55 protein-coding genes and 2 pseudogenes (1 of these 57 only partly in view) are annotated in these 57,671 nt (G+C 39.8%); 15 read left to right on the forward strand and 42 right to left on the reverse strand.

Annotated elements, in window-relative coordinates:
• Positions 1 to 338 (forward strand): annotated as a pseudogene (locus HMPREF9010_RS16995) (UvrB/UvrC motif-containing protein); the annotation flags it as partial.
• Between the two features lie 389 nt (positions 339 to 727).
• A complete protein-coding gene (locus HMPREF9010_RS16990; protein ID WP_008648011.1) occupies positions 728 to 2,011 on the forward strand; it encodes a clostripain-related cysteine peptidase in 1,284 nt (427 codons plus the stop codon).
• A 272-nt stretch (positions 2,012 to 2,283) separates the two neighbouring features.
• Here HMPREF9010_RS16990 and HMPREF9010_RS16985 read toward each other — a convergent pair whose 3' ends face one another.
• Complete coding sequence (locus HMPREF9010_RS16985) at positions 2,284 to 3,453, reverse strand: RtcB family protein (RefSeq protein ID WP_008648012.1); 1,170 nt, start codon at positions 3,451 to 3,453, stop codon at positions 2,284 to 2,286.
• Between the two features lie 138 nt (positions 3,454 to 3,591).
• Here HMPREF9010_RS16985 and HMPREF9010_RS16980 point away from each other — a divergent pair, with 138 nt between their 5' ends.
• From HMPREF9010_RS16980 to HMPREF9010_RS16970, 3 genes are all read left to right on the forward strand, one after another.
• Positions 3,592 to 4,503, forward strand: a complete 912-nt coding sequence (locus tag HMPREF9010_RS16980) for an SDR family oxidoreductase (protein WP_004295770.1) — start codon at positions 3,592 to 3,594, stop codon at positions 4,501 to 4,503.
• Between the two features lie 402 nt (positions 4,504 to 4,905).
• A complete protein-coding gene (locus tag HMPREF9010_RS16975; RefSeq protein WP_004303461.1) occupies positions 4,906 to 5,184 on the forward strand; it encodes a LysO family transporter in 279 nt (92 codons plus the stop codon).
• A complete protein-coding gene (locus HMPREF9010_RS16970; protein WP_004295766.1) occupies positions 5,181 to 5,801 on the forward strand; it encodes a lysine exporter LysO family protein in 621 nt (206 codons plus the stop codon). Before HMPREF9010_RS16975 ends, HMPREF9010_RS16970 begins: the two co-directional genes overlap by 4 nt.
• Positions 5,802 to 5,829: 28 nt before the next feature.
• Here the strand turns inward: HMPREF9010_RS16970 and HMPREF9010_RS16965 are convergent, their stop codons facing one another.
• The 10 genes and pseudogenes from HMPREF9010_RS16965 to HMPREF9010_RS16920 form a co-directional block, all read right to left on the reverse strand.
• Positions 5,830 to 8,427, reverse strand: coding sequence for a helix-turn-helix domain-containing protein (locus HMPREF9010_RS16965; protein ID WP_008648013.1), 2,598 nt, complete (start codon positions 8,425 to 8,427; stop codon positions 5,830 to 5,832).
• A gap of 762 nt (positions 8,428 to 9,189) precedes the next feature.
• Entirely contained in the window at positions 9,190 to 10,086 is an 897-nt protein-coding gene (locus tag HMPREF9010_RS16960) for a F0F1 ATP synthase subunit gamma (protein ID WP_008648014.1), read from the reverse strand.
• 123 nt (positions 10,087 to 10,209) lie between these two features.
• Positions 10,210 to 11,793, reverse strand: a complete 1,584-nt coding sequence (atpA, locus tag HMPREF9010_RS16955; RefSeq protein ID WP_004295761.1) for a F0F1 ATP synthase subunit alpha — start codon at positions 11,791 to 11,793, stop codon at positions 10,210 to 10,212.
• Positions 11,793 to 12,353 (reverse strand): F0F1 ATP synthase subunit delta, encoded by a 561-nt coding sequence (locus HMPREF9010_RS16950; RefSeq protein ID WP_004295760.1) that lies wholly within the window; start codon positions 12,351 to 12,353, stop codon positions 11,793 to 11,795. The genes atpA and HMPREF9010_RS16950 overlap by 1 nt, the downstream gene beginning before the upstream one ends.
• Positions 12,354 to 12,358: 5 nt before the next feature.
• Entirely contained in the window at positions 12,359 to 12,862 is a 504-nt protein-coding gene (gene atpF / locus HMPREF9010_RS16945; protein ID WP_008648015.1) for a F0F1 ATP synthase subunit B, read from the reverse strand.
• A gap of 56 nt (positions 12,863 to 12,918) precedes the next feature.
• Positions 12,919 to 13,176 (reverse strand): ATP synthase F0 subunit C, encoded by a 258-nt coding sequence (gene atpE / locus HMPREF9010_RS16940; protein WP_004295758.1) that lies wholly within the window; start codon positions 13,174 to 13,176, stop codon positions 12,919 to 12,921.
• Positions 13,177 to 13,284: 108 nt separating this feature from the next.
• Positions 13,285 to 14,427 (reverse strand): F0F1 ATP synthase subunit A, encoded by a 1,143-nt coding sequence (atpB, locus tag HMPREF9010_RS16935; protein WP_008998433.1) that lies wholly within the window; start codon positions 14,425 to 14,427, stop codon positions 13,285 to 13,287.
• 500 nt (positions 14,428 to 14,927) lie between these two features.
• Positions 14,928 to 15,173 (reverse strand): ATP synthase F1 subunit epsilon, encoded by a 246-nt coding sequence (gene atpC, locus HMPREF9010_RS16930; protein ID WP_032852502.1) that lies wholly within the window; start codon positions 15,171 to 15,173, stop codon positions 14,928 to 14,930.
• 12 nt (positions 15,174 to 15,185) lie between these two features.
• Positions 15,186 to 16,706 carry a F0F1 ATP synthase subunit beta gene (gene atpD / locus HMPREF9010_RS16925; RefSeq protein ID WP_004295754.1) on the reverse strand — a complete coding sequence of 507 codons (1,521 nt, stop codon included), beginning with the start codon at positions 16,704 to 16,706 and terminating at the stop codon, positions 15,186 to 15,188.
• A 501-nt stretch (positions 16,707 to 17,207) separates the two neighbouring features.
• A pseudogene (locus HMPREF9010_RS16920) lies at positions 17,208 to 18,761 on the reverse strand (ATP-binding protein).
• 201 nt (positions 18,762 to 18,962) lie between these two features.
• Between HMPREF9010_RS16920 and purT the strand changes: the two are divergent.
• Positions 18,963 to 20,129: a formate-dependent phosphoribosylglycinamide formyltransferase gene (gene purT, locus HMPREF9010_RS16915; protein WP_008648024.1), complete on the forward strand. Its 1,167-nt coding sequence runs from the start codon at positions 18,963 to 18,965 to the stop codon at positions 20,127 to 20,129.
• 21 nt (positions 20,130 to 20,150) lie between these two features.
• Complete coding sequence (locus HMPREF9010_RS16910; protein ID WP_004295751.1) at positions 20,151 to 20,621, forward strand: GNAT family N-acetyltransferase; 471 nt, start codon at positions 20,151 to 20,153, stop codon at positions 20,619 to 20,621.
• 152 nt (positions 20,622 to 20,773) lie between these two features.
• Here HMPREF9010_RS16910 and HMPREF9010_RS16905 read toward each other — a convergent pair whose 3' ends face one another.
• The 27 genes from HMPREF9010_RS16905 to HMPREF9010_RS16785 all read right to left on the reverse strand — a co-directional run bounded on the left by HMPREF9010_RS16905 (position 20,774) and on the right by HMPREF9010_RS16785 (position 46,238).
• Positions 20,774 to 21,925, reverse strand: a complete 1,152-nt coding sequence (locus HMPREF9010_RS16905; protein WP_008648026.1) for an acyltransferase family protein — start codon at positions 21,923 to 21,925, stop codon at positions 20,774 to 20,776.
• Positions 21,926 to 22,022: 97 nt separating this feature from the next.
• On the reverse strand, positions 22,023 to 22,586 hold the full coding sequence (locus HMPREF9010_RS16900) for a Crp/Fnr family transcriptional regulator (protein ID WP_004295749.1): 564 nt from the start codon (positions 22,584 to 22,586) through the stop codon (positions 22,023 to 22,025).
• Positions 22,587 to 22,610: 24 nt separating this feature from the next.
• Entirely contained in the window at positions 22,611 to 24,005 is a 1,395-nt protein-coding gene (locus tag HMPREF9010_RS16895; RefSeq protein ID WP_004295748.1) for an acyloxyacyl hydrolase, read from the reverse strand.
• Positions 24,006 to 24,038: 33 nt separating this feature from the next.
• Entirely contained in the window at positions 24,039 to 24,662 is a 624-nt protein-coding gene (locus HMPREF9010_RS16890; protein ID WP_008648032.1) for a chloramphenicol acetyltransferase, read from the reverse strand.
• Between the two features lie 101 nt (positions 24,663 to 24,763).
• Positions 24,764 to 26,281: a DUF4301 family protein gene (locus HMPREF9010_RS16885; RefSeq protein ID WP_008648034.1), complete on the reverse strand. Its 1,518-nt coding sequence runs from the start codon at positions 26,279 to 26,281 to the stop codon at positions 24,764 to 24,766.
• Between the two features lie 430 nt (positions 26,282 to 26,711).
• Positions 26,712 to 27,704 (reverse strand): hypothetical protein, encoded by a 993-nt coding sequence (locus tag HMPREF9010_RS16880; protein WP_008648035.1) that lies wholly within the window; start codon positions 27,702 to 27,704, stop codon positions 26,712 to 26,714.
• A gap of 185 nt (positions 27,705 to 27,889) precedes the next feature.
• Positions 27,890 to 28,717 (reverse strand): hypothetical protein, encoded by an 828-nt coding sequence (locus HMPREF9010_RS16875; RefSeq protein WP_008648036.1) that lies wholly within the window; start codon positions 28,715 to 28,717, stop codon positions 27,890 to 27,892.
• Positions 28,718 to 28,789: 72 nt separating this feature from the next.
• A complete protein-coding gene (locus tag HMPREF9010_RS16870) occupies positions 28,790 to 29,344 on the reverse strand; it encodes a hypothetical protein (RefSeq protein ID WP_008648038.1) in 555 nt (184 codons plus the stop codon).
• A gap of 23 nt (positions 29,345 to 29,367) precedes the next feature.
• Positions 29,368 to 30,720 (reverse strand): hypothetical protein, encoded by a 1,353-nt coding sequence (locus HMPREF9010_RS0124270; RefSeq protein WP_128832544.1) that lies wholly within the window; start codon positions 30,718 to 30,720, stop codon positions 29,368 to 29,370.
• Positions 30,721 to 31,201: 481 nt separating this feature from the next.
• Positions 31,202 to 31,390 (reverse strand): hypothetical protein, encoded by a 189-nt coding sequence (locus HMPREF9010_RS16865; RefSeq protein WP_008648040.1) that lies wholly within the window; start codon positions 31,388 to 31,390, stop codon positions 31,202 to 31,204.
• A 4-nt stretch (positions 31,391 to 31,394) separates the two neighbouring features.
• A complete protein-coding gene (locus tag HMPREF9010_RS16860; protein ID WP_008648041.1) occupies positions 31,395 to 32,726 on the reverse strand; it encodes a hypothetical protein in 1,332 nt (443 codons plus the stop codon).
• Between the two features lies 1 nt (position 32,727).
• A complete protein-coding gene (locus HMPREF9010_RS16855; RefSeq protein ID WP_008648042.1) occupies positions 32,728 to 35,124 on the reverse strand; it encodes a hypothetical protein in 2,397 nt (798 codons plus the stop codon).
• A gap of 1 nt (position 35,125) precedes the next feature.
• Complete coding sequence (locus tag HMPREF9010_RS16850) at positions 35,126 to 36,934, reverse strand: hypothetical protein (protein WP_008648043.1); 1,809 nt, start codon at positions 36,932 to 36,934, stop codon at positions 35,126 to 35,128.
• 6 nt (positions 36,935 to 36,940) lie between these two features.
• Positions 36,941 to 37,231 carry a hypothetical protein gene (locus HMPREF9010_RS16845; RefSeq protein WP_317166876.1) on the reverse strand — a complete coding sequence of 97 codons (291 nt, stop codon included), beginning with the start codon at positions 37,229 to 37,231 and terminating at the stop codon, positions 36,941 to 36,943.
• 20 nt (positions 37,232 to 37,251) lie between these two features.
• Positions 37,252 to 37,548, reverse strand: a complete 297-nt coding sequence (locus tag HMPREF9010_RS16840) for a hypothetical protein (RefSeq protein WP_032852504.1) — start codon at positions 37,546 to 37,548, stop codon at positions 37,252 to 37,254.
• Positions 37,549 to 37,598: 50 nt separating this feature from the next.
• Positions 37,599 to 38,054 carry a phage tail tube protein gene (locus tag HMPREF9010_RS16835; RefSeq protein ID WP_008648048.1) on the reverse strand — a complete coding sequence of 152 codons (456 nt, stop codon included), beginning with the start codon at positions 38,052 to 38,054 and terminating at the stop codon, positions 37,599 to 37,601.
• Entirely contained in the window at positions 38,035 to 38,436 is a 402-nt protein-coding gene (locus HMPREF9010_RS16830) for a DUF3168 domain-containing protein (RefSeq protein ID WP_008648049.1), read from the reverse strand. Before HMPREF9010_RS16830 ends, HMPREF9010_RS16835 begins: the two co-directional genes overlap by 20 nt.
• Positions 38,433 to 38,882, reverse strand: coding sequence for a hypothetical protein (locus tag HMPREF9010_RS0124275; protein ID WP_032852505.1), 450 nt, complete (start codon positions 38,880 to 38,882; stop codon positions 38,433 to 38,435). The genes HMPREF9010_RS16830 and HMPREF9010_RS0124275 overlap by 4 nt, the downstream gene beginning before the upstream one ends.
• Positions 38,875 to 39,192, reverse strand: a complete 318-nt coding sequence (locus tag HMPREF9010_RS16825; RefSeq protein ID WP_008648050.1) for a phage head closure protein — start codon at positions 39,190 to 39,192, stop codon at positions 38,875 to 38,877. The genes HMPREF9010_RS0124275 and HMPREF9010_RS16825 overlap by 8 nt, the downstream gene beginning before the upstream one ends.
• Before the next feature lie 11 nt (positions 39,193 to 39,203).
• Positions 39,204 to 39,461, reverse strand: coding sequence for a hypothetical protein (locus HMPREF9010_RS16820; RefSeq protein WP_008648051.1), 258 nt, complete (start codon positions 39,459 to 39,461; stop codon positions 39,204 to 39,206).
• Entirely contained in the window at positions 39,458 to 39,763 is a 306-nt protein-coding gene (locus HMPREF9010_RS16815; RefSeq protein WP_008648052.1) for a head-tail connector protein, read from the reverse strand. Before HMPREF9010_RS16815 ends, HMPREF9010_RS16820 begins: the two co-directional genes overlap by 4 nt.
• A 1-nt stretch (position 39,764) precedes the next feature.
• Entirely contained in the window at positions 39,765 to 40,982 is a 1,218-nt protein-coding gene (locus HMPREF9010_RS16810; RefSeq protein WP_008648053.1) for a phage major capsid protein, read from the reverse strand.
• Positions 40,982 to 41,533, reverse strand: a complete 552-nt coding sequence (locus HMPREF9010_RS16805) for an HK97 family phage prohead protease (protein ID WP_008648054.1) — start codon at positions 41,531 to 41,533, stop codon at positions 40,982 to 40,984. Before HMPREF9010_RS16805 ends, HMPREF9010_RS16810 begins: the two co-directional genes overlap by 1 nt.
• Before the next feature lie 17 nt (positions 41,534 to 41,550).
• Positions 41,551 to 43,026 (reverse strand): hypothetical protein, encoded by a 1,476-nt coding sequence (locus HMPREF9010_RS16800; RefSeq protein ID WP_008648055.1) that lies wholly within the window; start codon positions 43,024 to 43,026, stop codon positions 41,551 to 41,553.
• On the reverse strand, positions 43,010 to 44,227 hold the full coding sequence (locus HMPREF9010_RS16795) for a phage portal protein (protein WP_008648056.1): 1,218 nt from the start codon (positions 44,225 to 44,227) through the stop codon (positions 43,010 to 43,012). Before HMPREF9010_RS16795 ends, HMPREF9010_RS16800 begins: the two co-directional genes overlap by 17 nt.
• A complete protein-coding gene (locus HMPREF9010_RS16790; RefSeq protein WP_008648057.1) occupies positions 44,227 to 45,849 on the reverse strand; it encodes a terminase large subunit in 1,623 nt (540 codons plus the stop codon). The genes HMPREF9010_RS16795 and HMPREF9010_RS16790 overlap by 1 nt, the downstream gene beginning before the upstream one ends.
• Positions 45,849 to 46,238 carry a phage terminase small subunit P27 family gene (locus tag HMPREF9010_RS16785; RefSeq protein WP_004308833.1) on the reverse strand — a complete coding sequence of 130 codons (390 nt, stop codon included), beginning with the start codon at positions 46,236 to 46,238 and terminating at the stop codon, positions 45,849 to 45,851. Before HMPREF9010_RS16785 ends, HMPREF9010_RS16790 begins: the two co-directional genes overlap by 1 nt.
• Before the next feature lie 154 nt (positions 46,239 to 46,392).
• On the opposite strand from HMPREF9010_RS16785, the gene HMPREF9010_RS16780 reads away from it, so the two are divergent.
• The 3 genes from HMPREF9010_RS16780 to HMPREF9010_RS26490 all read left to right on the forward strand — a co-directional run bounded on the left by HMPREF9010_RS16780 (position 46,393) and on the right by HMPREF9010_RS26490 (position 47,459).
• The gene (locus HMPREF9010_RS16780) at positions 46,393 to 46,689 is read left to right on the forward strand and encodes a hypothetical protein (RefSeq protein WP_008648058.1); all 297 of its coding nucleotides are present in this window, start codon (positions 46,393 to 46,395) and stop codon (positions 46,687 to 46,689) included.
• A complete protein-coding gene (locus HMPREF9010_RS16775; RefSeq protein ID WP_225483473.1) occupies positions 46,667 to 47,191 on the forward strand; it encodes a hypothetical protein in 525 nt (174 codons plus the stop codon). The genes HMPREF9010_RS16780 and HMPREF9010_RS16775 overlap by 23 nt, the downstream gene beginning before the upstream one ends.
• A 76-nt stretch (positions 47,192 to 47,267) precedes the next feature.
• Entirely contained in the window at positions 47,268 to 47,459 is a 192-nt protein-coding gene (locus HMPREF9010_RS26490; RefSeq protein WP_008648060.1) for an HNH endonuclease signature motif containing protein, read from the forward strand.
• On the opposite strand, the gene HMPREF9010_RS16770 is transcribed toward HMPREF9010_RS26490, so the two are convergent.
• Positions 47,447 to 48,400, reverse strand: coding sequence for a hypothetical protein (locus HMPREF9010_RS16770; RefSeq protein ID WP_008648061.1), 954 nt, complete (start codon positions 48,398 to 48,400; stop codon positions 47,447 to 47,449). The two genes, HMPREF9010_RS26490 and HMPREF9010_RS16770, sit on opposite strands and share 13 nt — an antisense overlap.
• 65 nt (positions 48,401 to 48,465) lie before the next feature.
• Between HMPREF9010_RS16770 and HMPREF9010_RS16765 the strand changes: the two genes are divergently transcribed.
• From HMPREF9010_RS16765 to HMPREF9010_RS26695, 4 genes are all read left to right on the forward strand, one after another.
• The gene (locus tag HMPREF9010_RS16765) at positions 48,466 to 48,960 is read left to right on the forward strand and encodes a hypothetical protein (RefSeq protein WP_008648062.1); all 495 of its coding nucleotides are present in this window, start codon (positions 48,466 to 48,468) and stop codon (positions 48,958 to 48,960) included.
• Positions 48,961 to 49,439: 479 nt separating this feature from the next.
• Positions 49,440 to 51,254, forward strand: a complete 1,815-nt coding sequence (locus tag HMPREF9010_RS16760; RefSeq protein WP_008648063.1) for a hypothetical protein — start codon at positions 49,440 to 49,442, stop codon at positions 51,252 to 51,254.
• Positions 51,255 to 51,510: 256 nt separating this feature from the next.
• Positions 51,511 to 52,008: a hypothetical protein gene (locus HMPREF9010_RS16755; RefSeq protein ID WP_008648064.1), complete on the forward strand. Its 498-nt coding sequence runs from the start codon at positions 51,511 to 51,513 to the stop codon at positions 52,006 to 52,008.
• Positions 52,009 to 52,036: 28 nt separating this feature from the next.
• Positions 52,037 to 52,162, forward strand: coding sequence for a hypothetical protein (locus HMPREF9010_RS26695; RefSeq protein WP_255342288.1), 126 nt, complete (start codon positions 52,037 to 52,039; stop codon positions 52,160 to 52,162).
• A 200-nt stretch (positions 52,163 to 52,362) separates the two neighbouring features.
• On the opposite strand, the gene HMPREF9010_RS16750 is transcribed toward HMPREF9010_RS26695, so the two are convergent.
• Positions 52,363 to 53,997, reverse strand: coding sequence for a tyrosine-type recombinase/integrase (locus tag HMPREF9010_RS16750; protein WP_008648065.1), 1,635 nt, complete (start codon positions 53,995 to 53,997; stop codon positions 52,363 to 52,365).
• A 177-nt stretch (positions 53,998 to 54,174) separates the two neighbouring features.
• Here HMPREF9010_RS16750 and HMPREF9010_RS16745 point away from each other — a divergent pair, with 177 nt between their 5' ends.
• Positions 54,175 to 56,394: a RelA/SpoT family protein gene (locus HMPREF9010_RS16745; protein WP_004308819.1), complete on the forward strand. Its 2,220-nt coding sequence runs from the start codon at positions 54,175 to 54,177 to the stop codon at positions 56,392 to 56,394.
• Between the two features lie 14 nt (positions 56,395 to 56,408).
• On the opposite strand, the gene HMPREF9010_RS16740 is transcribed toward HMPREF9010_RS16745, so the two are convergent.
• Both HMPREF9010_RS16740 and panB read right to left on the reverse strand, forming a co-directional pair.
• Entirely contained in the window at positions 56,409 to 57,566 is a 1,158-nt protein-coding gene (locus HMPREF9010_RS16740; protein ID WP_008648068.1) for an MFS transporter, read from the reverse strand.
• A gap of 9 nt (positions 57,567 to 57,575) precedes the next feature.
• A protein-coding gene (gene panB / locus HMPREF9010_RS16735) for a 3-methyl-2-oxobutanoate hydroxymethyltransferase (protein WP_004295743.1) crosses the window boundary here: on the reverse strand, positions 57,576 to 57,671 show its 3' end. 726 nt of this gene lie beyond the right edge of the window; 96 of the gene's 822 nt are visible here — the last part of the coding sequence; the start codon falls outside the window, past its right edge; its stop codon occupies positions 57,576 to 57,578.

Here is a 57,671-nt window from a genome sequence, read left to right on the forward strand (position 1 = left end):
GAAACGAACCGTCGCCGCGAAAAGCAGTTGGCATACAATGAGGCAAACGGAATTACCCCGCAACAGATTAAAAGGCCAGAAACTTGTCTGTATTCGGTAATGCAAAAGAGGCAGATGAGCTGTTGAAAGAAAGACATGCTTATGTAGAACCTTCTACTCCGAATATCGCAGCAGATCCGATAGTGCAGTATATGAGTAAAGCGCAGATGGAAAAGAGTATCGAGCGTACCCGCAAACTGATGCAGGAAGCAGCCAAGAAACTTGAATTTATCGAAGCCGCACAATATCGTGACGAATTATTGAAACTGGAGGACTTGATGAAAGAGAAATGGGGATAAAATTTCCCCTTTGTTCACTTATTATAGCCTGATTGCTAAGGGCTGAAACTCTTAACAAACCTGTAACTTCGCATTTAGTCTATTAATTAGTGTTATAAAAACACCAATTAAGGGCTGATAATTTGCAAAGTTACCGGAATCCCGTATCTTTGCACTGTGTTTTTCATAGTATTAGATTTAAGGTTAACAAAGGTTGGAGCAAGGCGTTGCTCCTTTTTTTATGTCTATACGTAAGCTCTCTCCTTTTTCTTATTCATGATAATATAGGAATTACGCTATTTTTCAATAACTTTGCAAAAAGAGAGATGTCAATAATGTCTCGATAAGACAGATCAAAAGGTTCTCTTTTTACGTTACATATAAAAAGATTATTTAATCCTTGTAGAATAATGGAAACAATGCAACCATATTATCGTCTGATGAAATCAATCCTCTTTGTATTATTTCTTTCTTTTGGCATGATTTCATGTGAGAAAGAGGATCCTGTTTCTACCTCTCCAACTACAAGGCAAACGGATGACTCAACTACTGATCCGACAGATCCCGATCCGACTGATCCTGTTGTTCGTTCGAATAATGAACAGACGGTGTTCATGTATCTACCCTGGTCGAACAATCTCACTTCTTTTTTCTATCAGAACATTGCCGATTTGAAAAGTATCATCGGAAACAATATATTGAAGAATGAACGGGTGATCGTATTTATATGTACATCGGCCACCAAAGCCACTCTCTCCGAACTTGTCTATGAGAATGGCAAAGGTGTACAGAAGACTTTAAAAAACTACGATTATCCGGATCCTACCTATACAACTGCAGAGGGCATCACTTCTATTTTGAACGATGTACAAACCTATGCTCCCGCCAAACGATATGCAATGATTATCGGATGCCACGGAATGGGATGGATACCTGTATCGAGAGCAGTTTCACGCAGCAGCTTGCAGATTAGTAAAAAGCACTGGGAGTATGAACATGCACCGATGACACGTTTTTTTGGAGGAACACAAACGAAATATCAAACTGATATTACTACGCTTGCCGGAGGTATTTCGAACGCGGGCCTAAAGATGGAATATATACTTTTCGATGACTGCTATATGTCTACGGTAGAGGTTGCCTATGACCTTAAAAACGTAACAAGCCACTTGATAGCTTCTACAAGTGAAATAATGGCCTATGGGATGCCATACGACAAGATAGGCCAGTACTTAATCGGAAATATAGATTACGAAAAGGTCTGTGACGGTTTCTATTCTTTTTATTCAAATTATGTGACTCCCTGCGGAACAATCGGTGTTACTGATTGCTCGGAATTGGACAACCTGGCGGCTATTATGAAAGAAATAAATCAGCGTTATACGTTTAACGAAGAATTAACGGGCGAATTACAAAGATTAGACGGATATACGCCTACCATATTCTTTGATTACGGTGATTACGTTTCCAAACTATGTTCCGATCCGGATCTATTAGAACAATTCAACGAGCAGCTGAAACGCGCTGTACCCTTTAAAAGGAATACCGAACAGTATTTTACAGCAATCTCTTCCTCCTACTATGGAGAAAAAATTGATATCAATACTTTCTCCGGAATCACGATTTCCGACCCAAGCACTAATCCGGGTGCTTCAAAAAAGAACGAAACAGCGTGGTATATTGCCACTCATTAAATCTACTCTAAGAAGCATACGGTGGTAGAGAGTTGATTCTTCACATGTGGTCTGTCAAATCTCTTAATAAAAATTGAATTGAGAAAACCAATTCTTAATCAATGTTATAAAACATACTTTTTTTCTTGGATTATTTGCTAATTTCGCAATAGTCTGTATCTTTGCATTGTGTTTTTCATAGTATTAGATTTAAGGTTAACAAAGGTTGGAGCAAGGCGTTGCTCCTTTTTTTATGTCCATACGCTAGATACTCCTTTAAACATGGCATGACATTATCCCTTAATCACCGCCATTGGAGCCAGCTCCATCAACGGTTTCACCAAGTCCCGCTCATTCGCTATCACTTGCGCAATATCTTTATAAGCTCCCGGTGCTTCATCCAGTTCGTTCTGCGAACGAAGTCCGTGAATGATACCTTGCTGATCCATTCTCTCCTTCTCTTCATCCAGTGACAAACGGCGACAGGCATCCTTTCTTCCCATTAATCGACCTGCACCATGCGAACAGCTTTTGAAACTCTCCGGATTACCCAGTCCCTCAACAATATAAGACTTGGTACCCATAGATCCGGGGATAATACCGATCTCGCCCTCATAGGCACGCGTAGCACCTTTTCGGTGTACAATCACATCCTGATCGAAGTGATTCTCCCAAGCTGCATAGTTGTGGGCAATATTAATCATAGGATCAAAGTCCGTTTCAGGTTTCACTGCCTGGATGGCTTCACAAATACGAGTCATCATCAACTGACGGTTGGCAAAGGCAAAGGCCACACAGTAATTCATTTCACGGAAATAATCCTTTGCCATCTGTGTCTCCATTGGCAGGTAAGCTAGTCCCGATACCATTTCAGAATACCATTTCTCATTCCAATATTGCGCAATCTTATTATAGTGATTGGCAACCTTCAAACCAATGTTACGGCTTCCGGAGTGAATCATCACCCAAACATCAGACGTTGCGGTATCTTTTTGAATCTCAATAAAGTGATTTCCACCTCCCAGAGTTCCTATCTGCTTCAAACAAGCCTCGTACTGATTCTTCAAAACAGGCATCTCTTCAAAGTCGAATCCTTGCGGAAGCAATTCCTGATCCTGCTTTTTATTCTGATGATCGAATCCCAAAGGAACAACTGCACGAATCTTCGACATAATGGAAGTCAAATCCGTATAACTAAAATCTTCCGCTTTTAGATTCGTCTTAATCGCACACATACCACAACCGATATCCACTCCCACAGCATTGGGAACAATCACGCCATTGGTAGCCAACACACCGCCAATAGGCATTCCTTTTCCCGCATGCGCATCAGGCATGATGGCAATATGTTTAAATGCAAAAGGCAGTGAAGTCAAATCCATAATCTGCGACATACAAGAGTCCTCTACTTCATCCAACCAAAGTTTAGCGGGTAAACGTGTTCCCATAATTACTTTTTCCATACATCTTTTCTTTTATCAATTCATATAAATCTCGTTATCGGGAGCAAAGTAAGAAGGGAAGTACGAAATCTATTTGCGTAGTTGATATTATTTTTTATTTTTGTAGAAATAATCTATAACATCTATATATAGAACCTAATGAAGAAGATATTAATTATCGGCGCCAACGGATTCACCGGACGCCAGATTGTAAATGATTTATCTGCTTGTAAACAATACAAGCTGACGGGCTGCTCCCTGCATCCGGATATTCTTCCCAATAACGCGGAGGATTATCGTTTCATCGAAACAGATATACGGAATGAAGCGGACGTTAGGCATCTCTTCAAAGAGGTTCAACCCGATGTAGTCATTAATTGCTCCGCTCTGTCCGTGCCGGACTATTGCGAAACGCATCATGAAGAAGCCTATCTTACCAATGTTACCGCAGTAGGCCAACTGGCCGATTTATGCGAAGAATACAAAAGCCGGTTCATTCATTTATCTACGGACTTTGTTTTTGATGGAAAGATAAACGAAGCTGCCGGGCTGTTATATACAGAAAAAGACCTCCCTGCCCCGATCAACTACTACGGATATACCAAATGGAAAGGAGAAGAGAGAGTGACAGAAACTTGCAGCAGTTATGCCATTGTCCGTGTAGAAATCGTTTATGGCAAGGCACTACCGGGACAACATGGTAATATTGTACAGCTAGTAATGAACCGTCTGAAAGCCGGACAAGAAATACGTGTCGTATCCGATCAATGGCGGACACCAACCTATGTTGGAGACGTTTCGGATGGAGTGCTACGTTTAATAGAACATACGGCGAATGGCATCTTCCACATCTGTGGCGATGAATGCATGACCATTGCAGAGATTGCCTACCAGGTAGCAGATTATATGAAACTCGACCGTTCTCTTATCCATCCTGCCACCACAGAAAAAATGAATGAAAGCACTCCCCGTCCCCGCTTCAGTGGGATGAGTATTGATAAAGCCCGGACAATGCTCGGATACAGGCCCCAAAAGTTAAAAGAGATTCTTGTGAACTGGGATAAATTATAAGGGAAAGAGCACATAACCAACTTTTTACAACCATCTATCTCGTTCCGGATATTCCTTTCTCTTTATTTATTGCATATTTATTTTGAAAATATGCAATAAATAACTATCTTTGCACCAAATTCAAAAAAGACCAATGATGAATCAAACATTACAATTACATAACGCTACTCTTTTTCTTGCAGGAATACCTATTTTCTGTAAGTCTTGTTGCGTGCATGTGCATTGGTTCAGTGGATTCATCTAAATTTTCCAACTATTTCTTTACAGGAACTACCTGCTGACTTGTTTTGTTAGCCATAGCAGTATTCCTTTCTGATTTTCAAGTAGATGTAATATCTTCTTTGAAAATTCTTTTGTGTGTTGTCAATCATCAGTTTAACCTAACCCAAAATATATACAATTATGTTCTCTATTATATCTACCATGTTTTTAGGAATCGGCATCGGCTATGTATTGCGTAACTGGAGTATTCTACAGAAGACAGAAAAGACAATTTCTCTTACAATATTCCTGTTGCTCTTTATTCTCGGTGTATCTATCGGTTCTAATAGCCTGATTGTGAACAATCTTGGTAAGTTCGGATGGCAAGCCATTGTTCTTGCTGTGTCCGGTGTATTGGGAAGCCTGATTGCTGCCCGTTTGGTACTACAATTATTTTTCAGGAAAGGAGGCGAACAATGAAAGGAAGTCTGATCGTTATAGTATTCTTTTGTGTAGGCTGTATCATGGGAGCTTTCAATAAGTTCGAGTTCGATACGCACACAGTTTCCATGTACATACTTTATGCATTAATGTTACAAGTAGGAATCAGCATCGGTTCCAATAAGAACCTGAAAGCCATTGTTTCACATTTGCACCCTAAAATGTTGCTGATTCCATTGGGAACAATTATCGGTACGCTGTTATTCTCCGCCCTGGCAAGTTTGCTATTGCGTCAATGGAGCGTGTTCGACTGTATGGCAGTGGGAAGTGGATTTGCCTACTATTCACTCTCTTCCATCCTTATCACCCAGTTCAAAGAACCCTCCATCGGACTGCAACTGGCTACGGAACTGGGAACCATTGCCCTACTGACTAATATTTTCCGTGAGATGATGGCACTTCTTGGTACTCCAATCATCAAGAAGTACTTCGGGAAACTCGCTCCTATTTCAGCAGCAGGAGTCAACTCGATGGATGTACTGCTGCCTTCCATCACCAGATATTCAGGAAAAGAAATGATTCCCATCGCCATCCTGCACGGCATTCTGATTGACATCAGCGTTCCCGTTTTCGTTTCTTTCTTCTGTAATCTTTAACCCTGTCCGGGAATAATAACCTTATTTATTAATGCCCGGAAACAGCCAATACAAACTTGATATCAGCATAGGAGACAGCGTCTCCTAATGCTACCTTTATAGCGAATATTCCCATGTATTCATGTTCATCCAAATACTTGCGAATCTTCGCTATATTTTCAGCTTTCACCACCTGCTCCACTTTGATCTTTCCCGAACGGACATAATGCTCCAAATGTCCGGCAATGGTTCCGGATACCAAATCACGAGCCTTGGCTATTTCATCTATATTCATTCCCTGACGGAACATTTCATAGCTAACCAACTTCGTATCTTTCTTCGCCTCCTTCTTTTTCTCCTTCTCCGCCTCTTTCTCCTGTTTCTCTGCCTCTTTCTGCAGCTTCATCTTTCGTTGCCTTACTGTATCATCGCTATTACCGGAGGAGATTAACATATCCGTTATCTCCGGCCTCTCCAATTGATTCTCCGCCACATACTTGCGGATAATACCCAGAATCTCAAGCCCGTATTTCTCTACTCCTTTCGCTCCAAAATAAGGTATTGCCTCCAAAGCTCTTGGACTATCCGGTAGCAGATTCACAATCCCCATCAATGCTTTCTGTTGCATAATCACATAAGCAGGAACATTCATCTCCCTTGTTTTGGCTGTTCTCCATTCAGACAGGGCACGATAAAGCTCCGGATGCAGAATATCCGTAGGAACCTCCACCTTTACCTTTTCAGCACTGCGTGTACGCTCTTTCCGTTCCTTACGTTCTTTCTTCTCCTTCAAAGCCTTCGAAGAACCGGAGGACGTAGAATCATCTTCAAGGCTCAACATTACTTTAGCCTTCAACTTCAAATAATCCGTAATAGCAAACCTCCCTCTTGTAGACACAGCTTCCAACAAAGACTCTTTAATCCACAACGCATCATCCAGCGCCTGCATACGCTCTGCCAACAGCTTTCTCAACTCTTTATTATCAAGAGGCATATTAGTCTTATCATACAAAGCCCGAACCGGTTCCAACTCCTTATGAAAATATCCGGCACCGGAACGAATCCGCTCCTGCAACTCCTCATTCGCCGCATAATCCTCACTCTCATGTATCAACCGGGTATACTGATTGCGGAAACGTTGAGACACCTCCACAATCTTCTCTTTAACATGGGGAGCCAACGCCTTATATTCAGCCAACTGCTTCGGAAAGAGCTTGTACAAATCCTCATCCATAAGACGAAGCAACCGTTTATAAGCCTGATCGATCGAATAGAAATTAAACAAATCACTCAACAAATCAAAGAAATACGCCCTTTGCATATCATTCAACTGCTGGCTACCCGGCTTATTCTGCTCCACCGCTTTGGTGAAATTATCCACCGTAGCATCACTTATTATGGCTTCCCTGCGCAAAGGAGACTCCAACACCATACCCTCCAGCGTCTTGCAACGACTCAAAGCCACATAAGTTTGCCCATGTGCAAAGGAATTCCGCGCATCAATAATAGCACGCTCAAATGTCAAACCCTGACTCTTATGTATCGTAATAGCCCACGCCAAACGAATAGGATACTGGCGGAACGTCCCCTCTATCACTTCAGTGATCTCCTTCGTCTCCTCATTCAACACATACTTATAATTCCCCCACTCTTCCGGCAACAACTGAAATTCGGATCTATCCCCTTTACCACGCACCACAATACCCGTTTCATTAACCGCTACCACCTCACCAATCATACCGTTATAATACCGTTTCTCGGACGATGGATCATTCTTCAGGAACATTATCTGTGCTCCCTCCTTAATTGTCAGAAGTTTATCCGCAGGATACGAATATTCAGGAAAATCCCCCTCTATCTCGGCACTAAAATGATACGCCTTGCCGGGCAACGATGCCAGTTCGCAATCATTAACCCTCTGTGCCTGATTATTATGTGTCGTCAGACGAATATATCCCTCTTCTTTCTGCGGCTGAAAGCCGGGCTGATAACGACGGTTCAGTTCATTCAACACTTCATCATCCGCCTTATTCTCCCGAATTTTATTTAATAAAGAAAGGAAGAACGTATCACTCTGACGATATACTTTCTTGAGTTCAATCGTCATATATGCCGTTTCTTTCAATGCATGACTTGCAAAGAAATAAGGAGTCTCATAATGCTTTCTCAACAACTCCCACTCATTGTCTTTCACGACAGGCGCCAGCTGTTGCAAATCTCCAATCATCAACAGTTGCACCCCACCAAAAGGTTTCTCCCTATCGCGATACCTCCGCAGAGTTGCATCCACCGCATCCAACAAATCAGCACGCACCATACTGATCTCATCAATAACCAGCAAATCCATACTACGGATGATATTCCGCTTTTCTTTACTATAACGATAATGTGTCTGGGAAGAATTAAAGGTTGTTTCGGGCACAAAAGGAGCAAAAGACAACTGAAAGAAAGAATGAATCGTTACGCCTCCCGCATTGATAGCTGCAATCCCTGTCGGAGCCAATATGACCATGCGTTTGGGCGTATGTTCTTTCAATCGTCTAAGAAATGTCGTTTTCCCGGTTCCAGCTTTTCCGGTAAGAAATAAATGGGTGCCTGTATTTTCAATGAACTGCCAAGCAAGCTGCAGTTCCGGATTATTTTCCATGCTTTTCCAATTTTCGGTAAAGTTACTGAATATTCTTTTTCTTTCGTCTTGATACGAAAGAAAAAGAACCAAAAAGAAAGAATCAAGGCTGCGTTTTTCCGGCTACTCCGGTGCTTCCTCCGGCTAAAGGGCAGAAACTCGCTACGCTCAAACAGTCTGCCCCTTTTAACGCCGGAGAAACCACCTGCGCTTGACGCCGGAAAAACGAGGCCGGAAGACCTGCGGGTGGAAGCCTTACAATGTGGGAAGCTTTATTATTAAAAAACTCACCATATAAAAAGAGGACATAGAATAAAAGGCTAATAGAATGATAACCGATGTAGCCTATGTAGTATAAAGAGACTTATGAAAGGTTTATACCCCTTATAAAAAAGCTTTGCTATATAAAAGTCGCAGACGTTATACGACTCAATATAGCAAAGCAGAACAATATATAATAAAACTATTAACGATATAACAGCGACTCACCAAAGCAATATCAGACATATCGCACGGCTCCCCCCACAACCCTATCCAGAACAGCTTCCCCACAAACCTACTCTACAACATTCAAGCAGCAACACCCACCCCGCCAGGTTCCCCGGCCTACTTTTTTCTCCGTCAGGCGAGCGCCCATAACGGAGCGTTAAGAAGGGCAGACTGTTTGAGCGTAGCGAGTTTCTGCCCTTTAGCGAAGTGAAGGAAGCGAGTAGGAGAAAAAAGTCAGCCTTGAATTTTTCTTTGCTTCTTTCTTTTGTTTCAAGACAAAAGAAAGATGATTAATTACTTCATGGACCCCCCTACAATATCCAGCAATTCGTTTGTAATCGCCTGCTGACGACTCTTATTGTACTGCTTCGTCAAATCCTGGATCAGCTCGTTTGCGTTGTCCGTAGCCACTTGCATAGCCAACGTACGTGCAGCATGTTCCGAAGCATTGGAGTCAACAGCGGCAGTAAAAATCTTCTGGCTCAATACAGTGGGGATTAAGCTCGCGATTAATTCCTCTGCGTTCGGTTCGATGATATAATCATTGGCAATCTCGTTCTCCTGTACCTCCTCTTCATTCTCTCTGTCCTCTTCACTTACGACGCTCGTCAGATTAATGGGGAGATACGTCTCACGAAGAAGAATCTGTACCCCCATTGATTTGAAGTGATGATAGATTATTTCCACCCGGTCCACTTCGCCTGCTACATACAGATCCATCAGTCGGTGAGCCAGTTCGGCAGCCTCCTGATACGTTGGTTTGTCGGAGAGCGTTGGAGAAACCTCCTGCGGTTTGAAACCCATCCGTTTGGCCGCTTCATCCACCTTCTTGCCTACCGGGAATATCAAGATATTATCCTGTCCTAAAGTACGGAATTCCCCGATAGTCTGCATCATCATTTTGATGACATTGGCGTTGAAAGCACCACAAAGAGAAGTGTTCGAAGAAAAAACAACGATTGCTACACGCTTCACTTCACGTTCCTGCACATAAGGAGATTCGATAGGCAGGTCCGCGCTTAGGAAGTTAGTCAGAATCTTGTTCAACTTCTTCTGATAAGGCAGCATATTCTCAATGGCTCCTTGTGCCTTGTGTAATTTGGCAGAAGCCACCATTTTCATTGCTGAAGTGATTTTTCGGGTACTCTTGACCGAATTTATTCTGGTTTTTACTTCTTTCAGTGAAGCCATAGTGATAATTAAAAATTAATAATTAAAAATTAAAGGGCGATCTGATTTATAAAAAAGCCAATCAGATAAATCAAAAACCATTCAGATTTATTTTAAAGGCCAATCAGATAAATCAATGACCGATTAGATAAATTGTTTAGTGACCATGGCGGCAGTCTCTTCGATAGCCTTAATCACATTATCATCAATCACACCCGTTTTCAATACATCCAATACATCCTCCTGATGATTCAGTTGCAGCGATTCGATGAAGCTACGTTCAAAGTCCTGCACCTTATCCAGAGGAACATCGTGGAGCAGTCCGTGTGTACCACAGTAGAGAATAGCAATCTGCTGTTCTACGGGCATCGGGCTGTATTGAGGCTGAATCAACAGCTGGCCGTTCTTACGTCCCTTGTCAATCGTCAATGCGGTAATCGGGTCCATGTCGCTACTGAACTTGGAGAACGCTTCCAGTTCACGATACTGTGCCTGGTCGATCTTCAATGTTCCCGCCACTTTCTTCATAGCCTTAATCTGCGCGTTACCACCTACACGGGATACAGAGATACCGACGTTGATAGCCGGACGCGTACCCTGGTTGAACAAGTCAGTTTCAAGGAATATCTGTCCGTCGGTGATAGAAATCACGTTCGTCGGGATATAAGCCGATACGTCACCAGCCTGCGTTTCGATGATAGGCAATGCCGTGAGCGAACCACCGCCTTTGACAATTCCCTTCAGACTTTCCGGAAGATCGTTCATTTCGCGAGCCACTTCCTCCTGACTGATAATCTTGGCAGCACGTTCCAACAGACGGGAGTGCAGATAGAAGATATCACCCGGATAAGCCTCACGACCTGATGGACGGCGAAGAATCAGAGAAACCTCACGATAAGCTACCGCCTGCTTGGAAAGGTCATCATAAACCACCAACGCATGACGACCGGTATCACGGAAATACTCGCCAATGGCAGCACCCGCAAAAGGAGCGTAATACTGCAATGCAGCCGGATCACCAGCCGTAGCAGCCACCACAATCGTGTAGTCCAGTGCTCCGTACTCACGAAGCGTATTAACGATAGAAGCAACGGTAGAACCCTTCTGACCGATAGCCACATAAATACAATATACAGGATCACCTGCCAGGAAGTTACTGCGCTGGTTGATAATCGTATCAATAGCGATGGCAGTCTTTCCCGTCTGGCGGTCGCCGATAATCAACTCACGCTGTCCGCGACCGATAGGAATCATGGCGTCTACCGCCTTCAATCCCGTCTGCAACGGTTGGTTCACAGGCTGACGGTAAATTACTCCCGGAGCTTTCCGTTCCAATGGCATATCATACAGTTCGCCGCCAACCAGCCCCTTGCCGTCGAGCGGTTCGCCCAGCGGGTCGATCACACGTCCCAGCATGCCCTCTCCTACACGGATGGAGGCGATACGTTTGGTACGCTTCACGACGAATCCCTCTTTGATCTTGTCCGTCGGACCCAACAGCACAGCACCCACGTTGTCCTCTTCGAGGTTCATCACGATTGCTTTGATACCATTGTCAAACTCCAGCAATTCATTGGCTTCGGCATTTCGCAATCCATAGATACGCACTACGCCGTCGCTCACCTGGAGCACCGTACCGATTTCGTCAAGTTGCACATTGGCGTTGATTCCTTCGAGCTGCTTGCGCAATATATCAGATACTTCGCTTACTTTTATATTTTCAGACATTATACAATTCTCCTATTCTTATCAATAAATTGTTGTTTCACTCGCTTCAACTGCGTGGCAACGCTTGCATCCAGTCGGTAGTCGTTGACATCGAAGATAAATCCGCCTTCGATCGAAGGATCTATCACCGTTTCGAGTTCCATCTGGGCGTGCAAGATATGCTCTGCTGCGGAACGAATCCGGTTTTCCGTTTCCTTATTGACGGGAACGGCTGTAATGAGCTTACCCACTCCGATATGCTTCAGCTTCCGGTAGAGATCCAGATACATCAGGCTGATAAATTGCAGATAGCCTTCACGCCTGTTTCGCAGTACCAAAGTGATAAAACGGACAAACTCTCTGGTCGATTTTCCGTCACCGTCGGCAGCCGTGCAGACTAACGCCAACTTTTCCTTCGTTGTGATGACCGGATTATCAAGTGCTTCGCGCAAACCGGGCTGTTCACAAAAACTGTGCGACAGCGTCAGGAACTCCTGATATAACCTGTCCTCCAGACCTTTTTCCTGTGCATATTCAATGATGGCTTTTGCATAACGCATTGAGAGTATTCCGACTTCCATCTTCCTTAGTTCTTATTCGGGGTTAGTACTTCATCCAGCATACGGTCGATCATGCCCATCTGTGCTTCCTTGTCCTCAAGACTCTTGCGGAGCACTTTCTCGGCGATGTCCACAGAAAGCACGGCTACCTGGCGACGGATGTCGCGGATGGCCTCGTCTTTCTCTATCTGGATTTGTTGTTTCACCGCATCCAGTTCTTTTTGTGCGGCAATTTCGGCTTGTTTACGGGCCTCGTGAACAATCTTGTCACGTTCTTCCATTGCTTCCCTCAAGATGCGTCCTTGTTCTTTGTTGGCGGCAGCCACCAATGCGTCGCCTTCCTCTTTCAGTTTAGACAACTGGGCATTAGCCTCTCTCGCCACCTCCAAAGACTGGTCGATATAGGTCTTACGACCCTCCACTATCTTGATGATGACGGGGAAGCCGTATTTCGCCAATATCACGAACACAATCCCGAATGAGAGAAACATCCAGAACAGCAGGCCACTATCAGGTAATAGTAATGACATATCTTTTAATTAAAAATTAAAGACTATAAATTAAAAGCTGGGGTGGGTTCTCCCTTTTAGAGGAAGAACACCAACAGACAAACTACTACCGCCAACAGAGCCACACCTTCAATCAAGGCGGCGGCGATAATCATGTTCATACGGATGTCCCCTGATGCTTCCGGCTGGCGTGCGATAGCTTCCATTGCCGAACCACCAATCTTACCAATACCCAAACCAGCTCCGATTACTGCAAGACCTGCACCGATAGCTGCACCTAATTTACTAACTCCTACTGCTGCTGCAGTGGCTTGTAACAATACTGATAGTAACATAATTTTCAGTTTTAAAATGGTTTATATTTTCTCTTGTTTATTATTTAATCATTCATTCCGCGCGTTTATTCCGTATTCTTTTTATCGACGTTTTCACCGCGTTTCATTTCAATCTTCTTCTGTTTTCACTTTGGCCCCTTCCTGTGCCAGACCGATAAACACTGCCGACAACATCGTAAATACGTAAGCCTGGATGAAAGCAACCAACAACTCAAGCGCATTCATAAAGATGTTGAACAATACGGAAGCCACCGTCAGCGTACCGTTCAATGCAGGTCCCATGCTTGCCGAGATAAAGATCAAGCAGGTAAGCACCAACATCGCCATGTGTCCCGCCAGCATATTGGCAAAAAGACGAATCATCAAAGCAAACGGTTTCGTAAAGATTCCGAAGAACTCGATGAATGGCATCATCGGTATAGGCACTTTTAGCCACCAAGGTACATCAGGCCAGAAAATATCCTTCCAGTAATGTTTCGAACCGAAGATATTCACTGCCAGGAACGTGCAGACTGCAAGCACCATAGTGATAGCGATATTTCCCGTCACGTTCGCACCTCCGGGGAAGAACGGAATCAATCCCATCATGTTATTGATAAAGATGAAAAAGAACGCTGTCAGCAGATACGGTGCAAACTTCCGGTAGTTGGGTCCTACACAACTCTTGATAATATCGTCGTTCACCATCATGATGAACATCTCCATGAATCCGATAAATCCTCCCGGCGCTTTCGCTCCTTGCGGACGTTTTCTGTACCAGTGTGACACGCTCAATACGATGATGAGCAACAACACGCTGTTGAACAGCAAAGCAAATGTCACTTTCGTGATGGAAATATCCCACGGGCGGACCTGTTCGCCTGCCGCATTATACTCTACCAGTTTGCCCTCGTACTTACTTCCTTCGGGAGCGATGGAAAGTCCTTCATAAGTCCCTCCATTCTCTTCGAGACGGGAAGAAAGGAACGTGTGCCAACCTGTAGTGCTACTATAAACAATAATAGGTAATGGTATAGTAATGTGCGTGTTACCCCACGTCGTAATATGCCATTCGTAGGAGTCGCCGATATGACCGAACACAATTTCTTTCACATCCACCGTGTTCTCCTGTTCCTCTTTCGGAGTAATCTCGTCCTGCGTCTGTTGTGACACCGCTTCCCCCTCCTGTTCCTGTGCAAGAACCGGCAAGCTGACTGCCGCCATGAGGCAGAACAGAATCAACGGAGCTACTATGTTATGCAACTGTTTCATTTTTCTTTTATTTTTCTTTTTCCGTTTCTGATTCAACTCAAAAGAGAAGAAGAACCAGGTTTCGAATACCAGATATATCAAATAGAACAAGATAAACGTCAGCAGAAAGGCTCTGGCTTCTTCGCGAACGGCAAGACAATAAATCAATACCAGAATCAGCGAAAGAATCATTTTTATCATCTTCGTTGCCAGATACAACAGTAACATTCTCTGTGGAGCATGCCGACGGCAAGCGTCGAAAGCATAAATGCTAAACAGCCCGAAGAAGTAAAAATAGATCGGAATAAACGGATACCCTCCGAAATAATGCCCCGGCAAAGCGAAGTGTAGAATGACAGCTCCGAGTGCCCCGCTAATTACCGCAAATAAGGTATGCCACCAAATAAAATTCCGTTTAGTTTTACTAATATTCACCATGTTACTGTGTTTTTCTGTAAGATTATAACCTCGTTTTTTTCAATTTTTTAATGCTTAGTCTTTGTGCCGGTGAGGAGTTTCCGTCAGGAAACACAGGCAGAAACCGTACCGTCACTCATTTCGACAAAACCGCCCTGAATATCCATCGTGTGCTCTTCTCCGTCCATCGTCGTGTAACTCAACGTTCCCGCTTTCAACGACGAAACAATGGGCGCATGCCTGGGAAGAATAGAAAACGAACCGATCATTCCCGGCAATGTGACAATCTTCACATTTCCGTCGAATATGCTCTTTTCGGGCGATACTATACTCAAATGCAGTTCTTTCATCATGCTATCTTTTTATTTTTTTGCTGCCTGTTCCAGCAATTTCTTACCTTTCTCTATTGCCTCCTCAATGGTTCCGACATTCAAGAAAGCCTGTTCGGGAAGATAATCCACTTCTCCTTCCAGAATCATCTTGAATCCCTTGATGGTGTCTTCAATACCCACCATCACACCCGGAACGCCTGTAAACTGTTCAGCCACGGCAAACGGTTGTGAAAGGAAACGCTGCACACGGCGGGCGCGGTTCACTACCATCTTGTCTTCTTCCGAGAGTTCTTCCATACCGAGGATGGAGATAATATCTTGTAATTCCTTGTTACGTTGCAGAATTTGTTTCACTTGCTGCGCTACGTCGTAGTGTTCCTGGCCAACAATGTGCGGGTCGAGGATACGTGACGTAGAAGCCAACGGGTCTACCGCCGGATAAATACCCAGCTCCGTAATCTTACGGTCGAGCACGGTAGTTGCGTCCAAGTGGCTGAAAGTTGTTGCAGGAGCCGGGTCGGTCAAGTCATCGGCAGGCACATACACCGCCTGTACGGAGGTGATAGAACCTTTGCGGGTAGACGTGATACGTTCCTGCATCGCACCCATTTCCGTAGCCAGCGTAGGCTGGTAACCAACGGCGGACGGCATACGTCCCAAAAGGGCGGACACTTCCGAACCTGCTTGCGTGAAACGGAAGATATTATCAATAAAGAACAGAATATCGCGTTTCTCACCTTCTTTTCCTGCGTCGCGGAAAGATTCCGCCACCGTCAGTCCGGACAATGCCACAGAGGCACGTGCGCCCGGAGGCTCGTTCATCTGACCGAAAATCAGAGACACTTGCGATTTCTCCAGTTCGTTATAATCCACTTTCGAAAGATCCCAGTGACCTTTCTCCATTCCTTCTTTGAATGCTTCGCCGTAACGGATTACACCGGATTCAATCATTTCGCGCAGCAAGTCGTTACCTTCACGGGTACGTTCACCTACTCCGGCAAATACAGAGAATCCATTATGTTTCTTGGCGATATTATTGATAAGTTCCTGAATCAATACAGTCTTTCCTACACCGGCACCGCCGAACAAACCGATTTTACCACCTTTGGCATACGGTTCGAGCAGGTCGATCACTTTGATACCTGTGAAGAGCACCTCTTGCACAGTAGTCAAATCCTCAAACTTAGGGGGGTCGCGATGAATGGAATATGCACCTTTGCGGTCGAGTCCTTTCATACCGTCGATCGAATCACCGACTACGTTCATCAGTCGTCCTTTAATCTGTTCGCCAATCGGCATCGTGATCGGGCCTCCGGTGGGATACACTTTCATGCCTCTCTGAAGTCCGTCGGTACTGTCCATCGCTACGGTACGCACCGTATTTTCGCCGATATGTTGCTGAACTTCTACAACCAGTATTTTGCCGTTTGGCCTCTTTATCTCCAGTGCGTCGTGGATGCTTGGCAGCACCAATTCTGCATCCGTACCCTCAAAGTACACATCGACCACAGGGCCGATCACCTGCGAGATATGTCCGATAATCTGTGACATAAGCAATCTCTAATTTATTTATATTATTCTTTTCTCTCCTTTTGACTTTATAATATGAAAGGAATGCACATTTTTCGCGTTTTACCTATTTCAATATTATAATAAACAGTTGAGTTCAGTTTTTGTTCAACTATTTTCTATATCCCATAAACTTCTGTCCTTAGAAATAGTTAAAGAAACAACTGCGCAAATGTAGAAACAATTCCGTGTCGTTGTGCTTCCTTTTTCATAATTTGTCGTTCGATAACACTTATTAGACCTACAATGACTACAGATTGACCAATTCAGACAAATTTCTGCTACAAATCAATAGCAAAACAAGTTTAGGGGTAATAATCTATCAATAAACTGAATTTGCCCGTCGAGTTTCCTATCTCTTTGTTAAAAATCAATGGATTAGCAAAAACAGGAGATAGTGGCAAAAACAACTAGTTTTGTGTTCGAACACAGAAAAGTCCCTATTATCATGCTTTCCTTAAGAAAGTTTAAAGGCGGAATTCCCTATTTTTCGACTATCCATTTCTCTATATTCCGCATTTCCGCACTAAAGTTCACTCCAATCTTAAAGAGCTTACGATCATCATTTTCAAACGGTTGCGCATAGTACTTCTCGTTGATTTGCAGCAGAGCTTCTTCAGCCGTACCATCCAACTTAAATTCCATCACATAGATAAATTTATCCGTCTGCAAAAGAAGATCAATGTGTCCTGCACTTGTGTGATACTCTGCTTTGACCTAAAAACCAACAAGTTTGAAGACAATAAAAAGAACATTCTGATAATGTAATTCCAGGTCGCGGACTAATTCATAAGGTGTATCTGCAAAGAAACTTTGCAAACGACGAAAGAAAGAGTCATAATCTCCGGATTCCACTTCACGAACAAACTTCTGTATTTCAAACTACGATTCCACAGCGTTGGTATTAGCATAGAAAGGAAGCAGAAAGTTAATGAACCCCTCTTCCACTTCGCGGTTCGGAAATCCCAGGCGATAAATGCCAAACCGTTGATCGTACCCCTTTATGGTAAGATAACCGCTTTGGTAGATTACCGGAATAGGATTGTCTGATGTAGAATCAATGCTGTTCAATACAGTGGCAGTTGTTTCTTCGTGCGCCATACGGCGAAGATCATAATGATGTTTTTTAAGCAGTTCTACCAGATAGGTGGGAGTACCGGTCTCAAACCAATAACTACCAAATTCATTATATTTAAAAGTATTGAGCAGACTGAACGGATTATACATACCGATAGAGTTATGCGTAAAATGATAACCATCGTAATACTCCTGCAATTTTGCGCAAATTTGATCATACGTCATTCCTTGAGCACTGGCCAGACTATGAAGTTCATCCTCCAGATTGTCATGCAATTCCTGCTCATTAATGCCACAGATATCTATATACTGATTCCGCATCGAAATATCATCCAGATTATTCAGATCACTGAATACACTGACCTTACCAAATTTGGTTACTCCCGTCAACATACCAAACTTGATGCATCCATCCTTACTCTTCAATGCTCCGTAAAAAGCCTTCAATGTCTCACGATAGCTTTTCTGAAGCTCGTCATTACCTATGGCCTGCAACATCGGTTTATCATATTCGTCTACAAGCACCACCACCCGCTGTCCGGTCTTATCACAAGCACGCTGAATGATACCTTGAAAACGGGAAGCAAATGTTCTTTCATAATCCTGTGCGCCATAGAGAGCCTCCCATCCACGCAAAGCACTTTCCAGCACCTGATCGAGTGCTTCGGGAGCAGTATATTTCTCCGCATTCAAATCCAGATGCAATATGGGGTATTTTATCCAATCCTTTTCCAGTTTTTCCATAGCCAATCCGTCAAAGAGTTCTTTCTTTCCTTGAAAATAGGCTTCGAGCGTAGAAAGCAGAAGACTTTTGCCAAAACGGCGAGGGCGGCTAAGAAAATAATAACTACCAGTCTTCACCAACTGATATATCAATGCCGTTTTATCAATGTAGAAATATCCGTCTTTACGAATTTTCTCAAAGTTCTGTATTCCGATAGGATATATTTTATTTTCCATACACTCCACTCTTTTAAAATTGCAATACACAAAGATACGCTTTTCGATTAAAGAAAACATAAAATCCGGCATGAAAGTTTTTCGTACAAGATTCACATTCTCCTTATTATTTATAAAACAAAAATTTAAATACGCCGATAATCTATATATTATCCATTTTTTGCTGTAATTTTGCACCACTAATATAAAACACTCAAAATGATGAAGAAAATACTGTTACTCGGTTCCGGCGAACTAGGAAAAGAATTTGTAATTTCAGCTCAACGTAAAGGCCAGCACATCATTGCTTGCGACTCCTATGCAGGAGCACCGGCTATGCAAGTGGCCGATGAATTTGAAATATTCGACATGCTGAATGGTGAAGAATTGGAACGCGTGGTGAAGAAACACCACCCGGACATTATCGTTCCGGAGATTGAAGCAATCCGTACAGAACGTTTATACGACTTCGAAAAAGAAGGCATTCAGGTAGTTCCCAGCGCTCGTGCTGTGAACTTCACCATGAACCGTAAAGCCATTCGCGACCTTGCCGCCCAAGAACTCGGACTGAAAACAGCCAAATACTTCTATGCCAAAACCCTGGAAGAACTGAAAGAAGCTGCCGACAAAATCGGTTTCCCTTGTGTCGTTAAACCGTTGATGTCTTCTTCCGGCAAAGGACAATCGCTCGTGAAGAGTGCCGACGAACTCGAACACGCCTGGGAATACGGATGCAGTGGCAGCCGTGGCGATATTCGCGAACTTATCATTGAAGAATTCATCAAGTTCGACAGCGAAATCACCCTGCTCACCGTTACCCAAAAAAACGGCCCTACCCTCTTCTGCCCTCCCATCGGACACGTGCAGAAAGGTGGCGACTATCGTGAAAGTTTCCAGCCTGCACACATTGATCCTGCCCATTTGAAAGAAGCGGAAGAGATGGCGGAGAAAGTAACCCGTGCCCTCACAGGTGCAGGACTTTGGGGAGTTGAGTTCTTCCTAAGCCATGATAATGGAGTCTATTTCTCCGAACTCTCTCCTCGTCCGCATGACACAGGTATGGTGACACTGGCGGGCACACAAAACCTGAATGAATTTGAATTGCATCTGCGTGCCGTACTCGGTCTGCCCATTCCCGGCATCAAACAAGAACGGATAGGCGCAAGCGCTGTGATCCTTTCCCCGATTGCCAGCCAGGAACGTCCTCAATATCGCGGACTAGAAGAAGTGACCAAAGAAGAAGATACTTATCTCCGCATTTTCGGCAAACCGTTTACACGTGTCAACCGCCGTATGGGTGTGGTACTTTGTTATGCTCCGCTTGATTCTGATTTGGATGCGTTGCGCGACAAGGCTAAGAGAATTGCAGAGAAAGTAGAAGTTCATTAATACAAGAAATTCAGAGATAAGATGAATAAAATCCGCCAAGTAAACCTGTCTGATATTCCAGCACTGCAAGAGCTATATCAGCATACAGTTCTGACTGTGAACCGAAAAGATTATACAGCCGAAGAAGTAGCAGATTGGGCTTCGTGCGGAGACGATACGTCACACTGGAATGAGCTTTTCGAAGAACAACATTATGTGGTTGCAGAAAACGAAGAAGGCGTGATTGTAGGCTTTGGCTCTGTAAACGATGACGGATATATGCACACGCTGTTCGTTCACAAGGACTTTCAGCATCAAGGTGTCGCAACATCTTTGTATAAGCATCTCGAAGCATATGCACGAGAAAGAGGTGCGAAAAGATTAACATCGGAAGTTAGCATCACGGCAAAACCATTTTTTGAAAAACAAGGTTTTCAGGTCGATGAAGAGCAAAAGCGGAAAGCTAATCAAATGTGTCTCACCAATTATAAGATGAGCAAGCAGCTCTGTTAATCACATCTAATCATTTCTAAGATGAAAACATAGAAGAAAGCTCATTTGCAGATAAAGAAAGTCTTATTTTATATAAGAAAAACTCCAGCTAATGTAACTTTATCCGTCACCATAGCTGGAGTTTTTCTTTTTAACTTCATGAAATGAAAACGTCATTTCTTACTCAAGAAACGTTTAGCCAAATATTTACGTATTGGTTCATCATACAGCTTCAAACACAGATAAGCAAGAATAATACTCAAAATAAAGACACACAAAGCTACGTGCCAGGTTTCACCTAACGTGTAGAGTTGATTCTCAATCAGCCATGCATAGAACAGATACATCAACGGATAATGTATCACATAAACCGGATAAGATATATCTCCCAAAAACTTACATATCTTTGTCGATTGCTTGTCCGTGGTGGTGCCCGACGCTCCTATCCACAGAATGATAGGGAAAGCCACAATCACGCAAAACGCTTCATAAACACCATTCATGCAAAGCGGCTCCAACCCTTCCAGATAAGGAACAGAGAACAGGGCAATCAGCGCAATAGTACATATCCAAAATGCACCTTTCACCTTCATAGGCTTGAAATTGCGCGACATAAGCATACCCAACGAAAAAGGGAAAAGCATACGCAAGGAACCGCCCAAAAAGTTAACCCCATCCAGCGTCCAGCCCACTCCTATGTTTCCATAAGTGGAGACATTAAAAACAGCAAACACCGCCAACGCTACGCCCAGCAACACCACAAACACCGTCAGTGCCTTGTTGGACAAGCGGCGAATGAACAACGCATACAGGATATTGCCGATATACTCAAAAAACAATGACCAGCAAGGACCATTCAACGGAAACATCTCACCGTTGCCACGAACTTCGTACCCAACACCCGGCATGGCAGGAATGAAGAAGATCGTACAAAGCAGAGACAACATTATCATGGAGATAGCTATGTGCGTCCCGTCCCATTGCACACTCCCCTGAATACAGAACGTGATAGCACCGAGAACGGCACCCATAATGACCATCGGATGAAGACGTATCAATCGGCGTTTAAAGAAATCTTTCATGGTGAGACTTTTACCCCAACGGTCGTCGTAAGCATAACCGATCACAAAACCCGAAAGGATAAAAAAGAAATCCACGGCTAAATATCCGTGATTCAGAGTTTCAATAGCACTATTACTGGCAAAAGCGAAGCCCTCGAATACGTGATACCATATCACCATAAGAGCCGCCACACCGCGAAGTCCGTCAAGAAGATCATAATGCGCCTTGGTGTCTGAAAAAGCTGAAGCAGAAATGTTCGACATTTGTTTTTCTATTAGTAAGTTAGTATTTTCAGAAGGCAAAGATACGGTTTGCGCTACGAAGTTTCTTTGCTCTAAAGCAAAAAAGCCCTGCTAATCGCTATTTTTTAGCACGTACCCGACTAAGGGTATAGATGGAAATGCCCAGAAAAGCAGCCACATATTTCAGCTTCACTCGGTTTATCAATCCGGGATAGCGACGGTTGAACTGTTCGTAGCGTTCTTTAGGCGAAAGTTGGAGGCGCTCCACAAACATGTGGCTAAGCTCCTTATTCACATTCTGATGCAGGATTCTTCCCCAGTTGGCTATGTCGATATATGTTTCGTAGAGGGCATTCAGCTTGTCGATGTGGATGACGTAGATTTTGCAATCGGAAAGCGTTTCAACGCTTTCTACCGATGGTTGCTGATAGTAGAGCGAATCCATGCCGAACGTGACGTCGCCCTCCTGACTAAACCACGTAGTGGTGTCCTCTCCGTTGTGGTGGAATACGGAACGGGCGATGCCCTCTTCAATGAAATATACCAGGCGGTCTGTGACGCCTGCCTGAACGATACGGGTATCTTTGGGATAATACCTTAATTCCATATTCGCCTGAAGCGCTTGAAGTGCTTCGTCGGAAACCGGATAGATTTGCCTGATTTTACGAATGATATTTTCCATTTGGGGGTAATGGCGTATTGGGGGTTAATGACGTACTTTAGGATATTTATTATTAAAACGGAAACCAAGACCGAGCATCAGATAATTAGGGGTCTGGAAATCCTGAAGATTGTAGCCGATGTGAAGGAATGAACTCCGGGTGACGTTGATCTTCAACGCAAAGACCTGATACAGTCCGCGCAAATCGCCACGCCCCAGCACATTCGTTCCCAAGCCGACACCGATGGTAAAAAACGGCATCACGTATTCTGCCCGTCCGGAAAGTCCGAGCGCAAGCTGATTCTGAATGCCCGGCACGAGAAATTTACGACGGGAGGAACCACTGCCTGCATCGTACTCCACCAGCGCATCTTCGGTGTACACATTAGCACTACCGTCATAAACACCGTCCAGCGAAACTCCGAAACGCAGCTTATAGTTGAGATTGTACATCGGAGCAAAGTTGAATCCCGCTACGGGATAGCTGCCCGGTGATGCAATCTGCTTCTCGCCTACATAGACGCCTTTGCGACGCCACGAGCCGAACAACACAAGGTCATAACTGACGTGTCGCGGAAAACGGGGAACGTAGGGATGAACCAATGATTTAGTGAGGTCGGCTTCTTCCCGGTTGAAGTTGTACACCAGTCCGATTTTCGCTCCGGTGGTGTTGACACCTGCATTGGGAAACTTGGTGTTGCCGTTGGAGAAATGCGTGAAGTCTCCGCCGATGATAAAGTCGAAATAACGGGAAAGCGACCAGTTAAGGTAGATACCCGCATTGAGGTAGGCATTCACCCGTGAGCCTACGGCTCCGTTGTAGGAGTTGTAATCGTTGTCATAAGGTTTCCATCCGGCAGAAATACCGAAATTCCACTCGTAATTGAGCGAAAGGCGGGGATTGAAACGGGCAATGCGTGCACCTTGAAAGACATAGAACGTCATCGGATCACCCAGTTGCTTTTTGTCGCCAAAGGTGGTGAAAGCCAAGCCGAAACCTTGATAAGCTCCGCCATAGATGCGGTCGGCACAGGTGTTGGGACGAAACTTGAAAGAGTATTTCAGATGAGCGGCAAATGAACTCTGGATGGGTTTCCACCGTTCGTTCTCGCCTTGCAGGAAAGGATTGGTGGGGAACACGTATTGCGGCCGCGCCTCTATCCCCAACCGGTGAATGAAATGGTGGGGAACGTAGGGAGCTACGGTGTCGGCTCCGCATTGCGGGAAGCTGTTGTGCCGGAAGCCATGAATTTCTTCCTGCAATCTCCGCACTTCTTCACGAAGTTGGCGGACGTCCTGCTGGAGCTGTTCTACGTCTTGCCGCATTTCCTTCACCTCTTTCTCTTCCTGCCCTACCTCCTGCGCACTAAGCGAAGTGCCGGGGAAAAGCAAAGCGGAACAGATTACGGCGATTTCCCATCTGGGTATCTTTACTCTCATATAATAGTCTGGTTTGTCTTTTCAGAACGGAAGTTACAAATGGAGCTTCTCAATAAACTGTGCCACATGATAGCCGTCCATCAACCCATGATGGCAGGTTACGGAAACGGGCATCATCAGTCTTTCTCCGTCACGGAAGTACTTTCCGGTGGAGATTTTGGGAACGCTGTCGCCCGAACGCATATTGGTGGGGTGCTTCATGTCGGTGAATGAGAGCCACGGCACTGCCGAATAATGAATGGCATTGGGATGGAAAGTGCCTCCTTTGTTGAGTCCCGTAGTGGCTTGCAAACGTTCCATTTCGGCTTTTGCCCGGCGGATAAAGACAAGTTCGTCCGGATCATATTCAAAGGTGGCAAAAGAAAAGGTATGGTCGTCACGGCCTACGGTGGCTTCGGGCAGAAGGCTGTCATAGCACACCACCTTATCGCCTTCGATGCGATAACGGAATTCTTCTACCGCAGCAGCGGCAGTCGTTATCCGATGGAGGACTAACAGGGAAAAGGATATGCCTTTGGTTTTGGCTTCCTGATACGCGCGCGTACAGTCTACCTGAACGGTCACTCCGAAAAACGGATCGTCAAAAGCACTGAAATGTTCGTAATGTTCTCTTCTGTTCCAAGTAGCAATATCGATGATCTTCTCTATCTGATTCATTCTAAACACTCTTTTTTATTTGAGAAACGCAGATTAACGCAAATTATCGCAGATTTAGCCTATTTCCTTTGCGGTAATCTGCGTTTCTAAATTCAGACTCTTTACTGATGTTGCTCACGCAACAAGTCGTTCACTGTTTTTACCGGGTTGAAAGTGGAAAGTGGCACTTCTACAAAGACGGTATTCCAGTCGCTCATCGCTCCGTTCCACAAGCCGGGAAGTTCGAGAGCTTTCAGGTCTTTGCCGTTCTTCGATTTGTAGGAGATGAAGCCTGTTGCTTTATCTACATACTTCACCAGGTCGAACTTATGTCCTTTATAATCGCGCACGGCGCATACGAGGTCTACCGGATTGAAGTGTGTGCCTTTCTCGAACATTTCTTTCTTCTCCGGATCGTCCATGTCGATCTGTGAGCTTTCGAGGATTTGCAGGGAGATGGTTCCGTCGCTGTTGTAAGCAAGGAACGGGCCGCCACCGGGTTCGCCTACGTTCTTCACCATTCCGCAGACGCGCATCGGGCGGTTGAACTTGTTTTTCAGGTAGATGGCGAGTACGGAATCTTCGAGGTCTTTCGTCTCCGGATTCTTGCAGAAGAGTTTCTTTTGCAGGAATTGAAGCATTTCCATCATCTGGTCGTGGGTGTATTTACCGCTGTCGAGCAGGGTAAGGTATTCGAATACTTGTTTTTGCAAAGTCACGAGCACTCCGGCAATCAGTTTCTTATAAGTAACGGTGTCGGCTTTCAGTCTGTCGGGCACTACGTTGTCGATGTTCTTGATGAAGATAATGTCTGCATCAAGGTCGTTCAGGTTCTCGATCAGTGCGCCGTGGCCACCGGGACGGAACAGCAGTTTGCCGTTGTCACGGAAAGGTTGGTTGTCCATGTCGGCGGCAATCGTGTCGGTACTCGGCTTTTGTTCGGAGAAGGTGATGTAATAGTCTACTCCATAGCGTTTGGAAAATTCGTCTACCTTTTCGGCTACCAGCTTCTTGAAGAGTTCACGGTGTTCGGTAGATACCGTGAAGTGCACGTTTACTTTACCGCTCTTTCCGGCAGCATACAAGGCTCCTTCGGCGAGATGTTCTTCCATCGGCGTGCGTGAACCTTCGGGATACTTATGGAATTTGAGCAGACCTTTCGGTAGTGCGCCGTAATTCAGTCCGGCTGTTTCGAGCAGGGCGGATACCACTGCTTTATAGTTGCCGTCTTCGATCAGTCCGGGAATATCTTTTCCGTCGATACGCTGGCAGGCTACATTCAGGTCATCATAGAAAGCAAAATTCTTGATTCCGTCGAAGAATGCCTGTTCGAACTTGGTAGTCGGCCGGTCATAGTCGGCAGACAGGAACTCGAACAGGTTCTTGAACATACGACTCGCTGCACCGGAGGCGGGCACGAACTTCACAACAGTCTTATCTGTGTTGGTATATGCATCCCAGGCGGCCAGATAAGCCTTCTGTTCTTCTGCATCGGGAGCTAATATTCCCTTTTCGATGGAGGCTGCCGCATCCAGCTTCAAAAAGGGGAAACCCGTCTGGAAGCATGCTAATTGTTCTACAATTTGCTCTTCCGTGATGCCTTTCTTGGCAAGCAACTCTTTGTCCTGTGTCGTTATCATAATATCTAATTTTATTAATTGATGCCCAAAAATACAAAATGTTATTTACTTCTTGCCGAATAACCGGGAAAAAACTAATTTTCCTTCCATATTTCATTATCAGTCACTTACGAAGAAGTGTTATTCATTTATGTACTTTTCAGCGTTATTTGAACACAACAAAGATAGATAAATATCCGATGTTATCACAGAATTTGTAGAATAAATAGAGTTAACCGATTACAATAAGATTACAGCCCTTTTGGATATTTGAAATCTTACCAGTCGTGGAAAGTTGGGAGGGCTGTGGTTTAAAGCACTTTCCTGATAAAATTTCACCCCATACCCCTATTGTTGAGACGCACGGTAGATAAACCGATAATAAAGCAACAAAAAAGCCAGCTAACATTACGCTAGCTGGCAACTGACATCAATAACTAAAGATTCCCGTTTATCCTATTCTATTTAACTGTTCCATAAAATTATGTTTCTGTGCTTCTCTCATAATACTGTCTACCACCTCTCTATTCACATCTTTTAACCTTTCAAGGAGTTCTGTATATTGAATCCCTAAATTATTCTTATTTGCAATCCAATCAATGAAGAAACCTTTTGCCAGAAAACGATAGGTAAATCCAGCATCTAATCCAGCTTTAATAATCTTCTCTGCTCTTTCAACCATTTTTTCAGGCTCATTACCTACATACTTCGTAAGAGTGCCTTCTCCATATTTACACGTATCTGCCAGTACCGATTCTTTTATGTCAGCAGAATAAATCAGATACTTACTAAGCGTTGTCAGCTTAAATCCACCATTCGGTAACATATCATCTACTTCACCTTTCTTCGTTCTTTGGTGTTGTATATTCATATACTTAACGATAAAACCTAAGATAGCATTATCAGGATACGCTGCACAAGCCTGTTTAGCAAAATCTCCTTTATTCCACTTTACTGACGTATTGTTCATTTCTGATATCATAATCCGTATATCCTCATCTTTAACCAATGGATACATAGCCTTTATCTGTGCAGGAGCTTTAGGCGTAAATTCTTCTGGCTTATCTTCCTTTCTGCTTCCGTTCTTTTGCCATTTCTTCATTGCATTTTCATAATTCTTCTTAGCCTTTGCATCTTTTTCTCGAAGCTCCATTATAGCCCTATACCTGTGCTGACCTTCAATAATAACCAAATAATCATTAGCTTTAGAAGAATCTATTGGAAAACCAGATACAGGGTCTTTCAAAGTTAACCCCTCCTTTACCACATCTTCACCATCAACCACAACAAGCGGAAAATACTGTGTATGTTCTCCAATAGACTTCATTTTGTCATTCAAGTTAGCCTTGTTAATGTCCCGATTGATACCACCAGCAATAAAAGCTACTTTCTTACCTTCGTTCAATTCTCTTGATTCCAGAGTAAAAATTTCATTTGTTCTCATACTTCTTTTGCAGTTTTTAGACTGGTGCGCTCCAGCTTTATTTGTTATACTGCAAAGATGATGCTTTATTAAGAGTACTAACAGGGATAAAAAAACACAGCTTTCCTATTCCCCTACTTCACAAACTATAGAATGAAGTATTTAGAGAATAAGAAAGCAGGAATAATTAATAAAATAAGTCTCAATCAATAATAGAATGCGTTCATACTCCTTATATCTTTATCCTTATATTGTTTCAACAAGGATTTCAAGTAGTCATAATCAACCAACACACTTTCGTTATTCACGATGCCAGTGAAATATAGCAGATGAGAAATCAGCGTCTTTTCCTTGTCAGACATATTAGCTCCCTTCTTTCTCTTTTCTTTTACTTGTTCTTGATAATTCAAGGCAGTGATAATCATTTGTGAGAAATAATAAGCGAATACGGAGAATGATTCAGTATGTGGATTGCTCAAGTCAACGCTGGCAGTATTCATTTGGTCTGAATTTACTGTTTCCAATCCGTCTGCACAAAACTTGGCTATACTAGCAATAGCCGTTTTATTATCTATCACGATATTCTTCCTACCTATTTTCAACGTAATACAAATTGGGCTTTTAAAGACTGCACCAAACGGAGTATCTCTTTTATAATCCTCACTGATAGCATTAACAAATTTTTCTATCTGTTCTTTAGGGGATTCTTTTATTTCTATACCCTCCATACATTTACCCCAACTGCAATCATAACAGAAAAGCAATAGATACCAGAACTTTTCAGCGTCTAAGCCCAATACAGCAAGCAATTCTTGTAGTTCTTTATTCTTTATGTATGAATCAAACGAGAATCTACCTTTCAAAATTCCTCTGTTGTATCTTCCTTTAAAAGTGTCTGGCGTTTGTGACGGCAACATATATGCCTGTCCTGTTTCTTCGTCATAATCAAAATCAGGGAAATATTCTTGCGTCACTGGGTATATATACTCTAGCAACTCGCTATACTGAATTGAGAACTTATCTACTGGCTTCATAGTGTTTTTGTTTGCAATGATAATAAAAAAACAGCAAATGAATTTCTTCAAATGCTGTTCTTTTATTTAGAACTAATCTTTTAAACTTATGGTAGCAGGTTCTACCGTATTTGCGACAATTGTTAATCCTTGTTCAACTTCCGCATTTTCTCCTTTGATACAGAGTGGGGGAATTGTATTTAAAGGAATAAAAAATATGGAACACCAAAACCAAGTCCAAGCATTTCCCTTTTTACTTACTCCATTTTTTTCAATATCTGGAGCAGTTAAAGCAATAGTAGTTCCATTAGAAAATTTAAGTTCTCTCATTCTAATAATTAGTTTACCACTTTTACCCCAACATTTTCTTTTCGATGCTTTTACAATCTCCGCCGTTGCTAATGTTCCCACAGGAATAGCCAGTTTATCATTAATATAAATTTCTTGTGCAACTTTAAAATTAACAATATTCCCCCTTTTAGCTTTTTTTGAATTAATAGAATAATCCAATACAAGTGGAATTGCAGTATTTGCAGGAATCAATAAATCAGCCTCTTCTTGAATACAATAATTAGCTGCATTAATATCAATAGACTTACCAACCATCCATATCAATATTGTAAAAAACAGTATAATATTCTTTCTCATAATTTCTTTTTTATGTCATAAAACTATTTACTTATATCCCACACAAAAGGATAAACGACTGAATCAATAGGAATGTTAATAGATAACTCATCACCTTTTTCATATTGAATATTGACATATCCTGTTATTGTTTCACCCGGATTAACAGTTGTTATTTTCAAATATCCTTCATCTTTCATTTGGCGTTCTTGTAACATTTGATTATTATACTCTGCAATTCTACCACTAGCTATTAATTCAGCTTGATAAGCAGCAGCACCATTATAACCAACAGTTGTTGATGAAGTACTCAAACTTCCAGCGTATCCACTAACTCCTACAGCAGCACCAACAGTGGCACCATTTGTACCTACTGCCGCACCAACGGCACCAGAAACAGTAGCACCAGAATAGCTAGAATTTGTTTGAGTAGAAGAAGCTGAATAACCTGCTTTAGAAGCTGCCATAGATTCATTAAGGGCATTAAAAAAACTCCCCCAATTTTGGCGACGACTCACCTTTGCCATATATTCATCAGAATTTAAAACATTCAAATTCTTTACTTTGTCTTTTTTCTTTTTATAAGCAGTTATTAATGCAGGATTAAACGTTATGGGTTGAACTGAATTATTAGTCAATACAACATAGAGAGTAAAATACTTTCCATAATCTTTGTTAATTGAAGCATTAACCATAAGGCACAAACCATTTTTCATATAATAATCCCAAGTATCCCCTTTCTGGTGATAAACTTGCTTTTCATTTATTGATGGCATTTCTAAATATAAAGTACCATCAGACATCTTATATTTTGCTACAAATCCATCCTGTGTAGAATAAGTATAATATGGCTTTGCAGGTTCACCATTCTTATATTCAGCTTGTGAGCAAGCATCTCCTTTTTCTGTAAATTGATAGAATATACCATTATATTTACCGTTTACACAATCCCCCTTAGTATGGATTAAACCATTCTCAAAATAACTTATTGCAATTCCATTTTGAGTTCCATTAACCAATTCAAATTCTTCTTTCTTATTTCCATTCTCATAATAATTTATACATTTTCCCTTTCCATCTACAACATCCCAGTCTGTTTGCAATTTTCCATTTTTATAATATGACTTCCAAGCACCAAACTCTGATTTACTATCATCGTATTTATCAATGGAAATGAAATCACCCTCTGAATTTAATTCTCCAGTATTGAAATATGTTCGGAATTTATTACGATAATTACCATCTTGAGCATAAGATACGTATCGAATAAAACTTGCAAACTGTTTCGTTTCTACCCCTTTCCAATTATTGTCATAATAGAGAGTATCTACTTTTTGTGCAAAAATGTTGAGGTTACAAACCAACATAGTGAATAATACTAATTTGTATTTTTTCATATTGAGTATATATCCTGCTTCTATGTTCCTTATAGAAAGCAATTAATAATAATGGATTAGTGTGAGGAACACAGTGAAAACTGCACACTAAATAAGTACTGCTACTTTAAAGACTAGACTATCTGTTTCTTATGTATGTATTGTAGTCGATGTTCCCTATCGACTGTTATACAATGAAAAAAGCGTGGGAACTATTGAATATTACCGTTATGAGGCTCTGGACTGCCCATCTCCAAGTAATAAACAATAGCCCACGCCAAACGATATATAGACTATCCATATAAGATAGGTATATAACATTGACGTGAGCGTTCTTGCCTACTATCCTTGGAGATTGAAATTGTCCAGATTTCATAACAGGATAATATCTTAAACGCTCTTCGTTAACTAATATGTCCTTCCAGTTCTAACTCATTAGACATCTGGAATTGCTGCAAAGGTAATAAAAAAGCCTGTAATCAATCAAGACTACAGGCTAATATTATTTACTCTTATAATGATAATCTATTCCAAATAAAGCTCCAACGAAAGTAAGCACCTCACCAAATGCTACCAGAATAGAACTATGTATGATACCTACAGGTACTACACAGAATCCTGCTATCAGTAATCCTATACCTACGACAACCAGTATGCAGGCTATTATTAATTGTATTTGTTGCTGATTCATAAACTCAAATAGACCTGAATGTTCCTGCAAATGTACCATCACTACTGATTTTAAACTCTGCTGCATTATCAATCCACCAACTACACATACCCTTAGTTGAGAAATTATATTTTCTCGCTACTAATTTTAATCGTCTTGGATAATGTCCGATTGAAATGTAGCGTACATCTTGCCCGTTATACATAAACGCATAATTATTTGTACATTCAATCCTTATTAAACCGGGATTTCCCTTAAATATCATTTCAACTTCAAGCCCTATAAATGTATCACTGCAAGGTAATATTATTGTTCTAGGGTCATTATCCTTATTTTTCGTAAAGAAGAAATTCAACCCATCCTTTAAATCAACCTCAAATGCATTTGCAAAATCATAATCATCAATATCTATAGTTTTAAACTCCTTCCTCGTACCATACTTTAATGTCAAACTACCTTCTGTATCCCAGCTAATATTTCCATTTGCCAACTTACCAGAACCATCATCTTTCAATTCCCATTTTCCAGATAAGTTTCTTATTGCACCAGACAGATAAGCATTATTAGAATAAAGTCCATCACCAGACAGTTTCCCAAAATCTGTATCAGTAATTCCATCTAGATTACCTATTCTACTGGATACTATGGAATCTGATTCAGATGTACAACCTGTACGTATATCAATACAGCCATCATACGGATTCAGCAGGATAGAACTTTGTCTGGCTGCATCACTCGTATTGGCTATCCTTACTAAAGCATCACCAGTTTCTATATTGCCTAATGCTTCTATGACATTGCAGGTAATAGTTGTACCATCTACAGTAGTTACCTTTAAGACTATCTTCTTTGAAGATGAATCAAAAGTCTGGCTAAGTAGAATATCATCCACCCTAAAGACAGAATCACTGACTGTAAGAACCATTACATTATTTTCATTGGAAGTTATACCTGTTACCTGTGCTGAATCGGTAACATATAAAATTCCATTAGTTCCCCTTACTTCATTACTCGTAATAGTAAAGACATCCAAACCTCCTTTTACTTTCAGATTGTCAAACTCTCCATTCTTGCCAGCGACAGAGTTAAATTTCACATCAGAATCAGTACTTAAATACTGATTTATTGTATCTACATATTCATTCTTATCTTGTTTGTTTTCATTCAAGTATTTACCCATATTGGCAGACAATGCCTTATCTTTACTGGAAGTTTCCAAATCATCAATTACTACAACTTTAGTACCAGCTTCACCTGATACTGTAGACTGTAAAACTGTACTTGAATAACTTCCACCTACATTCTTTAAATACTTGTTCCTGAAATTATGTGGTATATAGTTAGATTTTATTTCCATATTATCGTATTTCGTTCAATTCAACATCACATTTATTATTAATCAAATCGTATGTGATGGAATTGATTACAAAGTTCTTATTCAAGGTATTCTCTTTCAGGACTGAATTAAGCGATATACCCCTATTCTTTATTGAATTACTGTATCTGAATCGTGGCTTACTATAGTAATTCACATATTTATTAATACAGTGCTCTTCTGCTTTCAGTTTATCCAGTGAAGCTGTATCAGTCAACGTATCAACAAAGTAATACTCCTCTCCTATCTTAGTAAGAACATAGCTATAACTGCCTGCGTGTTCATTATAAGTATTGATTCTAAATTCAATATCATCAAAATCATTGACTATATTTTCATCAATTACATTCTCAAACTTCAAGTCTTCATCATACGTTTCATCATTAAAAATATCCTTCACATAATCAGATGTAGTATATTTCAATTTAACATCATTAATGTGAAATGAATTACACCTGACAGGTTCTTTATCGGTACGTCTCATAGGAGTAGTTCCAAGTTGATTAGGAGCGTAAAGTTCAAATGTCAACTCCCCTAATGTCATTTTATCAGATGGTAATGAAACGGCAACACCATCTTCACTTTCTGCCAGATTCATACGCCACGAAACTGTATTAGTCAATGAATAATCTGTATCAAACACCTTATCCCCTACTTTATTCTTATGCACCAGATAAAAACAGTCTTGCAATTTACATTCATCATAGAACCATTTCTCGACAAATACACGCTCATTACTGCTATTCATATATGAATACACGTAATTTCTATCTGCATATCCACCGCTATACTTTTCACGTCCAGAAATAGAATCATATTCCCCTTTAGTAACAAATCGCCAGTAACCGTATTCATCCAGATACTTATACCAAGTTGCACCTGCCCAAGTATTTGGACCGTTACATATCTTATAATAATTCCTTGCAACTTTATTATGATACTCCTGATAATTAACCCATCCATCACCATCATAGTACATCTTATCACCAATTGCAAGTTTACATTTAAACATCGTATCCGTGAATCCCGTGGAATATTTACCATCATAGTATTGTTCATCAGATGTTACAATACATTCTGCTGCATTCCAATCACCAGACAGCCTATAATTTATATCAATAATGAAAGTTCCACCTTTGACTGCTATAGGTAGCTTATTTTTCAATGACAATTGGACTCCGTCTGTTGTTTTCCATCCCATCAGACCGTAATCACTTATCGTAAAATATGTCTTCCAATTTAAAGAGGAAGGTTCATTTGCAGTCTCATAGTATGCTGCCTTTTGCCAGTAGCTGCCATTTGATGCAGCATTATCTGGAGTTACTTCTTCTATCGGTTCTATTGGTTTGTTAATTTCAAAAAGATATGGCTTATTCCAATCCCAATTATTCTTCGATTTAAAGAAAGCATTCAATAATGTATAATTCTTACCACTAATATCCCTTGTCGATTCATAATACTTATTTGCGTCTGCATTCTGATTTATAATATCATCCTCATCATTCCATTCAGGAATTATAGTATTATTAGAATTTGAATTAGCAACTACCACCACCTTATTATATAGCTCACCAATAGCTATACTGGCATTACTTTCATAAATATTCTGATTAACATTAATAACGGTGTTATCAAGTGCTACCACCGTATTACTATCATCTGACAGGGTATATTTAGTATATAAATTGATATTCTTAATAATATCATAGTCCACGAAGTAAATAGAATCACCATAATAATAGCAAGTCATACCCAGATACCTTGCAATATATTCCAGTACGTCTTTACAGTTCTCTGCTTCATTCGCTTCATCGAAGAAATTTCTATCTAATATGAATAAGTTATTTAGTAAATCAGTAGTATCATTTATCTTCTTTGCGTTGTGTACATAGACATTCTTTATCAGTCCATTGGAATCAATCTGGCTTATGATATGTTTGATTACCTGATAGAAAGACACTATAGACTGCTTTTCATTTAGATAGGTGTAGTTATAATTATTAAGGGATGAAAGAATATCGTTGAACTGCAATGACAACAAATTATATTCTTCATTATAATCTGTACTGTAAAGACAAGGAACAGAATACCCACACCACAACAAAGAACCATTCTTTGAGATGGTACAATATATCTGGTTTCCTAATGCTGTGTACAGATTAGCCAGTACCTTTGTCGTTAAGACATTAATCTGGCAATCCGAACATTTGATTGGTTTGAACACATCATCATCTGATTCATAGTTAATTGAAACTGCATCAGCAGAACAGAGTAATTCAGAAGCTATCAAAGTACCTCCTGAATCCCTGTATATTTCAATATTGATAGTATTCTCATCTATATCCTTAAAAGATGAGTTATATATTAATTGATAGCCCATTTTACCTTAGTCTATTTGTTCTATTACTGTGTTGTTTTAAAACTCCAACCAGTGCTTTATCTGAAATCTTAAATTCAACTTCTCCAGACATAGCACCTCCTTTTACAGGTGAACCACCGTCTAACAGGTTGAACAAATTGGACTGCTGACTTTTATTCAGAATCATTTCACCACTATTCACCCTAGCCAATATCTTATCACCAAAGAAGGAACTGCCATCAACCACACCACCATTGGCAAATTGTGGCATAGTGGCAAAAGCTGCTATTACAGAAGCTACAGCAGCACCAGCCAACAACCAACCTACTACTGGTGTTTGCGTGGCACTGGCTACGGCATTTCCTATAGACTCCGCTTTCTTTGCAGCAATAAGAGCTTCTATAGCAGGAATAGCAGTACCTATAGCTGTCATTAAATTAGCACTCCAAGTTAACCAAGCAGAAGCACCTTCATTTGTCATTTGGGATATAGAACCCATAACAGTAGCAATAGCACCTAATGAAGTTGCATAATCATTATTTACTTTTACATCTTCTTCTGTTACAAATGGAGAAGTTAGTTTACCAATATCCCTTGAATTAAAGCCTTTAACAGATGGAATACCAGCAGGTTTTAATTCTCCCTGCTCCCTACTGTTATATTTAGCAGTAATATTCAGAACTATTTTTTTCTGTTCCAGTTCCTGTATCAGTTTTAGTGCAGATACTCTGGCATCGTTTGTAATGGCAGCAGCATACTTCTTTCTGGCTTCCGTTATCAGCTTATCCAATTCAGCAACAGAACCAGCAGGAATTACTTCTTCTGTTTTTACCTTATTATTTCCTCCAGCAGGTTTAAGACTATTCTGTAATTCCAATGTACGTTTATCAAAATCATACATACGCTTTTTCAAATCATAAGCATATTCATAGTTTTTAATCATTTCACCTCTATTGGCATCATTATCCTGATTCAAGAAATTCTGCTTTTCAAGTTCTGAATTTTGTTGTTTGAACAGTTCCATTTGTTGCTTAATAGAAGACAGTTTTTCCCTCATCTGTTTTTTGGTTTCACCTGTCCATTCATTAGTATCACCTCTGGTAGAATTAATCCTGCCTTGTATTTGGTTTATTTCCTTTTCGTATGCCTTTAACTGGTCTTGATACTCCGTTAATGCCCTTTTCTCATTTCTAGATGAAAAATCATTATTATTGATTGATATATATTTATGTATATCATTAATATTAAAGTCTTTTCGTCCTGTTCTAATATTCAATGATTGAATAAGTTCTTCTTCTGCACCTCCCAAGACATCAGTAACATCTATTTTAAAATCGTCTTTCAACTTTTGCAAGTCTTTAAATGCCTTCTCCCGTTCCTGCTTGCTTTTAGTGGTATCCCTGATTATAGATTCATATTTCGTAAACTCCGTTTCAAAGACTTTAGTATTGAATCCCATTGATAACTTAGCATCAGTCAACGAATCACGCAAAGCAGAAAGTTCTTTCAAATTCCTTATTGTAGAAAGAACACCGTTATTAAATGCTTCAAAACTGCCAGCAGACATAGACTGAAAGAATAAATCTACAGTTCCTTTACAGGAATTTAATGTATTGTCCCATTCATCATTAGTAGCCTGTGAGCTTCTTATTATCTTCATAAAAGCGTCACTGGCAGTAGTCGCAATTCCAATACCAGCAGCAAACTTTCCTATAGTACCTACTATATTGCCTGTTATCTGTTGAAACTCCTGTACTTGCCTGCTGCTCTTAACTATGTTATTATTAAAACCAGATGAATCAAGTAATAGTCTGGTTACTAAATCAGCCATATATATTTAGTTTTGTGTGTTTATAAATTGATTAGCTTTAGCCTGTAGTCTGGCTATATCGTCTTTACTGATAGAAGTATCTTTCTCTTTGGCTTCATCCCAATCAAACTTCATAATATCAGTAGGTGATAACTGCTTGGTACTGTTAGTTTGGGCTATGATATAACTTATCATTCTAGCCTGTTCCCAGCTTGTTTTATTCTTATATTGCAGATTCTCCAAGACTGCCTTCACCTCATACATTTGCATACTGTCCAGAAAATAATCAGGTGCTATACCTGCTTCCAGAACTATCAAAGCATACAATTCGCTAATCGTTACTTTTTTTTTGAATCTACAGTATCACTTATGAATGCAGACTGCTTTTCCATCTCCTTAGAAAGAAAATCCTGTAGCTGGATAACTAAGGCTGGTTCATCATCGCATTCATTAATAAAGTCCTCGAATGTCATTTGCAAATCTGGATTATTGGCTACTAACAGACTATAATAAAACAGGTAGTAATCCGTTAGATTCTCCAATCTGAATATCTTGCCTGTTATCTGTTCAAATACGAACATAGCCCTGATAGTATATCGTATATTATATGCAGTACCTTTAATTTGAATTTCCATAGTATATAAATAAAAAAGGGGAAACTGTAACAGCTTCCCCAGTGAATATATTACGCTACTTTAGGTGATAAAGCACCTGTTCCTTCCAAAGTAACAGAATAAGTAGCATTATCATTATCTGGAGCATTAGCGGTAATACTAGTGATAACCACCTTACCAGTGTAGCCACCGCCTATTTTCCAGCCATCGGCAGGCAGACCTGTATCGCTGTCTGCATTGGTGCATACGGCAAAAGCTACAGTTAATTCCTCTCTGCTTATCCAGCTATTTACTAAAGCATTAAAATCTTCCACGCTATATAAATTGTCAGTTGTAAGTGACCAGCTTAATTTGCTTACCGCTTTACTAGTCCACTTGCCACCGTCTTTTGATGAAGTTTCCAAAGTGTTTCCCGTTAAGGAAAGCTGGCAACTGGTTGAAAATGCCAATGCTTTATAAGCAGTGCCAGCACCAGTGGTATCTTTAAAAATCATCAGGTCATTCCCTCTAAGTATTTTGTTTGCCATTTGTGTTTATGTCGAATGTTATATTTTGAATGAATGTATCTTCTATGTATTCTTCATCTGCGCTAATCATCCTTATATCATTTATTTCTATTCCTGCAAAGTTCCCCCTTCTACCTTCTAAAGCATCCCTTACATAGTCTGCCAGTTCAACGGTATCCGTGTAATCTTTAGAAGCAATAACCACATCAACCGTAACGGATTCATTTACAGAATAACTGCCTTTGGTGTAGTTAGGACTAATATTAGTCCTTTTATAAACGATAAAAGGAAAAGTGGTGGATTCTTCAACTATCAACGGATATATCTTAGAACCTACCTTTTCTTTTATCCTGCTATCTTTACTTAATAAGTGATAGATAGCTTTTCCTATTTGTAAGCTCATCTTCTTTTGGAAATCCTTGTTATTGATTCTTCAACCATTTGATTTATATTATCAAAGATGGCACGTTCCTTATTATCTTTGGCAGTCCTGAAAAAGTGAGAAGCGTTCATTCTACCTCTGTTAGCTCCGTTTTTTCTAAGTCGTCTGGTAGTTGTTCCAAGTTCAAAGAACTTTAACCTAAAGTCCCCCATTATATGAACCTTCGCTTCTGTAGCTTTCTTATCAACCTTTAGTTTTATTCCACTGCCTAAAGTTTTACCGTCCCATCTATTCTTATGATTTATTGTCTTACCTACTACGCTTCTTAGTTGTGTTTTCGTTTCCTTTTGCAAAATTCGTCCAGCTTTCCGTAGTGCATTCTTATACACATTCTTTTGCTGTCTGCTATTAAGTTCACTAAACATTCTTAGTACCTGTGAAGCGTCTACAGTTACACCGTTATTCATTAATAAGCTCTCCTATGATTTCTGTGGATTGTTTTGTCCTGTCTGAATTGATAGCCAATATCCTATACTTCTTATCTTGATAGATAATTCTCATTTGCTCGTTTACCTTATGATAGTACCTGATTGTGAAAGTAAGTGTATAAGAAGTAAATATTTCATTATTCTGATTAACCCTGTTACCAGAATTAAACTTAATGTTGGCTCTTGTTTGCAGATAGTCTACCCATTCCATAGAAGTAGCCCCAAACTCATTTTTAACTGGTACTGATTCCTGTAGTAATATTGTCTCTGTCAGTAACCCTGCCCTCATAGTATATAGTATTAATAGCCGTACTGTAATCCAGTTTCACCGCTTATTTTTACTGCACTACATAATTCAGGATTCCAGCCAGGATAAAGAACCGTAGTTATAAACTTCTCTTGTCCAGCAGGTCTAATTTCTACAGTTACTTCATTATCATTGGTATTTTTAATGAGAAAATAAAATTCTGGTGTGAATACATCCTCTGTTATATCATCCATTCTACTAACCTGTGTAGACGTTGCCCTACCGTCTCTATTATGTATATAGTCAATCATACTTCTTTGTAGTTTTTATAAAGTGAAACTAGATAGTCAAATGTATATGGCACTTTATTAACGGATGAATAAGATACTGGCTCACGATTGGCATATAGATTACCAATCAGCAGCAGAATAGCGTGAATAACAGCAGGTGGGGTAAATTCCCCATCCACTGCTAATTCATCCAGTTTCAGATTCAAATTACGTGCTACTGCATCCTCTGCAACATCAATTAGTCCAAGTATATATAAATCATCATCCTTGAAAGAATCATCCAAAAGAAGGTGCTTCTTAGCTTCTTCCAGTTTGACGTACATATTATTTTAAAATAGCTTTTTGGAAAGAACCTGTTCTTCTTGGTTTTGCATCGAAATATGCATTGATAACCAATCTTACTTTACCGTTAGCTGCTTGTGTGTACGGGTCTACTGTTAAGTCAATCCCACCCCATTGTCCAATAACAAAATCTTCAAAGTGTCCCATTACAACACCCTTACTGGTAACATTGGATGTACAATATACTGGATAACCGTTCACTTCATTTTCTTCCATCAGACAACCAGCACAACCAACACAGGTATGTACACCACCGTCAGTTACATTGTAAAGAGCATCTTTAGCAGTAGTTTTCAAAATACCTTTTGCAGATGGCGATACAATGAAACATTTGTTTCCTGCTACATTAGCCTCTTCCAGTGCAGTTTCCATATCAACCAATCTCTTATAAGTAATATCCTTTGTTTCAGGAGTAACGCCATTAAAGATACCGGCAGGCATAGTAGCAGAACCAGCAGCACTACCCAAGATTGTAGCTTCCAGTTTGTCTGATATAGCATTTACGATGTCACGTTTAAGCATCTCTTCTGCACTGGCAGAATCCTGAATCAGGAATTGTTTGGAAACGTCTACATAAGCGGTTAGTCTCTTTGGTTCTAAGTTTACTTCACTGAAATCACCTGCACCGTCTGTAGCAGCAGATACTTCACCAGCCCAGCTAACATTACTTCCAGAATAAGCAGGAATAGAAACATTACCTACCAGTCCAGACAGATAACTTGCGCCAGCCTTAACCATTACTAAATTAGCTCTCAATGGTTCTAACAGAGCCAGTTTATCTTCTGCTACGGTTTCCTGTCCTGCACCCTCTACAGTCGCTTGCACATCGGTTCTTTCTTCAATCGGTAATACGATTTGTCCAGAATAGTTCTGTCCTGATTTTCTAAATTCTGCAATACCAGCAGATACAACTTCCTGCGCTCTTTCGTCCAGTTGTCTGCTATTGGCTACGTCATTAATAGCCTTTAAAAGTGAAAATTTCTCTTTTTTCATAGATGTATTATTTGTGTTTGTTAGTTTTGTCTCGCTTGCAATCTTTCTTATTTCATTATCTATGTCTTTCAGTTCATCAGCAATAGAATTAAATTCAGCGTGTTCACCTTCATTTAACCGTCTGGTTTCCTTTTCTGCTTTGGAAACTATTTCCTCTGCCCGTTGCTTTAACTGTTCTTTTTTGTCTAACAGTTCTAAAGTGTTCATTATTGTAGTTTGTGTCTTAGCTCCCTATAATAGTCAGTCAAATCTTCCTTATCAAATGATTCCAACTTTCTAAGTGCTACACTCGTATCAGGATACGCTTCTTTATAGACAGGTGACACATCAAACAGTTCTTTGAACTTATTGATAGTCCTGATATAAGAACCATTTTCCTTCTTTGTCCAAGTATCGGAATCAATGGTAAAAGCAAAAGATGAAGTAGTAATATCACCTCTCTTTAAACCTTCCAGCAATTCATCTCCCAGATTTGTGCAGGGTGCTTCAAAGCTATATTTAAGCCCTGTAGAATCAACTTCCAGTTTCAGGCTGCCTGCACCATATTTAGAACGTGCCAGAATACCTCTGTCTTCATTATGATTCAAAAGGCACAAAATATCTGACTGTTGTAGCACTCCTTCCAGTGCCGTAGGTTCTATAACTTCTGTAAACCCGCCTAAATCTCTAGATTCAGAATTGAATACTATTGCATAACCCTCAACAATTCTGGAATCTTCGTTTCTTTTTTCAATTTTACAATTTCGTGTTTCTTTCATAGTATCGTAGTAATCCCTTATACATATATTACCTTTACCCTAGTATCTCCCAGACAGGGATTATCAGAGCAGTAAACTGTATATTGTTCGTTATATCCTGATTCATTGGTGTAATAAAACTTGGCTACTTCTCTGAATCCTCCTTCAAATCCGCCTACACTAAATACGGCTTCTCCATAATGAGAAGGATATGCAAAACAGATATATTCATCCTTGCCTGCATTTACTCTGAAATTCATTTCTGTAGCTTGCCGTAGTTCTTTTGTAAGAGATTCAATAAAGTTGGAATCATAAGTAGTAGAAGATGATACACCGTAATATATATTATTCATAAACTTAATATCAATAGTTTTAGATTTGATGGTAGTTCCATCATTTACCTTTAGTGTGAATGATTTATTGCTGTTGAATGGAGTATCAAATGTGAAAGAACTGCCTGTCACAGGTACATCATTAATAAATTGTTCCGTTGCTGGCTGGCTTAACTTCCAAGTAAGTGTTATACTGTTAATGTTAGTTCCTATTTCCTGTACTGGTTCTACGTTACTGGTAAATGAAGTTATATTAATAGCTTCGTACAGCAATGAATCCAATGTGTCTTTCACAGTTGTACTGTCATATCCTACATTTTCAGCAAGTAAATCGGAACTTGTTACGAACTTGGAATCATTTATTAAATCAGACGTGAAATTAGGTATTTCACTAGTATCAGCTTTAGCAGCCAGTGCTTCTTCCAGTTCTTTTAGTTCCTTATTAATACCTGTCGAATCAAAATCAGATAAATTAGTAAGTTTGGTTTTATCTTCATTAGTATAATCATTAGTAGATAATCCTTTGCCAGATTCTTTATCAACCTTTTTTGCCAAGTCTACAACATTGGTAAACTGTGCATCATTGGAAAGCTCCGTTGTATATTTGGGAACTTCATCTTTGGAAGCAAAGTTTCTATCATTCACTAATTGACTAAGTTTAGTAGGTACACTATTTATATTGACATAATTACAGTCATTTTGCAACTCGCTTACTTTGGTAGGCAAATCATCTCTGGTGATAAATCCCATATCATTTATCAACTGACTTAGCTTAATCAGTCTTTCCTTTGATTCAGAACAGCAATATTTAAGACCATCTTTATCTGCTACTATGGTATAAGCCCTAATCATTTTATAGCAGTGACTATCATCATTCTTTATAAATGTACAGATAACATTATAGTCTCCCAAAAGCATTTCCTGCTGTTGTTCGGCTGTTACTTCAAACTCAATACCTTTCACTAAAGTACTGTCATAAAGAACAGTATCCCCTAAATCTTCTTCCCTCTCTTTAAGGACTATATCAACTATTCTGGCATCTGCTACATATTTCTTGGATGGAACTGTAGAATGTTGATACATCACTTCCAAATCAGTAACAGCAGATAAATCTACATAGCCGTTGCAATCCTTTATAGTCCAAGTAAAGCTAAAATCATTGCCTTTAATTATATACCTCATCGTCTTTCTCTATTTGCTTAGTAACTGCATTATCTAGTGTCTGTACATTCACCTGTACAAATGATTTGTCACCGTTTTCAATAGCTGGTAAATCCAGATTCTTCCTAATTTCATTTGGAGTAATCACACCAATCTGGAACAGCGTATTATAGTAGCTAGCCAAACTTGCCTTATCTGCTCTAAGTAGAACTGAAGTATCAAAACGCACATCTATATTATTCCTTTCAGAAGGCTTATATAGTTTACGTTCAAATTCCAGTTCTATCTTTTCCAGTAGTGGTGAAAGCGTATCAGTCAAGAAAGCTAGTTGAGTAGCTTCTACTGTACTATAACTGGATTTGGACAAATCAAATGCCTTGACTGGTGACACACCGAAGAATCTGCAAATATCAATCACATTAAACTGTCTAGTTTCCAGTAATTGTGCATCAGACGGATTCACCGTAATAGGCTGAAAAGTCATATTGCCTTCCATCACAGCCACGCCATTAGGAGTACCAGTAATAGAATTAAAAGCACTGCTCCAAGCTGTTTTAATGTCCTGTTTCTGTTGTGCCGTTAATGAGGATTCCACTTTAATAATGCCAGCCAGATTAGCACCTCCTTTGAAAAATCCTTCTGCGTGCGCTTCTGAATCGGCAGTCAGTCCCAGCGTGTTTCTGGCGTGCTTCAAGGTGCTTATACCTGTAATCCCATCATAGCTAAAATTCAAGATATGAATCATATTGATAGCTTCTACCAGTTGGTTCATCCCTGTAATGTTGTACATCTTCTTACCGTTTTTAAAAGTGACTGATACAGAATCTGATTTTAGAAATATCAGTTCTTTGGCATCACCTTTTTCATCTCTGTTAATAAGAGCATAGCCATTACCTGTAAGAAGCACACTGGTAACCAGTGTCTTGATAAAAGTAAATCTGCTCATTTGGTCATTCGGTTCTCTATTCAACAGCCAGTATGTAGGATGCTTGGTAAACTTGGTTTTAAAGCCCTCATCATCTACATAATACGGTTCTAACGGCAACTGTGCTACAGAATCACTTATCACGTCTACACATCTGTAAACAGCAGATAGCAACATAGCTTTTGATTCTGAATATGTAGTAGCTGAATTATAAAATAGAGAATCTGAAAGAAAGTTGTAGCTACGTTCTTCTTGTCTAGCTTCTTTCTTTTTAAATGGATGGAAATTGAATTTCATTAAAATGTAAATATTTGGTTTGTGTAGTGTGGTACTTGCAAATACATACCTAAAGCCTGTATCATAGATATAGTTCCATCTATCTTCTTCTTGTCTACTTGTTTGTTAGGTTTGATATTGCCGTTATGGTCTGACTTCAAAGTCACATTCCTAAAGCAATACCTGTTTATTTCGTTATTGTCTATTATTGCTTTACCAGATAATATAAGCCGTTCCATCTCTCTGGTAGGCTTATTAAAGTTGGCTAATGTCTGTGCGTATTCTTCAAGTGGCAATCCTTTTTCTGTCGAATCAATAGCCCACTGTGTAGCATTATACTTATCATATCCTACAGCCTGTATATTAACTACTTCTGAATATTTAAGCATATCAGTAGTTATGTAATCATAATCGGTAACATTACCAGCAGTAACAGTAAGTAAACCAGCTCTTTTCCATAGCTTATAAAGTTCCTTGTCTGTCTTGTCTGTAAGTGCCGATTCAGGAAGGTAGTAATGAGTTTTAAAATAGTATTTATCACTATCAACGACTAAATAAGATACAGCAGTTAAATCACTGGTAGCAGCTAAATCCACTCCAATATAACAGGGTAATCCCCTAAACTTTGACAGGTCTACTGCTTGTGTACACTTTATAATACTTTCATCAGACAGCCAGACTGTAGCACTGTCACACCATTGGTTAAGCGTCTTGGTACGTACTCCCACTTCATCAGAAGGATTATTAATAGCTTGTTGTACTTGCCCTTTGATGTATTTACTGGTAACAGTGACATTCAAATTAGGTGCAACTTTCATCCAGTTCTTTTCACTTCTCCAATCATCATCAGCATCTAAAGAATAGATGGCAATAAACATTTCATCATCTGACTTTAACTCATTCAGCACTTCTATAGCTACAGTTCTTAATTGGTAACAAGGTAAAGTTTTGTCGAATCCAGCAGTAGTAATAGTACACAGGTGTGGATTCTCACGCATACCCATACTGGATTTTATTACATCCCTTACCTTACTTGTTTTGGCAGCGTGGTATTCATCCAGTAAACCGAAACTGGCATTAAATCCATCCAGTTTGCTATCATCAGCAGCAAGTACCTTCAATTTACTATTAGTAGCCTTAAACAGAATATCAGCCCTGTAAGCTGTCAAATATTTGCCTTTGGTATCCAGTCCCTTACTAAACTTGGAACACATATCAAAAGCTATCTTTGCCTGTTCCTTACTGTTTGCTGCCAGCAAGACTTCTGCACCATCTTCACCATCAGCAATTAGATAATACAAACATAAGGCGGCAGCTAAAGCAGTCTTACCTTGCTTTCTGGATACTTCTATGTATGAACTGGTGAATCTCCTAGTTCCTGTACCCTTCCAGTAAAATCCCAGTATATTAGCTATAATAAACTGTTGCCAGCCTTCCAGTATGAAGTTACTGCCAGCGTGCTTGCCTGTATAATGTTTCAAAGTGCCAATAAAGCTAATAGCCCTGTCTACTACATCTTCCCTAAACTCCAAATCATCCCTCAATAAGTCATTCTGGAATCTCTTACAAGCCAGTTTTATTGTATCGCCTGTTACTATTTCATTATTAAGAACCTTACTTGCATACTCATAGTAAAGTTTCATCATCTAACTTCTTTCTTACCAGTAACAATGAACTGTTCTAATGGTGTGGATTCCTCGTCATCCGTTTTATCCATCTTTGGTAATTTGGTACGTGCTTTGGCTGTCAGTCCAAATTCCAACATAACTTTCATAGCCTGTGTTTGTGCATCCTTTGCAACTTTTACCAATGGATGTGGTGCTATATTACCTCTATCACTGGTAACTGTCAAACCGTCTATTTCCAACTGTTTGGATGCCTTGATAAATGTACTGTAATTTCTTGCCAGCATATCTAAGGCAGCATTATCTATATTCTCTAAAACACCTCTATTTTCAAGCTCTGCAAGTACTCCTTGTATGTATTCAGCAGCTTCTTTTTCTATACCTTTGGGAATTGAATATTTCTTCATAGTATTACGTTTTTTATTTTCTAAATAGTAAAGCTAAAAAGGTACTCAATTACACATAAAGAGACTATAACACAATTAATTAAGAATGTAATACATTCATTTTGACACCCTATTTTATTTCAGTAAATTTGTATAGAATTAAAAATCAAACACTATGGAAAGAACGTGTAATTATCCGATAGAAATTAAGTTTAAAATAGACCTGAATACAGAACTGCTACTGAATGAACTATGCGATTTATTAAAGAAAGACAGGTCTAAAATATTAAGATTGATAATCGCTGATTTCTTTGACAGGAATCTGGATTTAATAGACAAATATAAAGAGACAGACAACAAGTTAGATAGGGAAAAACTGGTAGAAGCAATACTGAAAGACTTCTATGGATATAACAGGCAAACAATGAATGAATACCTACGATTTAAAAATGAAAAAGACAATCCCAAGTAAAGAAGTATTGGAACAGTATATATATGACTATGGAATAGATAAAACAGCACAGATATTTCACATATCAACAGAAGAATTAGATAAGAAGATTAACTGGAAACCACAATACGAGCAGTACAGCTACAATCCAGCAATAGCCAAACCACTTTCATCACAACATAAGCAAATTATGGCTATCATAGCTAAACACTACCCAGATTTACTAAAGCAGTGCACCAACTATTATAAAGACACTATTTATATGTCCCAGAATGTAGAAGATTTACTTCATAAAGCTATAATCAAATGTTTGGAAATAGGACTGGATAAAGTAACGGAAGACGCCGTTCTGAAATTAGTAAAGATACAGTTCTATACAGCCAGAAAATACGCACAACTGCAAAGTTACACTATGAAGAAAAAGATATTTCCACTGGAAATAGCTACGGAAGATGGAGAATATATAATACCTACAGAATACTACAATAATGCCATATTTAAAGAAAGCGAAGAAACAGCGTAATCCATCAAATAACAGGATAGAAAGACAGAAGATTTATAATACTGACAGATGGCACAAACTTAGAGCTAGCAAACTAATGCAGTCACCATTATGTGAAGTATGCTTATCCAAAGGTGTAATCACTCCTGCGTTTCACATCCATCATATAGACAGCTTTATGAATTATGAAGGAATGAAACGCAAAGAAGTGGCTTATAATCCAGGTAATTTAATGTCTATATGTGAACAGTGTCATAACAAATTACACAATCAAATTCAACGACGGTAGAATGTTCCTTTTTTTATTGAAACTATTTTCTTACATCTGTCGTTAATTTCAATTCTATTTTCACAATCAGTATAAACTACTATACGCTTATCTACAAAATCATCGTCAAACGAAGTTGCAGTACTACCAATATATAAAGTACCAATAATTGTCTGCGCATAAATCTCAACCTGTCCTAGATAAATATTATCCACTAAATTCACTTCTTTAGTAGGCATAGAAAGATTTCGTATGCTAATTCCAGATATTTCAGAGCGAATTATATCTATTTTATTACAATCAATTAAATGGCTTTTATTTATTTTACAAGATTCAAAACGAGCAAATTCCAACATATTAAAAACTACACCTTCAAAGGAACAATCTTTAAACCCGATATTAACCTTACCGTGGAATCTATCATTTTTTTCGAAAGAAATATTTCTCAATGTCAATTCTGTTTCAAGAAATACAGTATCTAAATTCTGAAATAACAGTTCTTTAACTACGCCTATTAATCTGATTTTATTTCCAGAAGAAAAATTTGCAGAAATAAAGTCACAAAAGATATTAGCTACAATAGACTTATACCTTTCATCCTCTTTAGCAATTTGAAACAATGCGTATGCACCACCTATAGCAATTCCATCATTATCACTATTTAGATACCCCACAGCATCACCAAAACGTTTATCAATATTAGTTTTTTCAGCAATATTATTTTGCCTTGTTTGTTCACCTATTTTCTTGTTGTTAAGATATAGACCATATATAACACAAGCACCACCAATTATACTTAAACAAGTAGCTAGTACTTTCCCTTTAGCTTCTGGATTATCTTCTCCATACAATATATCAGACAGACAAAATAATACACAAAATACAATTATAATCAATATTACTACAACATATTTAAACGCATTAGATGCAAAAATTAGATTCCAACTATTCTTACTTTTCATAATTATAAAGATTAAGTTTCGAGCAAATATAAATATAATAAAACAATAAACATCAGACCTTACCAATGAAAATTAAATTAAACATCCAATACATTCAGAATCTTACTAATAACGAAGCGTTCACCTACTTCTGTACACTAGTAACAATAGCCAATAATCCAGATGCAACAATTAAAGATGTAGTACGTACCTGTGGTATAGGTGAAACTACCGTATTCAAGCATTTAAAGAAATTTGATGAGCTAAGATACTTAGACATAGATAGAACTGGAACATATAACACATACAGCTACACTGAACCTGATAGACTATATATAACCATAGATTCAGACCTGCTTAACATTAATGGCAATAAGAACCAATTAGGAGCACTTATACGGCTTAAATCATATACCAGAATAGGCACTAATATTGTAGACCTCTCACTTAATCGAATAGTCCACGAAGTAAGCATACAGCACGACAGCATATACTTTGCCCTTGAAAACGAGATACTGGAAAGAAATGATAAAAAGACATACTTTACCTTCATTCATCCAGCATTCACGCACATCTGGTAGGCAAATACAGAGCTTAGAAACACCTGTACACTATTTTTTAAAATTTGTGTATCTTCCAGTTTTTATAGTCAAAAAGTTTTATTATCTTTGTATCAGCAAATTAGAAGAAGCAGCTACTATCATAAATGCTTCTATTGTTGCGAAATTCTGACTAAAATATGGAACTAGTGAATAATAGTAGCTAGTTCCTTCTTTTCGATTCATTTTTCATAATTCATATAATCCCTTTGGGATTCCATTGTTAAAAATGCAGTTCTTCCCTGCATTTTCTTAAATTAGTAAATTGAAACAGCGAATAATAGGCGTAGTGATACGCTTATTATTTTATCCCAATCCTTACCAAAATTTGCAAATGCTACCTTATACCATACTAAAAAAGTAAGGAACTCAAGACCAAAGATTTTAACCAGATTAGCTTCTAAATTCAGATTTACTACTATTCAGATTACTTACTACCTAAATTTAATATGTAAAAACCTATGAAAACCTTAAATATAAATTCAACTAATGGATATTTAAACTTACCTGATTTACCACATAATTGTATCTTTAATAAAGTAGTTACTGGCTGTGGTGGTACTACTGTAGTCCTCTTTAATGATGAATCCTATATCATTGCAGTACCTACTACAGAACTTATCGTAAATAAGACGGGCTTAACAGAATCTGGTCTTACTACTATTACCTCCTATGATGGCAAAGAACAGTCTGTATTTGGATTATTCGGTACTTTTACTTACCAAGCCAAAAAAGAACTAAAGAAATATGCTTCCAGCACTGGAATAAAAAAGATAATGTGTACTTATGATAAGATGGAATATTTGGAGCAGTACCTAAATCCTACCGATTTCAGACTGCTTATAGACGAATATCACATATTGCTAAAAGCATACAGTTATAGACAGAAAGCTGTTGACGGTGTACTGGACTGCTTTAGAAAGTACAAATCATTCTGTTTTATGTCTGCCACTCCAATCAGTGCAGATTTCACTCCGTCCATCCTTTCAGATGTGGAACTGGTAGAAGCCAAATGGGATAATACAGACACTTTAATAGTAAAATTAGACCAAACCAATCATCCCTATGTAAAGGCAGCCAATTATATAAACGCTTATAAGAAAGACGGCTATCTGGAAATAAACGGTAATAAAAGTACGGAAGCATACTTCTTTATAAATTCAGTTACAGATATAGCTTCTATCTTAGAATATTGCCAACTTGGTAACGATGAAGTAAAGATTGTATGTGCAGATAATCCGTCAAACAGGGACAAATTAGCAGGATATACTATCAGCAACAGTAGAAGTACCAATAAGCCATTTACTTTCATTACTTCCAAATCATTTGAAGGTGCTGATTATTTCAGTGAAACAGGTATGTGCTTCGTGGTTAGTAATTCCAGCAATACTAATACCCTGCTCGATATATCCACTGACATTTACCAGATAGCTGGCAGAATCAGGACTGAAAGTAATCCGTTTAGAAACATAATGGTACACATCTTTAATAGCGTGGGAAAAAGGAAGCTAAACCTAGATATTACCTACGAAGAAATGGTACAAAGAATGAATGATGAAATAGAAGGTGCAAACGAATTAATTGCTGCTATCAACAATAGTAGCAAGAAAGCTAAGAGTATGGCTGAAAAGATGCTTAACAGTGCCTATGCTGTGTGTGACAAAGAAGGTAACTACTTCCTTAATGATATGCTGGTAAAGTTAGACCTGTATAATTTCAAATTGGAAAAGGTTATCTATAATAATGGTATCGCTTTAAGAAAGGAACACAATGCAAACGGGAATATGACCACTGAATTAGAATATGAAAGACTAAACGAAACAATGAATAAAGCAGGAAAGAAACTATCTTTTAAAGATGCTTTCCTTAGATATACGGAACTACTACAGAATCTGGTTATTACTCCAGAAACAGACGAAATAGTTAGAGTACAGCCATTAGTAGTACCTGCCTATCACAAATTAGGAACTGATAAAGTTAGAAGTTTGCGATATATCAAAACAGCTATAGAAAAAGCTCTTATCAGTCTGGAATCGGATAAAAACAGAGACACGAAGATAGTACAAATACTTAGCAAGCAGATAAAGACTGGATTCTTTAGTAACGCTGATATTAAGAGCTGGATTAGAGAAGCGTATGATATACTAGGTATTACCGATAAAGTCAAAGCTACAGACCTTGATAGATGGTTTGATTGTAAACCTGTCGCCAAGTGGATTGACGGTAAAACAGTCAAAGGATATGAGATTTACAGACCAAAGATAGTATTCAAGTAAAGATACACCAAAACAACATTCAATTAAATAAACGATTATGATTTACATTACACTTATTGCAGCAGCACTATTATCAACTTACTTAGTAAGATTCACAGTAAAAGAGATTAAGCAACACATCACGAAAGAAGCAGATAGGATTATCAATACAAGACAATAAATATATTAACCTAATTAGCCTGTAATGAAAATGCACAATGGCTAATGTTTATGAATATGTAATATAGAAACAGGCTAGTAATCAAATTACTAGCAAATGGATAACTTTTTAGCAATGGAACGTAAAGGAAGGGACTTATTCAAGTCATTATTAGAAGATGGAAATATAACCAAATACAAGGAATCTACTGGCAGATATAATCCCGTAGATTTCTATTTAATACACAACGAAGATAAGATAGTAGCTGAAATAAAATGCAGGGATGTACGGTACGTTAATTATCCCACTCATTTAATGGAAACTGAAAAACTTAAAAGTCTACTAACTGTCAAGGATACTCACGATTGTAAAGCAGCGTGGTACGTCAACTTCTTTGGCGAAGATATATGCTTTATATATAATGCAGACAAAGTAAAGAATTTACGTTCTGAAACAGCGTACTGCAATTACACTACTGCCAATTACAACTACTACAAAACAACCAAAGGTGTTATTATGATACCTACTAATCTGGCTGGAATCTTTATCAGAAAAAATGGTAGATGGAGGAATGGTAGTTTGAAAGATATCACTACCTTTGCAACCTCAAAATGAGATTTACGAACAATAAAATTTAAAAATTATGGAAATGAAAGATGAAATTAAACTGAAAGAGTTAGAAAACGAAAAAAAACGTCTTGATAATCAGAAGGAACTAATTGAATTAGTCAAAGAGTTTATAAAGGGGACTCTCCATAATATTGTGTAAATAGAAAACTACGGGATTCAAGTTTTATACTTGAATCCCGTAGTTTTCTATTTACACAAAATCGTGGACAGTGCCTTCGAAAGTATTAGTAAGCCTATAACTAATGGGCTTACTATATACCTATTTTCATCATAAATCCATATTTGAGATATAAGCCCATTTAGATTTTAAGTCTAAGTGGGCTTTTTTCATATAAATATTTATTTAAGCCGTACTATTATTCCCAGCTTCAGCAATCTATTCAGTATTTTCCTTACCTTTAAAGATGATGTTCCAACTCCAAACTCATCACTCGTTTTATTAAGAAAGTCTAGTTCATCCTTATTTAAATCGAATTGGCTTATATCCACATCTCTATCTATTCCGTAAGATTCAATATTACTTTCCTGACTATTAAATAACAAGTCATAAGCTATATCATTCTTATGTTTCAAACCAGCTTCAATACCTTTACTTATTGCTTCTGCTATATTCTCATTACTAGAAGGTATAATGTCATTGGATTGTTTGACTTTATTAGCTTGATTAATCTTGCTAGCTTCTGTTTCTAGCATCAAGTTAGCTGCATCTTCTGAACTTATTTTAGCATATTTCTTAAATGCCATTTCTGTAGTATGCCCTGTTATTCTCATAAGTATATGACTATCATAACCACGTTTCAGCATATTACTAATGAATGAACGTCTTCCTGTATGTGTACCTATCAATTCATATCTACAATAAGTAGTATTAGTTATTTTTGAACCTCTATCTTCTGTTACAATATGTTTGCCTATTATACCTGCCTTTTGTCCTGCTTCCTTTATGTATTTCAACATAGTATTCTCACGTACTTTGGGTACTTGAAAATTATACTTTTCCAGTATCTCTAAAGCAACAGGAAACAATGGTATTGAAACTTTATGTGTTCTTTTCTTTTGCACAATTTCCAATATCTTCCCATTATTGAAGTCTTTAACAGTACCACCATTTAACAATTGCATATCACTGAACCTCTGCCCTGTCCAACATTGTAATACAAAAACATCTCTAGCCTTTTCTTCTAAGCCTTTGAGTTCTAAAGAATACATTTTGTTTACTTCTTCTTCTGACAAATATATTTCATTATCATCACCTTCCCTACTTTTGGGCTTCTTATACTGATTCAACTTTGCAGCAGAAATATCTATCAAACCGTATGGCTCTGCTCGCTTAATAATTGAAATTAAAGCTGTTACTTTATTTCCAACAGTACTTGTTTTAGTAGTCTTCCCCTTGCCTACCTGTCTATTAAACAGATAAGTCTCATAATCTTTGATTAGAGCCAAATTTATGTCAGTAAACGTTATATCATCTCTATCTGTTGCTTTTAAAAATTCTTCAAATACTTTTAAATGTCCCAAATAAATAGCCAATGTATTCCTTTGTCCATCTGATTTTATCGTTTTATCTTGGCTAATAGTCCTACGAAGCCATTGAACAGGCTTTTGCAATTCTTGTTGTTTCACCATTTTGTCTTTGTAAATATATTTCTTTAATAAAAATAAGCTATTATCAATCTCATTTGGATTATCGCAAATATAACGCTTAAATTCAAGAAAGTCTGTTCTAAGTTTATTTATTTCATCGTTTACTATTGCGTTATTTATATTATCCAATTCAGTTAACCGTGGACTTACATACGCTTCCTGCTTTTTAGTATTCCACTGGTCTGGATATACCCTAACACCAGTTGATAACTTTACCTGCTTTTTATCTATTCGACATACTAGATAAATATTCGTTGGTTTGTCACTTTTCGGTTTCCTCAAATTAAAACTAGCCCTAACTTCATTGAAAAAAATCTGCCCTATCATAATCGGTTCTTTAAAATGGTTCTTTTTTATTGTTCTTCACTTTGGTTCTTTTAGGGCTGAAAAGTGACATATTGATAACCAAACCATATTTATAAGTTACTGATAACAAATAATTGTTACTTCCTTTTGAATGTGCAGGAAAAAAACTAATTTTACATCGAATTAACAAGATTGAATATGGACGACTTTTTTACATCAGAGGAAAAAAAGGAGCTTTTTTCACTCTACCGGCATTTGTTACAATCTGCAGGAGATAGCATTTCCTGGAAGGATTGCCTAAAGTTAAAGAGACATCTTATCAAAGCGGCCCAGTGTAACGGTCTGCAACGCAATAACTTCGGGATGAATCCCGTCATCAGAGATTTACAAACGGCAGTGATCGTTGCCGAGGAAATCGGTATGAAAGGTTCGTGCCTGATCGGTATCATGTTGCACGAAATCGTGAAGGGGCATGTATTGTCTATCGACGAGGTGAACGCCGAATATGGGGATGACGTAGCAAGTATCATCAAGGGATTGGTGAAAACGAACGAGCTGTATGCGAAGAGTCCGGCTATCGAGTCGGAAAACTTCCGTAATCTGCTGCTTTCTTTTGCGGAGGATATGCGTGTAATCCTGATTATGATTGCGGATCGTGTGAATGTGATGCGCCAAATCAAGGACACGGGCAACGAGGAGGACCGGCTCAAAGTGGCGAACGAGGCTGCTTACCTGTATGCTCCGCTGGCACATAAGCTGGGATTGTACAAGCTGAAATCGGAACTGGAAGATTTGTCTCTCAAATATACGCAGAAGGAAACGTATTATTTTATCAAGGATAAGCTGAACGAGACGAAGGCGTCCCGCGACAAGTATATCGCTGCTTTTATCGAACCGATCCAGAGGAAGGTGTCGGAAGCAGGATTGAAGTTTGACATCAAGGGGCGTACCAAGTCGATTCATTCGATATGGAACAAGATTCAGAAGCAGAAAACGTCTTTTGAGGGGATTTATGACTTGTTCGCCATCCGTATCATCCTCGATTCGGAGCCGGACCCGGCTAAGGAGAAGCAGGAATGCTGGCAGGTTTATTCGATTGTTACGGATATGTACCAGCCGAACCCGAAGCGTCTGCGCGACTGGCTCTCTATCCCGAAAAGCAATGGTTACGAGTCGTTGCACATCACTGTGATGGGCCCGGAAGGGAAATGGGTGGAAGTGCAGATACGTACCCGCCGCATGGACGAGATCGCGGAACGCGGATTGGCTGCTCACTGGAGATATAAAGGTATCAAGGGTGAAACGGGTCTGGACGAGTGGTTGACTTCTGTGCGGGAGGCGTTGGAGAATGCAGACAACGATTCACTGAAAGTGATGGATCAGTTTAAGATGGATCTCTACGAGGATGAAGTGTTTGTCTTCACGCCCAAGGGGGATTTGTTCAAGCTCGCCAAAGGGGCTACGGTATTGGATTTTGCTTTCCATATCCATAGTAAGTTGGGATGCAAGTGTATCGGCGCGAAAGTGAACGGCAAGAATGTGCAGCTCAAACAGAAACTGAACAGCGGCGACCAAGTGGAGATCATGACTTCAAACACCCAGACGCCGAAGCAGGACTGGCTGAACATCGTGACGACTTCCAAAGCGCGTACCAAGATAAGGCAGGCTCTCAAAGAGATGGTGGCACGCCAGCACGCTTTTGCCAAGGAGACGCTGGAACGGAAATTCAAGAATCGTAAGTTGGAATATGATGAAGCGACCATGATGCGCCTCATCAAGCGTTTGGGCTTCAAGAATGTGACGGAGTTTTATCAGCGGATTGCCGACGGTGGACTGGACGTTAACGAGATTCTGGATAAGTATGTGGAGCAACAGAAGCGGGACAGTGATACGCACGATGAAATTGTGTATCGCAGTGCCGAAGGGTATAACTTGCAGGCTGCGCAACAAGAGGAAACGACGTCTAAGGAAGATGTTCTGGTAATCGATCAGAATCTGAAAGGGTTGGAATTCAAGTTGGCTAAATGTTGTAATCCGATTTACGGGGATGATGTGTTTGGTTTCGTTACGGTAAGCGGTGGTATCAAGATACACCGGGCGGACTGTCCGAATGCCAATCAGATGCGCGAACGTTTCGGTTATCGTATTGTGAAGGCTCGTTGGGCGGGGAAATCGGTAGGTACGCAATATCCTATCACGCTGCGGGTTGTAGGGCATGATGATATTGGCATCGTGACTAATATCACTTCTATTATATCCAAAGAGAATGGTATCACGCTGCGCTCCATCGGTATTGACTCGAACGACGGTTTGTTCTCCGGAACACTGACGGTCATGGTGGGTGATACGGGACGTTTGGAGGCTCTTATCAAGAAATTACGTACTATAAAGGGAGTAAAACAAGTTAGCCGGAATTAATTCCGGCTACTCTCCTATCTTACTTTCTTCTTTATATAATAAGGATAGGTAATCAATACAAAGAAGAGTAAAGCAATGGATGCTACTATCTGTCCGGTATGTAGCATCTTATCTGTATCCAATTCCATGTAGCAGGCGGTAACGATTCCCAGGGAAATGCCGATTTCGGTTGCCAGCAGATGGGTGGTGTTGGCTGTTCCGCGTTGGCAATGGTGGGATAGCTTTACGAACATCACCAGAAATTCCGGCAGGATAAAGCCTAAGCCCAGTCCTAAGAGTACGGAGGAAATGCCTATGGAGATGTCTGTATTCAGTAGGGACATGGCTACGATTTCCAATCCGAGTCCTATAATGACCAGTCGCAGTGTTTTCTCTTTCAGGAAAAACAGACGTGCAAAGAACAGGGAAACGATGTATCCGAGGGCTGTTCCTACAAAGAACGGTACGGGGATTCCTGTGTTTCCGAGTACGAAATCGTTTAGGAAAGGGTGTACCATGGGAACCAGCAGTCCCGGAATGAAGGTTATCAGGATCAGATTGATGGCAGGAACCCATCCACGAAGCAATAGGAAGCGGTCGAAGGAATAGAGTTTGGTGACAATCGGCGCACGGAAAGGTACGTAGACTCCTGATAACATGAGGATTCCGACAGCTCCGGTTATGACAGATACAGTGAGCAGGGTTTGGAAGGATTGGCTTTGATAAAGCCATACTCCGAGGATAATGCCTGCGATCATTCCCATACGTGCCATCCAGGAGAAACTGACGTTTCCCGCACTGCGCAGTGTGGAGTTGGTGATGTCAATGGCCAATGTGATGCCGGCTGTTGTGCCTATGCCAAAGGCAAGCCCTTGCACGGTGCCCAACAGAATCAGTTCTGTGAGGTTGGTGACAAAGGCGTATCCGATGGTCGCCACTACCATCAGGACAGCAGCAAACATACAGACGTACTTACGCTTGTATGCATCTACCAGATAGGCATGGAAAGGACCGATGAGGAACATCCCCAAGGTGAAAAAGAGAAAGATTACTCCTGTCTGTGCAGCCGGCACTCCGAGACGGTCGGCCATCTCTACGGAAAGCACCGGAAATAACACATACAAGGATATAAACAACAGCAAATTAGCTACACATATCCGCATAAAATGAACTGTCCACAATTTAACTGCCATATACTATATTTAATATTGTTCCTTCTCGTTGGGGAAGTAGCAATTCTTCACGTCAGAAACGTAACGGCTGATGGCATCGGTCATCACCGTGTACAAGTCAGCATA

Source organism: Bacteroides sp. 3_1_23 (assembly GCF_000162555.1).
GTDB lineage: Bacteria > Bacteroidota > Bacteroidia > Bacteroidales > Bacteroidaceae > Bacteroides > Bacteroides ovatus.

Coding starts and splice junctions, on each gene's coding strand:
- HMPREF9010_RS16750 (WP_008648065.1), bottom strand. CDS start 53,997: ATGATAGGGCAGATTTTTTTCAATGAAGTTAGGGCTAGTTTTAATTTG.
- HMPREF9010_RS16795 (WP_008648056.1), bottom strand. CDS start 44,227: ATGAAATTCAATTTCCATCCATTTAAAAAGAAAGAAGCTAGACAAGAA.
- HMPREF9010_RS16885 (WP_008648034.1), bottom strand. CDS start 26,281: ATGATAACGACACAGGACAAAGAGTTGCTTGCCAAGAAAGGCATCACG.
- atpF (WP_008648015.1), bottom strand. CDS start 12,862: ATGTCATTACTATTACCTGATAGTGGCCTGCTGTTCTGGATGTTTCTC.
- HMPREF9010_RS16810 (WP_008648053.1), bottom strand. CDS start 40,982: ATGAACACTTTAGAACTGTTAGACAAAAAAGAACAGTTAAAGCAACGG.
- HMPREF9010_RS16950 (WP_004295760.1), bottom strand. CDS start 12,353: ATGGAAGTCGGAATACTCTCAATGCGTTATGCAAAAGCCATCATTGAA.
- HMPREF9010_RS16990 (WP_008648011.1), top strand. CDS start 728: ATGGAAACAATGCAACCATATTATCGTCTGATGAAATCAATCCTCTTT.
- HMPREF9010_RS26695 (WP_255342288.1), top strand. CDS start 52,037: ATGGAAATGAAAGATGAAATTAAACTGAAAGAGTTAGAAAACGAAAAA.
- HMPREF9010_RS16800 (WP_008648055.1), bottom strand. CDS start 43,026: ATGAGGTATATAATTAAAGGCAATGATTTTAGCTTTACTTGGACTATA.
- HMPREF9010_RS16855 (WP_008648042.1), bottom strand. CDS start 35,124: ATGGGCTATCAATTAATATATAACTCATCTTTTAAGGATATAGATGAG.
- purT (WP_008648024.1), top strand. CDS start 18,963: ATGAAGAAAATACTGTTACTCGGTTCCGGCGAACTAGGAAAAGAATTT.
- HMPREF9010_RS16985 (WP_008648012.1), bottom strand. CDS start 3,453: ATGGAAAAAGTAATTATGGGAACACGTTTACCCGCTAAACTTTGGTTG.
- atpE (WP_004295758.1), bottom strand. CDS start 13,176: ATGTTACTATCAGTATTGTTACAAGCCACTGCAGCAGCAGTAGGAGTT.
- HMPREF9010_RS16965 (WP_008648013.1), bottom strand. CDS start 8,427: ATGGAAAATAATCCGGAACTGCAGCTTGCTTGGCAGTTCATTGAAAAT.
- HMPREF9010_RS16740 (WP_008648068.1), bottom strand. CDS start 57,566: ATGGCAGTTAAATTGTGGACAGTTCATTTTATGCGGATATGTGTAGCT.
- HMPREF9010_RS16960 (WP_008648014.1), bottom strand. CDS start 10,086: ATGGCTTCACTGAAAGAAGTAAAAACCAGAATAAATTCGGTCAAGAGT.
- HMPREF9010_RS16895 (WP_004295748.1), bottom strand. CDS start 24,005: ATGAGAGTAAAGATACCCAGATGGGAAATCGCCGTAATCTGTTCCGCT.
- HMPREF9010_RS16745 (WP_004308819.1), top strand. CDS start 54,175: ATGGACGACTTTTTTACATCAGAGGAAAAAAAGGAGCTTTTTTCACTC.
- atpA (WP_004295761.1), bottom strand. CDS start 11,793: ATGTCTGAAAATATAAAAGTAAGCGAAGTATCTGATATATTGCGCAAG.
- HMPREF9010_RS16790 (WP_008648057.1), bottom strand. CDS start 45,849: ATGAAACTTTACTATGAGTATGCAAGTAAGGTTCTTAATAATGAAATA.
- HMPREF9010_RS16760 (WP_008648063.1), top strand. CDS start 49,440: ATGAAAACCTTAAATATAAATTCAACTAATGGATATTTAAACTTACCT.
- HMPREF9010_RS16970 (WP_004295766.1), top strand. CDS start 5,181: ATGAAAGGAAGTCTGATCGTTATAGTATTCTTTTGTGTAGGCTGTATC.
- HMPREF9010_RS16785 (WP_004308833.1), bottom strand. CDS start 46,238: ATGAAGAAATATTCAATTCCCAAAGGTATAGAAAAAGAAGCTGCTGAA.
- HMPREF9010_RS16840 (WP_032852504.1), bottom strand. CDS start 37,548: ATGGAAATTCAAATTAAAGGTACTGCATATAATATACGATATACTATC.
- HMPREF9010_RS16905 (WP_008648026.1), bottom strand. CDS start 21,925: ATGTCGAACATTTCTGCTTCAGCTTTTTCAGACACCAAGGCGCATTAT.
- HMPREF9010_RS16890 (WP_008648032.1), bottom strand. CDS start 24,662: ATGAATCAGATAGAGAAGATCATCGATATTGCTACTTGGAACAGAAGA.
- HMPREF9010_RS16860 (WP_008648041.1), bottom strand. CDS start 32,726: ATGGAAATAAAATCTAACTATATACCACATAATTTCAGGAACAAGTAT.
- HMPREF9010_RS16820 (WP_008648051.1), bottom strand. CDS start 39,461: ATGATTGACTATATACATAATAGAGACGGTAGGGCAACGTCTACACAG.
- HMPREF9010_RS16865 (WP_008648040.1), bottom strand. CDS start 31,390: ATGAATCAGCAACAAATACAATTAATAATAGCCTGCATACTGGTTGTC.
- HMPREF9010_RS16780 (WP_008648058.1), top strand. CDS start 46,393: ATGGAAAGAACGTGTAATTATCCGATAGAAATTAAGTTTAAAATAGAC.
- HMPREF9010_RS16910 (WP_004295751.1), top strand. CDS start 20,151: ATGAATAAAATCCGCCAAGTAAACCTGTCTGATATTCCAGCACTGCAA.
- HMPREF9010_RS16805 (WP_008648054.1), bottom strand. CDS start 41,533: ATGAAAGAAACACGAAATTGTAAAATTGAAAAAAGAAACGAAGATTCC.
- HMPREF9010_RS16825 (WP_008648050.1), bottom strand. CDS start 39,192: ATGAGGGCAGGGTTACTGACAGAGACAATATTACTACAGGAATCAGTA.
- HMPREF9010_RS16755 (WP_008648064.1), top strand. CDS start 51,511: ATGGATAACTTTTTAGCAATGGAACGTAAAGGAAGGGACTTATTCAAG.
- HMPREF9010_RS16880 (WP_008648035.1), bottom strand. CDS start 27,704: ATGAGAACAAATGAAATTTTTACTCTGGAATCAAGAGAATTGAACGAA.
- HMPREF9010_RS0124275 (WP_032852505.1), bottom strand. CDS start 38,882: ATGAATAACGGTGTAACTGTAGACGCTTCACAGGTACTAAGAATGTTT.
- HMPREF9010_RS16765 (WP_008648062.1), top strand. CDS start 48,466: ATGAAAATTAAATTAAACATCCAATACATTCAGAATCTTACTAATAAC.
- HMPREF9010_RS16830 (WP_008648049.1), bottom strand. CDS start 38,436: ATGAGCTTACAAATAGGAAAAGCTATCTATCACTTATTAAGTAAAGAT.
- HMPREF9010_RS0124270 (WP_128832544.1), bottom strand. CDS start 30,720: ATGAAAAAATACAAATTAGTATTATTCACTATGTTGGTTTGTAACCTC.
- HMPREF9010_RS16900 (WP_004295749.1), bottom strand. CDS start 22,586: ATGGAAAATATCATTCGTAAAATCAGGCAAATCTATCCGGTTTCCGAC.
- HMPREF9010_RS16850 (WP_008648043.1), bottom strand. CDS start 36,934: ATGGCTGATTTAGTAACCAGACTATTACTTGATTCATCTGGTTTTAAT.
- HMPREF9010_RS26490 (WP_008648060.1), top strand. CDS start 47,268: ATGCAGTCACCATTATGTGAAGTATGCTTATCCAAAGGTGTAATCACT.
- HMPREF9010_RS16770 (WP_008648061.1), bottom strand. CDS start 48,400: ATGAAAAGTAAGAATAGTTGGAATCTAATTTTTGCATCTAATGCGTTT.
- HMPREF9010_RS16980 (WP_004295770.1), top strand. CDS start 3,592: ATGAAGAAGATATTAATTATCGGCGCCAACGGATTCACCGGACGCCAG.
- HMPREF9010_RS16775 (WP_225483473.1), top strand. CDS start 46,667: ATGAAAAAGACAATCCCAAGTAAAGAAGTATTGGAACAGTATATATAT.
- HMPREF9010_RS16875 (WP_008648036.1), bottom strand. CDS start 28,717: ATGAAGCCAGTAGATAAGTTCTCAATTCAGTATAGCGAGTTGCTAGAG.
- HMPREF9010_RS16870 (WP_008648038.1), bottom strand. CDS start 29,344: ATGAGAAAGAATATTATACTGTTTTTTACAATATTGATATGGATGGTT.
- atpC (WP_032852502.1), bottom strand. CDS start 15,173: ATGAAAGAACTGCATTTGAGTATAGTATCGCCCGAAAAGAGCATATTC.
- HMPREF9010_RS16815 (WP_008648052.1), bottom strand. CDS start 39,763: ATGTACGTCAAACTGGAAGAAGCTAAGAAGCACCTTCTTTTGGATGAT.
- atpB (WP_008998433.1), bottom strand. CDS start 14,427: ATGAAACAGTTGCATAACATAGTAGCTCCGTTGATTCTGTTCTGCCTC.
- HMPREF9010_RS16835 (WP_008648048.1), bottom strand. CDS start 38,054: ATGGCAAACAAAATACTTAGAGGGAATGACCTGATGATTTTTAAAGAT.
- atpD (WP_004295754.1), bottom strand. CDS start 16,706: ATGTCACAGATTATCGGACATATCTCGCAGGTGATCGGCCCTGTGGTC.
- HMPREF9010_RS16975 (WP_004303461.1), top strand. CDS start 4,906: ATGTTCTCTATTATATCTACCATGTTTTTAGGAATCGGCATCGGCTAT.